Here is a 57,671-nt window from a genome sequence, read left to right on the forward strand (position 1 = left end):
GATCCAGTGGAACAACCCGGCACGAGCGGTCGGGCGGTCAGCTATCTCCACACTCTGCCCGAAGGCGCGCAAAGGAAGTCACGACGACAGCATCAGCCGATCGGTGCATTGAGGCTTAGCTGAGCAGACCGACGAATGGGCCGAAGGCCGCCGCTACCTCGGCCTGGAAGTCCTCAACCGATGCCGACTAACCATGACCACCGACACCGACTCGCAGACGGAGGTGAGTACCGACCCGTTGATAGAACTACCCGCCTGACCACCAACGAAGGACCACAAACCAGTTACACCACTATCCGGGACTTGACCGGGCGGCGATGCCGGGGCGGCCGACGGGGGTGGTGGTCATGCGATCACCTCTTCTGCACATCGGGTGCCGATTCCCCGACAGTAGTCCCGATCCTCGCCACCGGCAGCTCCGGAGACAGGCGTCACACCGGGGATGGCATCCCGCGCGCCGCCGTGTCGGCGACCGGCGCGATACTCGTTGTCGTCCCCGACCCCGCAACCCCGAGAAGGAGCACAGGCGTGAACCAGGAATCAGCAGGCCGGTCCACCCAGGCGATCCACGGCGCGCGCATCACCGACGCCCACGGTGCGCCGCACCTGCCGATCTACAACACCACGACCTTCTCCTTCGAGAACACCGCCGCGCTGCTCGAGGTCGTCGACGGTCGCCGCAAGGGCGCCCTCTACACCCGCTACGGGCAGAACCCCACGATCTTCGCGCTCGAACAGACCATGGCGGCGATCGAAGGCGCCGACAGCGCTCTCGCGTTCTGCTCCGGGATGGCCGCCGAGACCGCGCTGTTCGCACAGTACGGGCGCGACGGGATCGTGTGCGTCGGCGACGCCTACGGCGGAACCATGGAACTGCTCGGCACACAACTCGCACAGCTGGGGATCACCACCACGTTCCTCCTCGGTGACGAACTCGATCGGCTCGAGGACGTCCTGCGCGACGGTGCGCGACTGGTGTTCTTCGAAACGCCCACCAATCCGGCGCTCGACATCCACGACATCACCGCGATCTCCGGCCTCGCCCACCGGTACGGTGCGACGGTGGCGGTCGACAACACGTTCGCCTCGCCGGTCAATCAACGTCCGCTCGAACTCGGCGCCGATCTCGTCTCGTACTCGGCGACCAAGTTCCTCGGCGGCCACTCGGATGTGACCGCGGGCTTCGTACTCGGGTCCGCCGAACTCGTCGCACCGTTGAACGCATGGCGCAAAAGTTTCGGTTCGTGCATCGCACCGGAACCGGCCGCCCAACTCTCGCGCAGCCTGCGCACCCTCATCGTGCGCGTCCGGCAGCACAACGCGAATGCGCTGGCCGTGGCGAAGGCGATGGAGGCGGACCCTCGGATCACGCGGGTTCTGTATCCCGGTCTGGAGAGTTTCCCCGGGCATTCACTCGCCGCGAGGCAGATGTCCGGGTTCGGTGGCATCGTCACGATCGAGGTCGACGGCGACTCCGACGCCGCCGTCCGGGTCGTCGACGGACTTCGGGTGTTCACGCTCGCGCCGAGCCTCGGCGGCGTGGAAAGCCTCGTCACCCAACCCGTGACCACCACCCACCACGATCTGTCGCAGGCGGAGCGGGAGCGTCGCGGCATCACCGGGTCGATGATCCGCCTGTCGATCGGGCTCGAGGACGCCGACGACCTCGTCGCCGACCTCCTGCAGGCGCTGGACGCGGCGTCGGGGTAGCACGTTCGGGTTGACCGGTGAGGCTGTGGGACAACGAATTCGACCGGCCACGCAACCGGGTGCCGCAGATATCGACCGACCCCCTCACCGGGACGCCCGGCTGCCCGCGACCATCACCGACCGTACGGCACTCACGTCGTACGCGAGGCGACGAGCAGGTACCCGCCCTCGTGTATCCGGTGGTCCGCGTAGTCGGATACGTGGATTCCGGCAGGGTGCCCGCACACGATTCCGCTCCGGCGACACCCGTGCGACGATGGATCTCCCGGAGGTCCTGCCCGGTTCACCTCCCGTCCCGGACGCCCCTCCCCTGCTGCGGAGCGTTCCATGCCCGAGCACGACATCGACGCGCGACACGGCGGCCCGGCGCCGACGGTCGCGGTGCGGCCGGCCGCGCACGTACGGCCGTTCACCGTCGATCCCGGACACGTCGAGTCCCGATTCGCGGTCACGTGCACCGACGCCACCGGATTCGCCGTCGCCCCTGTCTCGGATGCAACGACACTGCACGTCGTGATCCGGGTGCGGGCCGCGGCGGGGCAACTCGTGCTCGTCGCACAGCTTCCCGACGCGGAAGATCGAGGGGAGGCTGCCACTCGGGCGGATGTCGCGGCGGCCGCGGTCGTCGCCCACGGACGCGGTGACGCATCGCCGGACGGGTTCGTCACCCTCGAGTTCGACGTGCCCGCGCCCGCCGATGTACCCGTCCGCCTGGTCGTCGCGCACGTGTACATGTTCGAGGCCGCAGCGACGGCAGACGATTCGCCGCCTCCGCCGGAGGAGGTCGACGCGTTCATCGCCGCCGACATGCCTCCGACAGTGCGCGCAGGTGCGGTGGAGACGGTCGCGGTGCGGTTGTCGCGCCGGCAACTCGACGACACCGCCGGGCACCGCAACGCACAGAACCCGATCCGGCTGGATCCGGCACTTCCCGTCCGAGTGAAACTGCGCCGCCGCAATCTCGTCGTCGCGCCCGGCACCCGCGACGTCCTCGAACTGACCTGTCCCCCACCCGGCGCGGTGTCCACCGGACTCTTCCGCGTCATCGGTGTCGAGCGGGGGCGGGCCGAGGCGATACTCGCCGTCGACCAGGTCGGCGGTGCGCCGTTCGCCACCCTGCACCTCGAGGTGACCGTGACCGATGTCCCCGTCACCGGAGACGAACCGCCGCAGACCGACGCCGCGGTCGTCGAACGGCTCGACGCGCGGCTCCGCGACCTGCCCACCCTCACGGTCGGAGAGGACATCGTCGCAGGTGAGTCCACATTGACGTTCGAGTTGCGACTGCCCCACGGTCGTCGCCGCACCTACCTGCAGTCGACCCTGCCCGACAAGGCCGCCTACCTCGACGAACTCTACGGATGTGTCGAGCAGTTGTGGGACCGGCACCGGCATCGCTCCACCGCAACCGAACGGCATCGCGCCTTCGAATCCGACCTGGCGCGGTACGGTCTCGAACTCGGCGCCCGGCTCCTCCCCGACGCCCTTCGCGGGGATCTCGCCGCGGCGTGGCAGATGCTCACCGGGCTGACGATCGTGACCACCGAGACCGATATCCCGTGGGAACTGGTCTGTATCGACGTCCACGGTGGCCGACGACGATTCCTCGGGGAGACGGGGATGACCCGATGGTTCTGCGGTGGGACCCACCCGACCGCTCTCCCCCTCCGCCGCGGACACCGCCGGTACCTCTGCCCGGAGTACAGCTCCCCGAAGTGGCAACTGCAGCACCTCTCGGACGAACGCGCACTGCTCGGTGGAACCCTCGACGCCGACGAGATCACACCCGGGTCGGCCGACGACCTCGGTGCGGTGCTCGGTGGTCGCGACGTCGACCTGCTGCACTTCGGTGGGCACGGCGACGTGGCCGTCCGAGACGGAGCCCCGCAGCCCCGGCTGCTGCTTCGTGGATTCAGCGACCGCACACCCCCCGACCCGTCCGCCGTGTACAGCGCCGACAGGGTGCGTTCGGATCTACCGCGTCCGTCACCACCCGATCCGGAGTCCGGGTCGGTGCCCCGACACCGCCCCGGACCGCTCGTGGTTCTCAACGCGTGTCGGGCCGGCCGGACGATCCGCACCGGTACCGATGCGTTCGCGCCGTCCCTGCTCAGCGGTGGCGCCGGTGCGGTGCTCTGCTGCCTGTGGCAGGTACAGGACGACACCGCTGCGAAGTTCGTCCGCACGTTCTACTCGGCACTCACACACTCCGCCACCGTGTCCGCCGCCCTCACCACCGCGCGCCGCGCCGCACGTGACGACGGCAACGCATCGTGGTTGGCATACGCCCTGTACGCGCATCCGTTCGCCACCGTCGACCTCGAATCCCCCTGATCGACGTCCACCCACCGATCCCCAGGACTCGCCATGACCCCCACCGAGCACTCCGCCCGCGCGTCGTCCGGTCTCACACCCGACCAACTCGCACGCCTCCGCCCGCACGTGGTGAACCTGCGCGACGGCGAGCTCGCGCGGAACGCGGACGGTGAAGGCGAGTTCCACACCACCGAAGCAGACGTCCGACGGATCTTCACCGAGCACCTCCCCCGTTTCGTGGAACAGCACGGTGGCGCACGTGTTCCCGTCGTCGTCTACGCGCACGGCGGTCTCACGCCCGAGGCGAACGGGTTGCGGACCGCGCACCACCAACTGCAGTGGTGGCTCGACAACGGCGCATACCCGATCCACTTCGTCTGGGAGACGGGAATCGTCGAGTCGGTGGCCGACGCGCTCGAAGGGTGGTTGGCACAACTGACCCGCGGATGGCTCGAGGACCGCAAGAACGAGATCCTCGAGACGGTCGCGCGCATCGGCCAGGGCAAGCGCATCTGGGACGAGATGAAGAAGGACGCCGAGACCTCCTCCGGCGAGCGCGGTGGTGCACGTGTGTTCGCCGACCGGTTCGGGACGTATGTCCAGGATCACCCGGACTCCGTGTCGGTACACCTCATCGGGCACAGTGCCGGCTCCATCTTCCACGCGCACCTTCTTCCCGCCCTGATCGAGTGCGGCGTCACCCACATCGACACCGTGTCGCTTCTCGCGCCCGCGATGCGCTGCGATCTGTTCGAGCAGAAGATGCGGACGGCCCTGACCGAAGGGCACGTCGGGCATCTCTCACTGTTCACGATGACTCGTGACGCCGAACTGAACGACCGATGCGGGCCCCTCTACACCAGGTCACTGTTGTACCTGGTCAGTGCATCGTTCGAGCCGGAGGCCCACGCGCCGATACTCGGGCTGCAGGAGTCCGTCTCCGCCGACCTGGGCCTGGCCGCGCTGTTCTCGGCGGCGTCTCCGAACGCGAGCGCGGTGTGGGCGCCGGTGACGGCGGGCCCCCGCGATTCGAGCAGATCCGTCAGCCACGGCAGCTTCGACGACGACCCCGACACCATGAACAGCGTCGCCCGGCGCATCGTCGACCGCGACGACATCACCGGGTTCCCCGCGCCGAGGGGGCTCGAGGGCCTGCCCGAACGGGGACGTTCGGTGACCACCGGAGCGTCACGCTGGGTGTCCGGTTCGCATCGCAAGGCCCTGTGCATCGGCGTCGACGCGTACCCGACCGTCGGTGACCGGCTGGCCGGATGCGTCGCCGATGCCCGCGCGTGGTCGTCGGTCCTCGGCGGGCTCGGGTTCGACGTGACATCGTTGCTCGACTCCGACGCCACGCGGGAGGGCATCCTCCAGGCGATGGTCACGCTGGTGTCCGGCAGCGCGGAAGGTGACGTCCTGGTGGTCCAGTATTCGGGGCACGGCACACACGTCCTCGATCTGGACGGCGACGAGAAGGCCGGCGGCGACGCGTACGACGATCAGGACGAGGCACTGTGCCCGGTCGACTTCCGCACGGGCGAACTGCTCATCGACGACGATCTCGGCCGGGTATGGGATCTGCTTCCGCCCGGTGTGGGTGTGACACTGCTGTTCGATTCGTGCCATTCGGGGTCGGCGAACCGCGCACCGCAACTCGGTGTCGCGGATGCCGCGGCGCACGGATCGAACCGTCGATACCGAGCACTCACCTCCGACGACGTCCGCCGGTACCGGGCACTGCGCGGCGCACCGTCCACGACGCTGCCCCGCTCCGGCCGTGAGCTGTTGTTCAGCGCTTGCCGTGCAACGGAAGTGGCGTACGAGACGTCCGGGCAGGGTGACTTCACGCGTAAGGCCATCCCGCTCGTCGCTGCGGCGGCCGGTACCCTGACCAACCGGGAGTTCCTCGACCGGGTGCTCGACGGATTCGACCCTCGACAGCATCCCGAGATCCACGGCGCGGCCGACCTTCACGACCGATTGTTCCTCGTTCCGGCTGCGGACGCCCCACCTCCCCCGGCGACATCCGCACCGGCCCCGACGATGCGCGTCGCCGACACGGACACGCGGATCCGAACCGTCGCGGCGTTCCTGCGGGCCACCGCTGATCTCATCGATCCACCACCTGCCGGTTGACCGGCCCGATACTCCGGAAGCGTCGATACCCCGGCGTGCCGGGACATACCATCGAGCAGTGCCCGAACGGCCGAGTCGACATGCGCGATCGTTGCGACGATTGTCGGCCCGCCAACGGGGTGTTCTCGTGGCGGTCTCGCTGGCGAACGCACTCATTTTCTTCGACCAGACGTCGATCACCGTCATGCTGCCAGCCATGCAGGTCGAATTCGACTCGACGAGCACGGAACTCCAGTGGACGGTCGGCGCCTACCTGTTGACGCTGGCGGCACTGATGTCGGTTTCGGGACGACTCGCCGACCTCTACGGTCGCCGACGCCTGTTCGTCGTCGGACTGTTCGTCTTCGGTCTCGCGTCCCTGCTCTGCGCATTCGCGCCGACCGTCGAGGCCCTCATCGCCGCGCGTCTGCTGGAAGGATGCGGTGCCGCGCTCACCATGCCGCTGACCATCGCGAATCTGACCGCCGTCCTTCCGGACGACCGACGCGGCTGGGCGATCGGCATCCTCGCCACGGGGGGCACGATCTTCCTCGCACTCGGGCCACTGGTCGGTGGTGTGCTGGTCGATCACGCCAGTTGGCGATGGGTCTTCGCACTCAACCTTCCGGTCGTCATGGTCGCGATGTGGTTGTCGACGCGGTGGCTCCCCGAGTCTCGCGACGACGGCCGCAGTCCACCCGACCTGTGGGGGTTGGTGTTGCTGGTCGTCGGCTTGTCCGCTCTCGTCACCAGCCTTCTCAACGTTCACGACTGGGGTCCGCGGAGCGCGCGCACGATCATCGTGTCGATCACCGCGGTCGTCGCGCTGACGATCTTCGTCGTGGTCGAGCGGCGCTCCTCGCACCCGCTCCTTCCGCTCCGATTTCTCCGTATCCCGCTCGTCGCGGGATCACTCACCGCGCTCTGCGCGATCCAGTTCGCGGTGCTGGCGGTCACGGTGTATCTGATGCTCTACATGCAGTTGGTCCTCGGGTACTCCGGTGTCGTCGCGGGGCTGCTCTTTCTCCCCACAGTCCTCGGCACCCCCTTGCTGTCGCCGTGGACCGGGCGTCTGACCGACGCGCACGGCCCCCATCTTCTCGTCACCGGGGGGCTGCTCTGCGCGGCCGTGGCACTGTTGTGGATCGCCGTGTTCTCGCCGGCGCGGAACGTGCTCCTGCTGCTGCCCGCGTTCGTGCTGTTCGGTGTGTCCCGACCCTTCGTCTTCACCCCGGCGGGGACCGGCCCGGTCCGGGCGATCTCGTCGAGCGCACGCGGACTCGCCTCGTCACTCGTCACCGAATCCCGACAGATCGGCGCGGTGCTCGGTGTCGCCGTCGTCGGCGCCGTCGTGACCACGGTCGAACTCGCTCACCGCACGGGTGCACTCGGTACCGGCTTCGACAACGCCGAACGCAGGGCACTCGACGGCGTCCTCACCGGCGGGCCGAGCGGCACCGCGCTGCTCGACGGACTACCGCACGACCAGGCTCGTGCTGTCCGGGATGCGGCTGCCGACGCGTACGCAGTCGGGTTCTCCGTGGCCATGGGCATGGTGGCGGCGGTGATGGTCGCCGCGGCGATCGTCGCTGCGATCACCCTGAATCGCATCACCGAGCAGGACGGTGCGGCGTCGTGACGGAGCCCGGTAGGCTCGGCAGGGCACATTCGAGGCAGCCATCGCGAGCAACCGCCGCGCAGGCGATACCCCGACGGAGTTCGTGATCATGACATCGCTCGCCCACGAGGAGCTCGTGGTTCTGCTCGACGAGGACACCCGCCCAGTGGGGACCGCGCCGAAAGCAACGGTCCACCACGCCGACACACCGCTTCACCTGGCCTTCTCCTGCTATGTGTTCGATGCGGCGGGGCGAGTCCTGATGACGCGGCGCGCTCTCGACAAGATCACGTGGCCTGGTGTGTGGACCAATTCGTTCTGCGGTCATCCGGGCCCCGGAGAGTTGTCGGAGGATGCGATCCGGCGCCGGGCCCGGCAGGAGCTGGGGTTGGCCGTCGACGACGTGACATGCGCGCTTCCCCACTTCCGCTACCGGGCGACGGCGGCCGACGGCACCGTGGAGAACGAGGTGTGCCCGGTGTTCTGTGCCCGCGCGAGCGCGGATCCCGTTCCGGATCCGGCGGAGGTGATGGAATGGGCATGGGTGGACTGGACCGATCTCGAAACGGCCGCGACCGTGCCGTGGTTGATCAGTCCGTGGGCTGCCGAACAGATCCCCCTGTTGGCATCCGCGCTCTCGTCCGGCGGCGATGACCCCGTCCCCTCGGAACGATCGGCGGTCACGCGCTCGTACACGGTTCGGTGAGGCCTCCGTCCACGTCGTGAACCCGCCAGGTCGCGGTATTCGGGAACGCGGGGTTCTCGACCGCCAGCAGCATGCGTGCACGGTCGCGGACGGTCTGTTTCGGCGGCAGCGGGTGCCCCTCGGTATCGACGAACTTCAGTCCGGTCGTGTCCAGACACAGGTCCACCGTGGCGGCCGCGTGGCCATCGGACACCGTGATGTCGCCGATCGTCGACCCCACGACGACGAGTGATCCCGACGCGCGCATTCCGTTCTCGATCTTGTCCCGCATGCGACGCTTCATCATCTCCGCGATCGCCTCACCCGCAACCGCGTCGACGATGCTCGGATCCGCAGCGGGATCGACGGTGGACCGGTTCCACACATCCAGGAAATCCTGTGCGAACACACCGATCTCGTCGACGAGCGCGCGACTCCCGTCCTCGCCCTCCGGGGTTGTCGCCGGTTGCGCTCCTCCGGCGGACGCGCATGCCGCGCAGCCCACCAGCACACCGGTCACCGCCGCTGCGACGCGGACCGCACCCGAATACCTCACGCTCACCCCTCACCTCCCGCCCCCCTGAGAACGCTACCGCCTCGATCCGGTCGTGCCCGGCTGAAACACGATATGTCGGGTCACGGCGGATCCGGGCCGGAAGCAATAGACTCCCGCCGACACCGCCTCGGAAGGGACGTGCGGCTTTGGTCGTCCGGATGTTGTTGCGCCTGATATCGATCCTCACCATCGTCACCGTCGTGGCGTGCGCACCCGAACCGATCCGCGAAACACCGGTCCCGATCGAGTTGGGCGCCCCGATGCCGATCGAACCGCCTCCCACACCGGCACCGGCGCGGAAGGAATCGAACGTCGAGATGGTGAGACTCGAACCCGGCGAGAAGCCACCGCAGTTCGTATTGTTCTCGTTCGACGGCGTGGGCCTGAGCCCGAACTGGGATCTGTTCCTCGACACCGCGGCGCGGGTCGACGCCCGGTTCTCGGCGTTGATGACCGGCCTCTACTTCTTGACCGACGAGAACCGGCACCACTACCAGGGCCCGGGTCGCGCACCGGGCGAGGCCGCGATCGGTTTCGGAGGAACCGAGGACGGACTCCGCACCCAGATCGAGTATCTGAACCGCACCTGGCTCGACGGTCATGAGATGGGCACCCACTACGTCGGACACTTCTGCGCCGGCAGCGGCTATCACGGCGACCGGTGGACCGTCGACGACTGGGATCTCGAGCTCGCCGAGTTCTACTCGCTGATGCGGGACTGGAAGGCCAACAACGGGATACAGGATGCCCCCGATCTCCTGTTCGGACCCGACGAGGTACGGGGTGGTCGCACACAATGCCTCGAGGGGCGCCTCGATCAGCTGATCCCGGCGTGGCACCGACACGGCATGACGTGGGATTCGTCGATGCCCGCGGACGAGCCGGGACTGTACTGGCCTCGCACCGTCGACGGAATCTGGGAGTTCGCCATTCCGTTCGTGTACTCACCGGCACTCGGCCGGCGTCAGACCGCGCTCGACTACAACTTCTGGGTGACCTTCAACGGCGCGCGCGACGAACCACACAGCGCGCCACACGCACGTCGGGTCGTGAAGGAGACCTACGACTACATGTATCAGCGTGCCTACCACGGCAATCGGGCACCGCTGGTCATCGCGAACCACTTCAACGACTGGAACGGCAACTCGTTCAATCCGGCCACCGCAGATTTCATGGCGGAGGTGTGCGACGACCCCGACACCGTGTGCGCAACCCACAGTGATGTCGTGGAATGGCTGGAACTGCAGGACCCCGATGTCATCGCGCAGCTCCAGGCGCTGCCCGCAGTGGCGGTCGACGACGCGTACTGACCGCCACTACGCACACCCCGGGCGTGCTCTCACAGTCGCCGCATCACCGACACGACCTTCCCGAGGACCACTGCACGGTCGCCGTCGAGCGCCTCGTACGCGGGGTTGCGTGGCTCGAGGCGGACGTGTCCGCCTCGGCGCCGGAACACCTTCACCGTCGCTTCGTCGTCGATCATCGCGGCGACGATGTCACCGGAGTTCGCGTCGTTCTGCCGCCGGACGACAACGACGTCTCCGTCGCAGATCGCCGCGTCGATCATGGAATCTCCCCGCACCCGAAGCCCGAACACCGTTCCGGACCCCACGAGTTCGCGGGGAAGTGACAGCACCTCGTCGCTGTGTTCTTCGGCGAGGATCGGGACCCCGGCCGCGATGTCGCCGACGACCGGCACCGTCACACTGTTCTCGGATGCGCGTCGCTGCGGGTCCGCCGACAGGAACGGGCGGACGTCGAGTTGTCGCGCCATCGACGGTCCGCGGCGCAGGTAGCCCTTCTCGGTGAGATTCCTCAGGTGCGCGGACACCGAGGACGTCGAACGTAAGCCCACCGCGTCGGCGATCTGCCGAGTGCTCGGCGGGCATCCGTGGGTCGACGCCCAGTCGCGGATCGTCGCGAGGATGTGCTGCTGCCGCGGCGGCAGGTGCGAAGGGTCGAGGCCGCCGAACATCTCGAAGTCGTCGTAGTCGCTCACCCGGCGATCGTAGTGGTGACGTCCGAACGCGGATACGCACGGTCACACCCGATTCCCCGCCCATCCGGGTCACCGCCGCACCCGGTCAGCACGCCGTGCACGCCGCCCAGTGCTCCGGCGCGGACAACGTGAAGGCGACGGCGGAACCCGGCGTACGACCCGGGACGACGAGAACACGCCACCGCGGTACCCATTCGGCGATGTCGCCGCCGACCGCGAGTGCGTCGGCGATCGCACCGACATCGTGGTGACGGAACGCGAATTGCGCTCCGTCCCAGGACAACAGGACCGTGGTTTCGTCGACGATCGTCACGAGGGCGCGCACCGCGAGATCACGGTCGCGCAACGCACGACGCACGCGGATGTCGTGGATGCGGTGCCCGTCTCCGTGGGAGACACAGGCGCGTGCAGCGTCGGGGACGGTGACGGACGAACGCACTGCGAGAGTCATGATGTTTCCTCCGGGTGAGCCCCGGGCCGGGGCGCTCCTGTCCGAGCCGGTCGGCGTCGAACCGCTTCGTCACCCGAACCACCCGCGAGCGTGGGGTTGGTGTGCTGTCAAGTCGGGGCTTGGCGACAGCAACTCGTGAAGCATCGCCGATGCTACCGCACCCGACGGACCGGCTGCCACACCGGGTCCGACCGTCACCGTGCGGGACGTTCGACGCACTGACAACGACCGGGCTCTTCCGACGAGAACTCTCACAGTCCGCGCCCGTCGACCCTGAGCAGAACGCAACACGAACCAACCTCGTGGCAACGTCCGGGACACCACCCCGCCGGAGACTTGCCTCCACGTGTTTCACACCAGGAGGTTTCCGTGTCGTACGTTCCACCACCCGAATTGGCCCGCGCAATGGTCGACACGGGCCAGAGCAAGGTCCTCACATCCACCCGCGACACGCTGATCCGCGCGTTCATGGGTGGCGCGATCCTCGCGCTCGGCGCGGCCTTCGCGATCACCGTGACGGTTCAGACCGGCAGCGCCCTGCTCGGGGCACTGTTGTTCCCGGCCGGGTTCGTTGTTCTCTACCTGCTCGGGTTCGACCTGCTCACCGGCGTGTTCACGATGGTTCCGATGGCGTATCTCGACAGACGCCCCGGGGTGACCCTCAAGGGAATGTTCCGCACGTGGGGGCTGGTGTTCGTCGGCAACTTCGTCGGCGCCTTCACCATCGCTGTGATGATCACGTTCGTCATCACGTACGGATACTCCATCCCGCCGGACGAGGTGGGTCAGCGGCTCGGCGAGATCGGTGAGGCCCGCACACTCGGCTACGCCGAGCACGGTGCCGCGGGTATGGCGACGCTGTTCCTGCGCGGCGTGCTGTGCAACTGGATGGTCTCGACCGGTGTCATCGCCGCGATGATGTCGAAGAATGTCACGGGCAAGGTCGTGGCGATGTGGATGCCCGTGATGCTGTTCTTCTACATGGGCTTCGAGCACTCCGTCGTCAACATGTTCCTGTTCCCGTCCGGTCTGCTGCTCGGCGGCGATTTCTCACTGTCGGATTACCTGGTGTGGAACGAGATCCCCACCGTTCTGGGCAACATGGTGGGAGGCATCGTCTTCGTCGGCCTCGCCCTCTACATCACGCACGTGCGCACCGGGCCCAAGCGTGAGGTGCCGACATCCACCGCGGAAAACGTGCCCGCGGACGTGTGATACCGGACATTTCCGGCTCCTGAACACTGTCGGCGGCGGCCCTCACCTCCCTGGGCCGCCGCCGATGGTCCGTCCCCGTTCGTCGTCGTTCAGCATCGGGGCCACCGACGACTGCAGGATCCGCGCTCATGCACCTGCCGATCCCTTCAACTGCTTCGACAGCGGTGTGGGGAATCTCGGCAGTACCTTCTCGCCCCCGAGCCACGCGCCGAGTCGTTCCGCTTCGCCCCGCAGGAATGCTGCGCCTTCGGACCCGATGTCCTCGAGCAGATGCAGGATCACCTCACCGGCGTCGTCCTGCCACCAGGTACCGACGATCCGACCGTCCCACCACGCTGTGGGGCCGGCATTGCCCGTCGAGTCGAACAGCTGCGGACGATACTCGCCGAGGTACCAGTCGCGATCGAACCAGCCCATGGTGGTCGGGTCGAGGGCGGGCAGCAGCGCTCCCCACGGTTCGACGGCGCCGACCGCGTCCGCGTCGTCGGGCAACAGATACCCGATCTGCCCTCCCAGGTCGACCTCGACGACCCTGAGCTCGGCGAACGCGGTGCGTACGGCACGCACCGTCGTGCCCAGCCACCACTTGACGTCGGCTTCGGTCCCGGGACCGAAGGCCCGCAACCACAGCGCGACGAGCCGTCGTGTGCCGTCACTCTCGGAGACCCGGTCGATCGGTGCGCCGAGCCACGATTCCGTGGTCGTCCACGTCGGTCGTGCCGTCCGCCACCCCGCCCTGTTCGAGGCCCTCAGCACCCTGCCAGACGCCGACAACACGGTCAGAACCCTCGGGGCGAATGCGACCTTGCCGCCCCACGCTCGGCCCTCCCCGTACCGTATGGAGGCGTCGAGCATCGGGATCTGTGTCTTCAGCTCGGTGGAGGTGGCCTCCCTCCCGTCGGCGAGCGCCTCGAGAACCCGCTCGCCCGCTTCCGCGAGCCACCGTGCGCCGTCCACGTGGATGCCGGCCCGCTCGACATCCTTCGCTACGGCCCTGCGCTGGGCTGCGGCGACGCGGTTGCTCGCTCCGGCCTGCGCGTACGGCAGGACCTCGCGAGGAAACACGAACAGCGTGCGACGCATCGACAAGTGCCGCGCCAGGGTCCTGTCCTCGTAGAGAGCGGCATCGAGGTCGGGGACGCCGAAATCGTCGACACGCGCCCACGCCGACAGGTACACCGATGCCGGGTCCGTGCCGTGCAGGCACACCATGGACGCTGCTGCGTCCACCGGATCGGCAGCGCGGGACCCGGATGCGAGGCGGTGTCGCACGGCCAGCCGCGCAGATCTTTCGGTGGCGTCGATCGCACGCAGCGTCATGGCGGCGACCGTAGGGCACGGCACCGACAGCGGCAAGGAGCGCCGACGCACCGGTGTGATCGGTTCCCCCGTACACGGCCATCCGGGAACCGCGCGATCGCGCCATACGTCTTATTCTGTGTAGGTCCTGTCCACGAACACACAGAGAGAGCCATGCGACGCGCCAAGCGCAAACCTCGAAGACCGACCCCGCCTCCGGGTGACGACCCCGTCACCCACGCTGCTTCCGAGCTTCGGACGTTCCCGTGCTGACCGCGCTCGGTATCGCGTTCGGAGTGTTCGTGGTCCTGGCGATCACTGCACTGACCGGCTATTTCGTCGCCCAGGAATTCGCGTTCATGGCGGTGGATCGCTCACGGATGAGGGCGCGGGCCGAGAGCGGGGACAAACCCTCTGCCCGTGTACTGTCCGTCACCCGCCGCACCTCGTTCATGCTGTCCGGCGCCCAGCTGGGCATCACCGTCACCGGCCTGCTCGTCGGCTACGTCGCGGAACCACTGATCGGCAGCGGCCTCGGTGAACTCTTCGGCGGTGTGGGTGTGCCCACCGCCGTCGGTGTCGCGGTCGGCACCGTGCTGGCCGTGCTGTTCTCCACGGTCGTCCAGATGGTCTTCGGCGAACTCGTTCCGAAGAACCTAGCCATCGCCCGGCCCGAACCGGTCGCCCGGTGGCTGGCCTTGTCGACGACCGTCTATCTCAAGCTCTTCGGCTGGCTCATCCGACTGTTCGACGCCGCATCGAACCTGCTCCTGCGGATGCTGCGGATCGAACCGGTGCACGATGTGGAGCACTCGGCCACACCTCGGGATCTCGAGCACATCGTCGCCGAGTCCCGCGACACCGGTGAGTTGCCGACCGAACTGTCGACGCTGCTCGACCGGATCCTCGACTTCCCCACCCGGACCGCCGAGCACGCCATGATCCCTCGTGCCCGGGTCGATCTCGTCGACGTCGACGAGTCCGTCGAGAGCGTGCTGACCAAGATGAGCACCGGCCACACCCGGTATCCCGTCGTGGGCACGTCGTCGGACGATGTGCGCGGCGTCGTGCACCTGCACGACCTGCTGGGCATCGACACGTCGACCGGTACGGCCGGAGCTCTGTGCCGTCCGGCCGTGATCGTCCCCATCACACTGCCGTTGCCGCAGGTGTTGTCGGCGCTCGACGCAGCCGGTGACGAGATGGCCCTGGTGATCGACGAGTACGGCGGCTTCGCCGGTGTCGTCACCGTCGAGGACCTTGCGGAGGAACTCGTCGGCGAGATCGCGGACGAGCACGACACACCGGTGGAGGCCCAGGTGATCGTTCCCGAAGGGGAGGGATGGCTGATGCGTGGCGACGTGCATCTCGACGAGGTGTCGCGCACCCTCGATCACGAGTTGCCCGAGGGCGACTACGAGACCCTCGCCGGTCTGGTCATCGCCGAGTTCGGTGGGCTGCCGGAGGTCGGTGACGTCGTGCAGATCCCTCTGGAACCGGACCCGGCCGAGCTCGTCCACGATGTGCACCCGCCGTCACGGACGTTGATCGCCGACGTGCGCGAGATCGACAAGCACGTACCCGCCGCGCTGTTCGTCCGGCTGCGCACCGACGAGGTGAGCACCCATGAGTAATCCCTGGGTCGTACTCGCTGCGACGGTCCTGCTGATCGCCGCGAGTGCGTTCTTCGTCGCGGTCGAATTCTCGTTGATCTCCGCGCGGCGCCATCGCCTCGAGGACGCCGCCACGCACAGCCGTTCCGCACGCGCCGCCGTGCGCAGCGCATCGGAACTGACGGTGCTGCTGGCCGGATCCCAACTGGGCATCACCGTCTGCACGCTGGCACTCGGGTCGATCACGAAGCCCGCGGTACACCACTGGCTCACCCCGGTCTTCGAACACTGGGGCGCACCCTTGTGGCTGGCGGATGCAGCGGGATTCGTCCTCGCTCTGGTCATCGTGACGTTCGTGCACCTGGTGGTCGGCGAGATGGCCCCGAAGTCGTGGGCCATCGCGCATCCCGAGAAGTCCGCGACGATGCTGGCCCTGCCCATGCGCGCGTTCATGTGGGTGATGCGCCCGGTGATCGTCCAGTTGAACAATCTGGCCAACTGGTGCTTGCACAAGGTCGGCGTGGAAGCGGTCGATCAGGTCGCATCCGGCCAGGACCCCGACGCGCTGCGCCACCTCGTGGAACATTCTGCGACGGTGGGAACCCTCGATGAGCGCTACCACGGTCACCTCACGAGCGCGCTCGAACTCGAAGCGCTCACGGTCGGCGACATCGTCACCCCGACGACACGCCCGAGCAGTGTCCGCCCGGAGGACACTCCCGCGGTGATCCAGGAAACGGCACGTCGCACCGGGCATTTCCGGCTGCTGGTACGCACCGACGGCCACGTCGAGGGAGTCGTGCACGTCCGCGACAGCCTGCACGCCGAGGACGGCGCTACGGCCGCCGATCTGATGCGTCCGACCCTTTCCCTCGACGCTACGACGCCCGTGTACGAGGGCCTGAGCACCATGCGGGAGACGCGCAACCATCTGGCGACCGTCACCGCGAACGGTTCTGTGATCGGTCTGATCACGTTGACGGATGTGCTGTCGCGTCTGCTGCCTTCGGAGGACGCGGTGTCCTGACCTCGGATCGACGTCGGACGCTCACCCCGGGTTCGTGACGAGCCCGGGGTGAGCCCTTCGTATCGGGCCGGATGCTCGTCGTCGCTGCGACACGCCGTGCCCCGTCGCCGATCGCGGGGCCGGCGATTGTTCTCGCCGGGTTCCGTGCCCGTCGGGCCGACAGTGGCGCTGCACACCCAGAAACAGCGGGCCGTTCGAGCATGAGCCTCACGGCGACACGCCGCGCGTCCGAGTGGAATGTTCGTTCGTCGTGACGTAGAACTGTGTGTGAAGCATCACATTCGAGTAACGCACAGGAGCAGGTCACCCAGCGGTGGCCGCGCGGCAGGGAGCACTCATGAAGTCACCGGACCGCCGACTGTTGTTCGTCGGACATCCCGACGCGACCGAGATCTCCGAATGGACCGCAGTGCACGCGACGGCGGTCCAGAGCGGATGGACCACCACGCGCAGGTTCACCCCGGGCAGGATCGCGTTCGCCATCGCCTCGGAGGACGTCCTCGACGGGATGTGCTCGGCAACCGAAGCCGAGGTGATGCAGGTCGTCCACGACGCAGGCATCCGGTGCATGAACGCCGTCGACGCCCGTGCTCACCTGTTCACACCCGATTCGACGAACGAGGTGCCGGTATGACGGTCAACGTGTTGATGCTGCTCGCGCTGATGCTCATCGCGCTGCTCACGGTGGCGGTTCTGCAGTGGCGCGCCGGCAAGGTCGCCGGCCACCGCCCGGTGGCGCCGGCCCCACACCGCCACGTGGCAGGTTGAGCCGGGCACTCGGTCGCCCGGATTCTCACTCACCCCTGTCCGACGGTCGCGTGCATCTCCCACACGATCACCTCGGCGCCGGTCTCCGAGACCATCCGCTGGCCGCCTCCCCCGCCGATACGTACGGCATCGCCCTCGGCGAGGGCGCCCGCCCCCTCGAGGACGGCCTCGCCGCGAGCGACGAAGACGTGCAGGAACGGCGCGTCGGGTAGCGTCACGGGCCGTGCCGGCCGGAGTCGCGCGACGTGCATGGATGCGTACTTGTTGTTGATGCGGATGGCCGCGTGGTCGGCGTGTTCCTTCATTCCGGACGCGACCGGGACGAGCCCCCCGGACAACAATTCGTGGTCGATCTCGAGTTGCTCGTAGCCGGGTGTGATCCCGGCTTCGTCGGGCAGGACCCACATCTGGATGAATCGCACCGGGTTGTCGTGTTCCGCGACGTGTTCACCGGTCGCCCCGGCGTACCGCCACGAGTCGTTCCTCTCGGAGTGGAGGATCCCGGTACCCGCACTCATCCGTTGCGCGAGGCCCGGGTAGACCACCCCGGAATGACCTTCGGAGTCCTGGTGGACGAGTGAGCCCTGCAGCACCCACGTCACGATCTCCATGTCCTGATGAGGATGCGTGTCGAATCCTGCACCGGGGGTGACGATGTCGTCGTTGCTCACCATCAGCACACCGTGATGGGTGTTGTCGGGATCGTAATGGTGGCCGAACGAGAAGGAGTGCTTGGAATCGAGCCAGTCGATCCTGGTCGCGAAGCGATCGTCGGCGCGGCGGACGTCGAGGTGCGGGGTCTGCAGTGTCGTGCTCATGGATTCCTGTCCGTTCAGCAGTGGGGATCGGCGGTGGGTGGGTTGCGGCGCGGTCGGACGTGGGCGTGCGGCAGCATCGGCGCGGGGAGTCGGTCGACCGTCCCGACATACCCGTCGACACGACCGAACCGGTCGGATCGGTTCTGCCAGGCCTCGCGATAGGTCGCGATGTCGTCGTGGCTGCGTCCGACGAAGTTCCACCACATCACGATCTCCTCGCCGAACGGCGTGCCGCCGAGGAGCACCGCCCGGGCCGGCGCATCGCCGGGATTGACCAGTGTCAGCGCGGGAACGCCGGTGCCGACGTAGCCGATCTCGGCGCGGTGCACGTCGGTGCCGGAAAGCCTGATCGTGCCGGTGTCGACGAGCAGTCCGTGCTCGAACCCACGATCGACGTCGAGTGTGACCTCCGCACCCGCGTCGAGTACGAGTTCGGCACCGAGCAGCGGGGTGAAGGTGCGCACCGGCGAGGTGACGCCCGCGAGGGATCCGAGGAAGACGCGCGCACGGCCACCGCCGAGCGGCGTCTCGTCCGGTATGTGGTGTTCGAAGTTGCGCGCCGTGTCGCGTGCGGATTCGGGTAGCGCAACCCACAGTTGGACTCCGTGGAGGATCGTCGTCGCCGGCGTCGAGACCTCCGAGTGACAGATGCCGTGTCCGGCGGTCATGAGATTGACCTCGCCGGGGCGCACGACGGCGTGCATGCCGAGGCTGTCGCGGTGCTCGATCTCTCCCGTGAACAACCAACTCACCGTCTGCAAGCCGGTGTGCGGGTGCGGTGCCACGTCCATGCCTCCCGTGGTCGACACGTCGTCGGGCCCGTAGTGGTCCGCGAAACACCATGCGCCGATGAGGGAGCGTTGCCGTTGCGGCAGCGTGCGGCGTACGGGCATCGCCCGCGGCCCTCCGAGCGGCACCTCCCGGGAGGTGATGATCTCGACACGGGGTCGGCGCGCATCGGTGGTGCAGACGGTGTCCACGTGACAGACGATCTCGTGCGGTTCCGGGTCGGCGTTGCTCATGGTGGGTCGTACCTTCCGGTGTCGAGCGGGCTGTCCCTCACCAGTGTGCGTCAGTGGTCGGCGGGAAGAATCTGCGATCCGTACATCTCGCCGAGAGGATCGGCGATCAGTTCGAGTCGCTCACCGTCGGGTCCGGGAAAGTACAGCGACACCTCGCTGTGTTCGGCGACCTCGACACCGGCCGCGTCGAGCCGGTCGCGGATCTCCCCCCACCGATCGGGGTCCATGCTGATCGCGATGTGGTGGAGCCCGCCGAACACCTCGAGATAGGGGCCGACGTCGAGGCCCGGGAAGTCGAAGAAGGCCAGCAGATTTCCGTGCCCGATGTCGAAGAAGAAGTGTGTGGACCCGGGGTAGTCGCGGTTCTCGATCAGCTCGACGAGCGGGAATCCCAGCAGCTCCTGATAGAACCGCACGGTGCGTTCGACATCGCTGCTGACGAGCGCGGCGTGGTGCAGACCACGCGCGGTGGAAGCGGGCCGAGCGTCCGCGGGGAGCAGGTACCGGTCGCGCAGCCGACCGCGGGCCTCCTCGTGCGCGTGGGCGGTCTGTGTGTGCGCGGTCATCGCATCCCCCTCCACCGAGATAGTTGATTACGCAACCAATATGCCACGATATAGTTGATCAGTCAACTAGCCGTAGACTGGGTTCATGGACACGACGAACTGGCTGAGCACCGACGAACAACGACTGTGGCGCGCATACCTCGACGCCACGCGCATGCTGATCCAGGAACTCGACAAACAGCTCGTCCACGACTCGGGCATCTCGTTCACCGACTACGAGATCCTCGTCCTCCTGTCGGAAGCCCCCGAACGCCGCATGCGGATGCGCGACCTCGCCGACGCGAGCACCACCACCCGCAGCGGCATCACCCGCGCGATCACCCGCATGGAGAACGCCGGACGCGTGCGGCGTGTCGAATGCGAGTCCGACAAGCGCGGAGCCTGGGCCGAACTCACCGACAGCGGCCTCGCCACCCTCGAACAGGCCGGACCCGGCCACGTCGACGCGGTCCGCCGGAACATGTTCGACGCGTTCGGTCCGGACGATGTCGCCGTCATGCGGGCGGCCTTCACTCGAATGCGCGAGAACATGCTCGCGAGACGCCGGGTACCCGCACCCTCCCGACGACCCGTGGCCGCCTCCTCCGGATCGCCGTCAATCGAGTCGCTCGTCGACGACGAGCAGCCGTGACACCGGGGACCACCGTGCCGGCCAAGGCAGAGCCACCGCCACCACTACCGTCACCGTCAACACACCCAACGACAGCCCCGACAACACGTCGTGGACGTAGTGGACTCCGGCCGCGACCCGGGAGAACCCCAGTACCACGGCGATCGGCGCGACGAACCAGATGATGCGGGGAACCGCGAGCACGCAGGCGGTCGCGAAGGACGCCGCGATGACCGAATGGTTCGAGGGCCACGACCAATCCCCTACCTCGGGGCAGTCGAGTACACCGGTGATGCCCAACGCCCGACACGGCCGCGGCTCGGTGATGACGAGCTTGATCAGTTCGCTGGACAGATAGGCCGTCACCACTCCGACACCTGCCACACCGAGCGTCAGAAATGCCCGACGATCGGTGACCCACAGCCGCACGACCAGCACGGCCACAGTCGCGACCAGGACGTACGGACCGTTCTCCGCGACGAACCCGGCCGACGATCCGAGCGCCGATCCGGCGAAGAACCCGGAGATCGCCCGGAAGAGCCCGTCGCGGACCGGCAACGCGGCGAGCGCGAGGACCGCCAGGACCATCGACGTCGACAACGCCGATCGGATCATCGGCGGCGACAACCGCGGGTGTACTCGGGGTGAACTCTCGGTGACCGTCATGATCGTCCACGCTAGCGCGACGCGGCATGCACACCGCGGAACAGTCCCCTACAGTAGGCGGCGTGTGGAGATCCTGGCTGCCGTCGACGGCGATCCTCGGGGTTGCCGTGCTGGTTCTGGTCACCGGATCGTTCGCACCGGCACCCACTCTCGTCGCTGTCGTGCTGCTCGTTCTCGCCTGGGTCGGTTCACCCCTGTTCTTCCCCCGCCACGTCGACGACACATCGGCCCGACGCGACGCCGCCGCCCGCGGTGTGCCGATCGTCTACTGGCGACCCGGCTGCGCGTTCTGCACGCGCCTGCGCGCGGCACTCGGTACGCGCGCCGGCAGGGCGGTCTGGGTGAACATCCGCCTCGATCCCGACGCCGCCGCGCGGGTGCGCAGCGTCAACGAGGGAAACGAGACGGTGCCGACCGTGTTCGTCGGTGACACCGTCCGTACGAACCCCGAGCCTCGGTGGGTTCGAGAACTACTCGGATGACGACCGACTCCGTCACGGGATGTCGGGTGCAGACAATGCGACCGTCTCCCCGGCGAGCGCACCCAGCAGTGCCCGGGTCTGCTCGTCGTCGCCGACGGAGCCCTCGCACGCCGTGAGGTTGTGTTCGACGAAACACCGCACCGGCGCAGCGGCGATCCCGGTGCCCGTGCGGCACTCCCCCGAGACCGCGAACGCCATCAGCAACAGATGCGGAACCCGCGTGCCCGCGCCGTGCAGGGCAGGCTGGAAGTAGGGTGCGGCGACGATCTCCGCGCCCTCACCACGGTAGAACCGCAGTCTTCGCACCGGATCGCCGTATCCGGTGTCGCCGTGGTGCTCGGGATCCTCGACCTCACCGAGCACCAACAGCGGATCGAAACGCTGGATCCAGTCCGCCAGCACCGCCCGTAACACGGTACGGCCCACGCCTTTTCCTCGACGGCCCGGACGGGCGGCCAGATACTCGGTGAGCATCACGCGGCACTCCGGGAACCACTGGCCCACGGCCCCACCCACGACATCGTCGGCCTCGTCGACGGCGACGGTCACCGCCGTGCCGTCCGCATCGAGGGCGGCGAGCAGATCCTCGCGCGATACGAGCTCCGTTCGGGGGAACGACGGGGCCAGTACCGTGTCGTAGAAGTCGGCCAGCAGGTCGCGGGTGAGGTGGTCCGATCCGACGGTGCGCACATCCATGCGTCGTATTGTCTCCGAACGCCGCGTGCCGAGTCAGCAAGTCGCCGACACCGGACGACACGTCCCCGCGCACGCCTGCAACAGCACCTCGTCGGCGGCGCCCCGAGACCGGGCGGGCCTCCACCGGATCACCCACCCGCGCGTGGCCGGCGGCCGTTCAGGTGTTCACCGGACTGCGCGCCACGACGACCGCTCGCGTCGGGCACGGACTGCGGGACGTACACCGTAGCGCGCGTCACCACGTGCTCACGGAAACGCGCCACCGCCGGGGTGGGGCGATGACGCCCGACGACGAGGCCCACCGAACGCTCGCGACCCGTTCCGATCGCCACCGTCACCGGATCCCCGTCCGACTCCGCCGCCGGGAGCAGCGCCACACCCAACCCCTGTGCGACGAGCGCGCGCACCGTGTCGAAGTCCCCGATCTCGAATGCAATGTTCGGGATGAATCCCGATTCGGCACACCACTGTTCGAGCATCCGGCGCAGATCGTAGGTGGGCGGGTTCGCAATGAAGACCGCATCCCGCAGTTCCGCGAGCTCGACGTGTCCCCGTCCGGCGAGCGGGTGGGTCGGTGCGGCGTACAGATGGATGCGCTGACGCCCCAACTCGACCGTCGGTAGATCGTCCGGTGGCGGAACGGCGATCGCCAGATCGAGTCGACCGTCGCGGACCATCTGTGCCAACGAGCGACTGTGCTCCTGAACGAGTTCGAATCGGATCCCGGGGGCCTCGGCGTGGAATTCGGCGAGCAGTCGCGGCACACTCACCGCCCCGAGGGTGAGTGGGAATCCGAAGCGCACCGATCCGTGTTCGGGGTCCGCATTCCCCTGTACGACGCCGATGGCATCGTCCAACGCACGCACGAGCGCGTGGGTGCGGCGGTGGAGATCCCGCCCGGACGCCGTCAGTTCGACCCTGCGTCCCAGCGGTTGGAACAACGCGACGCCGAGGATCTTCTCGAGTGTCTTGATCCGCCGGCTCAGCGACGACTGCGGTACGTCGAGGATCTGCGCGGCCCTCGTGATGTGCCCCTCGGTCGCGGCGGCGTCGAACGCCGCCAGCAGCGGAACGACATCCGCCGTTCTCGATCCCGCATATTCATCCATATTCGGATCGTATTCCTGTCGATACCTCATTGGACAGAACGTTCCAACAGCGGCAAGACTGGGCGACACCATGAACCCGGAAAGGAACACCATGAGCGACAAGAACTTCCGCGAATCCTCGCGGACCGGTTCCGACGCCGTCCACGATGCCGTCCTCATCGGTGGCGGAATCATGTCCGCCACCCTCGGCGCGCTGCTCACCCGCGTCGAACCCAACGCATCGATCGTTCTTCTGGAGCGACTCGATGCTGTGGGCGCGGAGAGTTCCGCCCCGTGGAACAACGCCGGGACCGGGCACTCCGGTTACGCCGAGCTGAACTACATGCCGGACCCCGATGACGCGTCGACCGCCGACGACATCGCACGCCGGTTCGCAGCGAGCCGCCGGTTCTGGTCACGGCTCACGGCCGACGGCATCCTGCCCACGACGGCGATCACCCCGGTACCCCACCTCGATCTGGTGTTCGGCACCGCCGGCGTCGACTACCTGCGGCGACGTGTCGCGACTCTCACCTCCACCCCGCGGTTCGCCGACATGGAGTACACCGAGGACACCGACGTGATCCGACAGTGGGCACCACTGCTCATCGAGGATCGCACCGACGTCGGCCCTGTCGCGGCGTCACGACATCGGGGAGGAACGGACGTGGACTTCGGCGCCATCACCCGCGGTCTCATCGACGACCTCACCGCCCGCGGTGCCGACGTACGGTTGCGGCACGAGGTCACGGGTCTGCAACGACGCGACGACGGGCTGTGGGCCGTGACCGGGCGCGACCGCGCCACGCGAGCGCGGTTCGAGCTCACGACGCGCTTCGTCTTCGTCGGCGCAGGTGGCCACGCGTTGACACTGTTGCAGAAGGCTCGGATCCCCGAGATCCGTGGATACGGAGTCTTCCCGATCGGTGCGCAGTTCTTCCGCACCGATGACCCCGCGATCGTCGCACGTCACAACGCAAAAGTATATGGACAGGCCGACATCGGGGCACCTCCGATGTCTGTGCCGCACCTCGACCGGAGAGAGATCGACGGTGAGTCCTCGCTGCTGTTCGGTCCGTTCGCCACCTTCGACACGCGGTTGTTGAAAGCGGGGCGGTACCGGGACCTGTTCGCGACGGTCAGGCTCCACAATCTCGTGGTGTCGGCGAGTGCGGGACTGCGCAACCTGTCGCTGTTGCGATATCTGCTCGGCCAGCTGGCGATGTCGCGTCGCCGCAAGTTCCGGCGGTTGCAGCGGTTCGTCCCGGGCGCCTCGGCGGAGTCGTGGCGACTCGTCGGCGCCGGGGTGCGCGCCCAGCTGATCACCCCCGACAGGCGTGGCTTCGGCGTGCTCCGCTTCGGAACCGAAGTGGTCACCGGCGCGGACGGAACGATCGCCGGTCTCCTCGGTGCCTCCCCCGGCGCCTCGACGGCCCCGTCCGCCATGGTCGACGTCCTGTCGCGGTGCTTTCCCGACCGCATCGATGCGTGGCGTGAGACCCTCCGGGAATTGGTCCCGGATTCCGAAGCGCCCCACACGGCCGCGTCACCCACCCCCACCGCCGAGCGAGTGGTACACCCGATCGATTGAATCGATCGAGGGATCCGTTCGCTCACAACGGGGCACCGCCCCGACCCGACCCGACCCGGCCCGGCCCGTCACTCGACGACGATGTGACCCATCGCTCCGCGATCACCGTCGAACATCCGGTGGTTGAGGAAGGTGTAGGTGCCGGGTTCGAGGAACTGCAGTTCGACGAATCCACCCTGGGACACCGACAGATCCACCGTCTGCGACGCACCGCCGAGCGCGTTGTCCGGGCGCAACAGGTAGGCGCCTTCCTTGTATACGGTGTCGAATTGGCTGCCCACGACGTGGAAGCTCACGTTCTCGTTGGGACCGGCGGCCAGCAACCAGATCCGGATCCGGTCACCCACCGAGGCGTGCATCGGGCGATGCATGTATTGGTTCGCGAAGCCGTTGAACACCACCAGGTCCGGTGTCCCTGCGGCGACCTTGTCCGCATCGACGGTGCCGTCGCCGAGGTACACGTCGGACTGCACCAGCAGATACTCGGCGGATACCGGCGCAAGGTCCGGGGGGTCGATGACGACGGCACCGAACATGCCGGCAGCGACGTGCACGGCCATCGGCGCGGTGGCGCAGTGGTACATCCAGATGCCGGTGTGTTCGGCCCGGAACCGGTACACCAGTTCCTCACCCGGGTTGATGGTGCGCATCGGTTCATCGGGACCGACCATGCCCGCATGGAAGTCGATGGAATGCCCCATCGTGCCGTTGTTGACGAGGGTGATCTCGAAGACGTCGCCGAGATGCCCACGCAGCGTCGGTCCCATGGGTTGTCCGTTGTACGTCCACATGGTCTGCGGCACTCCGACCGCATACTCGCCTTCGACCTCGGTGACCTCGAAGGTGTAGCGGTGCGTCGTTCCACCGGGCGCGGGTGCGAGCACCGGGTCGCGCGCGACGAAGTCGTCGGCGGGTGCCGCCCCGAGATCCACGGCCGGCGCCGTGCCGGAGGATCCGTGGTCGTGTCCGGTCGAGGTGTCGCCGCCGCCCTCGACGACGATGCTCAGCACCATGCCCTGCTGGCGGTGCCCGACGATCGAACACCACCCTTCGATGTCGGCGCCGACGACCCCGACGTCGAGGGTCGCCGATTCGCCGGGGGCGAGCCGTCCACTGTCCTGGCCGGTCGCGAGGACGAGATCGTGGACCTGTTCGTCGGTGTTGGTGACGGTGAGGACGAGTCGATTGCCCGCGGGCACCGTGACGGTGCCGGGTGTGAACCGCATATCGACCGCGTCGACGTGCACCTCGGTGGTCTCGCCCGTCGGTGTCACGCCCGCCGACGCATCCTGTCCGCCGGTGCCCGTTCCACCGCCGAGACCGGAGGTGACCCCGACGACGAGCGCGAGACACGCGACGGCAGCGGTTGCCTGCAGACCGCGCCGATGTGTGGTCGGGACGAACGCGGGCGGAGCCTGCCCGGACATGACCGCCTTCCGCCCCGCGACGGATGCCTTGGCACTGAGCACCATGATGGGAAGGAACATGACGAACGCGATCATCACCAGCACCGACACACCCACCCGCATCCAGCTCTCGAGGGGCAGCAGGAACAGCAGCAGTCCGACGTTGATGACGACGACACGCCACAACCACCAGCGGTTCATCTTGTCGACGCCCGCACCGACGACCCGTGCACCGCCCCCCATCATCGTGGGCAACAGGTGGCTCATGACTCCGAACAACAGTTGCGCCGCGAACCCGGCGAGGAACGGGACGGTCATGAGGGTGGCCCGATCGGGGTCCATCGGGCCGGTCGCGAGCACGATGGTCAGGCTCAGGAGGGAACCGAGCAGCCACAGCAGCGCCGCAGTGATCGAGGCGGGCGCGTACCCGTTCGGCGGATGCGACAGGGCACCGCGGAGCATGGGCCCCGCAACGACGAGCCAGCCGACGAGATAGATACCGCAACCGACGGACGCGACGAGCGGATGCGCAGTCAACGCCGCGGTCGTGAGCACGCCGATACCGACCAGCAGGATCGCGAGGGCAGCGGGGCGTCGTCGACCGCCGGGATTCTCCATCCCGATCAGCCGCGGATACATGACGGTCAGCACGCCCGCCGCGGCGAGTCCGAGGAAACCGAGGAGGTTCATCGCCTGGTGTGCGAGCAGGAATCCGGCTTCGACAGTGGTTGTCTGGCCGTAGGCCAGGGCCGCTCCGAAACCCGCCCCGACCGGCAGCATCGCCGACGACGCGACGAGGAACCACACGCTCCGAACGTGTTCGGCCCCCTCCTCCCCTGCTTCGCGGCGAGCGCGGCGGGCCTGCACGATCAGCAGCAGCAACGCGATCGCATGCCACGCGACCATCGCCCCGACGAGAACGGCCCCGACGAGTGTGACGGGGAACCACCCACCGACCACACCGACGACGGTCGCGACGATACCGACGTTGAGGATGTAGATGCGAACGAGTTGGGCGGTGCGTTCCGTATCGGGGAGGTGGTACCCGAGGAAGCGCTCGGCGAGGGTCTGCGACCACACCACGATCGAGTTGGTGACGGCCCCGAGTGTGAACAGGTGCACCAGCAGCCAGCGTGATTCAGGGAGAACCGGATGGGTGAGTCCGGCGAGAACGAGCAGCACCAACCAGATCCGGACGGGCATTCCGGCCCGCTGGTGCCAACTCTTCGGACGTCGTGCAGGGCGCGTGGCGGTCACGAGCCGATCGTATGCCCGCACCCATCCGATTACTACGAATTGTCGTAGCCGTCATAGGGGCTCGCGCCCAGTCAGAACAACATGGGTTCCACGTCGACGTCCGGCGCCGCCGGAACCCGCGGCGCCCGATGCTCGACCGCGCGCGTCCGCAGTCCGTGACGGTCGAGCATGGGCGCGACACGCGCCTCGAGCCATCGCGAGTATGCGGGCGGCACGTACGCGCCCCGGCCGTACAGTCGCCGGTAGCGACGCATCAACGCCGGGTGTTCCGCGGCAAGCCACGACAGGAACCATCCGCGTGTCGAACCGCGCAGATGCAGCGGGATCACCGTCGCACCCGTCGCTCCGGCCGACGCCAGATCCGCGAACAACCCGTCGAGGTGTCGCGTCCCGTCGGTCAGATACGGCATCACCGGCGCCACCATGACGTGACAGCTCATCCCGGCGTCCCGCACCGCACGGATCAGGTCGAGGCGCGCACGAGGCGACGGCGTTCCGGGTTCGATCTGCTGCTGCAACTCGTGATCGCCGATCGGAAGGGACACCGCGACACCGACGTCGATGCTGCGCGACGCCAGTGCGAGCACAGGTAGATCGCGGCGCAACAGCGTGCCCTTGGTGAGGATGGAGAACGGTGTGCGCGATTCGGCGAGCGCCCGGATTACGCCGGGCATGAGGCGGTAGCGGCCCTCCGCGCGCTGGTACGGGTCGGTGTTGGTGCCGAGCGCGACGTGCTCGCGCGTCCACGAGCGACGTCCGAGTTCACGCCGGAGGACGGCCGCAACATTCGTCTTGACGACGAGTTGGGTATCGAAATCGTGGCCCGCATCGAGGTCGAGGTACTCGTGTGTGGGGCGAGCGAAGCAGTACCTGCACGCATGGCTGCATCCCCGGAATGTGTTGACCGTGTATCGAAACGGGAGCCGCGACCCCTCCGGTGTCCTGTTCAGCGCGCTTCTGCAGAGCACTTCGTGGAAGGTGATGCCCTCGAAATCCGGTGCCTGCACCCGACGTACGAGTGCGGCGCGCCCCAATCCGGGCAGCGCGCCGTCGTCGGCATCCAGACCCTGGTCGGCCCATCGCATGCCTCGAGTCGAACACGTATACGAATCGATGTCAAGGCTTGATCGAATCGGTGTTCGAGAGAAGTCCGCGGTCGAAATGTCCGTGCTGTCCGCACTGCGGCGATGTCGCACGCGCGCCGCCCTCGAGTTAGAGTGCTGCTCACTGATCTCGAGGGGGGTTCGATGAGCGGTTTCATTCCCGGTACCGGAATCCGGGTGATTCCCGACGGTGTCCGTCTGTACGGCACGACCAATCTGCAGGCCGCGCAGCACGTCGCACAGGCCGGTGCGTTCGATCTCCAGGCGAACGTCACGTCCCTGTCGCCCGCAATGGGCCTGATCGGCGCGGATTTCCTCGCGTCGTTCATCGCTGCGCAGAGTGAGCACACCCGCGCGATGGGCCAGCTGTCGCTGGCCTACGCATCGAACGGAGTGGCGTCGCACGAGGCGGCCGCCGCCTACGAGCTGACCGTCGCCGACAACGCCACCGACATCGGCCGGGCCGGAGGTGCACTTCCGTGACCGCCGACCCGTCCACCTGCACGGTGACCGCACCGACCGTTCTCGACGCCCTACAGGCGTCACCGGTGGGACCCGTGCTCGACATGCCACTCCCGCCCGCTCCGACGCTACCGACCGTGGGTCTGCCCGCGGCACCGGATCCGGGAATGATCGACGAACTTCTCCGGTCGATCCCCGTCCCGGTGTTGCCGGAGATCGACGAACTGGTACGGCCCATCGCCGAACTCGGCGACATGTTCGGCACCGGAATCTGCGAGGCACTCGATCCCGCCGCGATCCTTCAGCAGGGCTCCCGACTCGTCGACGGCGCCGCATCGCTCGGTCGCACCGCGCTCGACGCGCTCCCCGATTCGTGGCAGAGCGAGGCTGCGGAGTCCAGCGCCGACCATGTCCGACGAGCACAGGTCGCCGCGGTCGAGCTGAGTGAACGCGGCGACCTCATCGGTGCCGTCACCCGTGCCGCCACCGCCACCGTCGAGCGCGGGAACATCGAACTGACCGGGATCGCGCAGTCGTTCGTCGCGTCGGCGATCGCATCGGCACCGGTCGCGCTGACACCGCCCGGCCAGGCAGCCATATTGGCTTCCGCCGTCGAGCATCTCGGTTCCGCACTTGCGGTCGTCGCGCGCACGCGCGGTGAGCTCAGCGGTCACACCGTCGCCATGAACGCCCTGTCGTCACCGATTCCCGTTCCCGCACCGGCAGTGACGTCGACGCCGATCGACCCCGCATCGCTGGCCGGCTCGGTCACCGATGTCGCCGGTGGTCTCAAAGACGCGTTCGCCGGGACCGGCGGCACCTCCGCGATGCCCGCCGCGACTCAGCCGGGTGCCCACGGCGCCGCCCCGACCGTCGCCACCTCCGTCCTCCCCGCCGGGGCCGGCACACTCACCGCAGGCGGATTCGCCGGTACGGCAGCCGGATACCCTTCGGTGTCGGGTGGATCGACTCCTGGTCCCGGAGGTGTCCCCGGAGCTGCAGCCGTACCCATCGCCCCCACCGCAGGCACGACCGCCGCAGGGACGGTCGCCGCAGGTTCACGGACCCCGATGGTCGGTGCCGGTCCTCTGGCGTCCGCCGCCCGCACCGACGACCCCGAACGGCGCGGGGTACCGGACTTCCTGGTCACGCCCGGAAACCGGAACGAGATCGTCGGTGATCTTCCGCTCGTGACGCCCGCGGTGATCGGAGCCACCGACGACTGGTGATCCGCGCTCCGTCCCGATCGGGCGGTAACCGCACCGGAGGTCGCGTACTCGTTCGGTCTTCAGTCGACGAGGGACGCGACCTCCTGGTCCGTCAGTGTGGTCTGCGGTGTACGACCGGCATCACGGGCCAGGGTGATCGCACGATGGAGAGGCCGGTCCGGGAGACCCGCGCCTCGTGCCTCCGCGCGCAACTGCTCGACGAGGACCGACGCGATAGCCGCCGCCGGCGCCAGCTCGCTCGACGCGAGTGCATCGGCGAGGCTGCGCAGCGCGAGAACGTCGAGTTCACGTCCACCACCGTCGGTGTACAGCGCGAGCGGAACCGACACGAGTCCGTGGGTGCCGTCGTTGACACGGAGCACCACCTGCGACACCCGGCCGACCCGCACGAGCAACTCGACACCGGCGAGGTGTCTCAGTTCGACGGTGCGTTTTCCTGCCGTCCCCGACGCGATGAGCGTCGTACCCTGCAACCGCAGGTGGCGTCGTGTGGAGGCGAACGCACCGAGGACCGGTGGTAGCCCGAGAACCGCACCGACGATCAGCGCAACCCACCAGGGTGCGACCAACCACACCAGCAACCCGATGATCAGCGCGGCGGACAGCGCGACGAGCGCGACACGTCGCACGCGCGGAAGCAGCAGCGCGGCGGGGATGAGGTCCAGCGGCACCGAACCGGTGCCGTGGCCGTCAGCGTCCGACAAGGACCTCACCCACGCGTGCGACGACGTCCCCGAGCGGAACGGTGTGCTGATCTCCGTCGCGCAGGTCCTTCAGTACGATCTCACCGGCCTCGAGTTCGCGGTCGCCGAGTACCAGAGCAACGGCCGCGCCGGACTTGTCGGCGGCCTTCATCGCGCCCTTGAGCCCGCGTCCGCCGTAGGCGAGATCGACACGGATCCCGGCGCCACGCAACGCGTGCGCGATCGGAACGAGCGCGGCCTTGGCCTCGTCCCCCATCGGCACGCCGTACACCTCGCAGCGGGCCGGGGTGGCTGCGGATTTCCCCTCCGCCGCGAGCGCAAGGATCGTGCGATCCACGCCGAGCCCGAATCCGATACCGGACAGCGGCTGCCCACCGAGCTGCTCCATGAGTCCGTCGTACCGGCCGCCGCCACCGATGCCGGACTGGGCGCCGAGTCCGTCGTGCACGAACTCGAAGGTGGTCTTGGTGTAGTAGTCCAGGCCGCGCACCATCCGCGGGTTGACGACGTACGGCACCGCGAGCGCGTCGAGATGCCGCAGTACCTCGTCGAAGTGTGCTTTCGCCGTATCGGACAGGTGATCGAGCATCAGGGGTGCATCCGCAGTCATCTCGCGCACCTGCGGTCGCTTGTCGTCGAGCACCCGAAGCGGGTTGATCTCGGCGCGACGACGGGTTTCCTCGTCGAGCGGCAGACCGAACAGGAACTCCTGCAGCAACTCCCGGTACTGCGGTCGGCAGGTGTCGTCGCCGAGTGAGGTGATCTCGAGGCGGAATCCGTCGAGACCGAGCCCCCGGAATCCGGCGTCGGCGATCGCGATGACCTCGGCGTCGAGGGCCGGGTCGTCGATACCGATCGCTTCGACGCCCACCTGCTGCAGCTGCCGGTAACGGCCCGCCTGCGGGCGCTCGTACCGGAAGAACGGTCCCGAGTACGAGAGTTTGACGGGCAATGCCCCGCGATCGAGTCCGTGCTCGATAACGGCGCGCATCACCCCGGCGGTGCCTTCCGGACGCAACGTCACCGACCGGTCACCGCGGTCCGCGAAGGTGTACATCTCCTTCGTGACGACGTCGGTGGACTCTCCGACTCCGCGGGCGAACAGCCCGGTGTCCTCGAAGATCGGCAGTTCGATGTGCCCGTACCCCGCGAGCCGTGCCGCCCGGGTGAGGCCGTCACGGACCGCCACGAACTCGGCGGACTGCGGGGGGACGTAATCGGGCACACCCTTGGGCGCCGAGAACGTGGAGGGCTTGCTCACTGTGGTTGCTTTCTCTCGTCTGTCGGTCGGTCGGGGAGGTCGAGGTCCGGTCAGCGGATTCCGGTGAGACCGGTCAGGAAGGGATTGGACGCGCGCTCCGCGCCGATCGTGCTGGATCCGCCGTGCCCGGGCAGGATCGCCGTGTTGTCGTCGAGTACGAGCAGTTTGGCCGCGATCGAGGCGAGGAGTTGTTCGTGATCCCCTCCGGGCAGATCGCTGCGGCCGATCGACCCCTGGAACAGGGTGTCGCCGGTGAGGGCGACACCGATGTCGGCGCCGTCCGGCGTGGTGGCGCGGGTGCGCAGCACCACCGAACCGCGCGTGTGCCCCGGAGTGTGGTCGACCGTGAACTCGATGCCCGCATGCTCGATCTCGTCACCGTCGGCCAGTTCGACGACCTCGTGCGGTTCGGTGAACACGGTGCCTTCCAACAGCGGCGCCAGACTCGAGCCGAGACCGACGCCCGGATCGGAGAGCATGTGCCGATCGTCGGGATGGATGTACGTGGGGATGTCGAACCGGTCGGCGACCGTCTGCGCGGACCACACGTGGTCGAGATGACCGTGGGTGAGCAGCACCGCCCGGGGAGTCAGGTCCGACCCGACCAGGAACTCCACGAGTGGTTCCGCAGCGTCCTGGCCGGGGTCGACGACGACGCAGTCCTTCGCGTTGTCCTGCGCCAGGATGTAGCAGTTGGTCTGGAACATCCCCGCGGGGAATCCGGTGACGAGCACGGGCATCGCTCCTACGGTGTGGGCATTCGCGGTCCCCTACACCCTATGCGCAGCGCCCGGTCGGGCCACTCTCAGGTTCGGGGTGGCAGACTCGACTCGGCCTCGATACGGGCACCCATCACGATCGGTTCACGGGAGGATTACTGCAGTGCCGAGCAACGCACAGCGGCGCCAGGCCGCGAAACGCAAACTCGAGCGGCAGCTCGAGCGACGCGCCGCACGCGAACGCAAACGACGTCTCCTGACTCTCGGCCTGTCGGCGCTCGGCGTGATCGTCGTCGTGGGTGCGGTGGTCGCTGCGGTCACGCTCGGCGGTTCCGACGAACCCGCATCCGATGCGAATGCGGCCGGCGGCACGGAGGACACCGGCTATCCCGCACTGCCTGCGGGCCGCGCCGAACCGCTTCCGGAGTCGGTCGACTGCTCCTATCCCGCCGACGGGCGGGAGCCGTCGAGGCCGGTCGATCCGCCGCGCACCGAGGGCATCCTGACCTCGGGCGAGAACAACACCGACATCAGCGTCAGCGTGGAGACCTCGCAGGGCAACATCGGGTTGATCCTGCACAACGCGGAGTCGCCGTGCACCGTCAACAGCTTCCTGTCGCTGGCATCACAGGGCTACTTCGACGGCACCGTCTGCCACCGCCTCACGACCGCACCGACGTTGCAGGTTCTGCAGTGCGGTGATCCGACGGGCACCGGGTCGGGCGGTCCGGGGTACCAGTTCGCGAACGAGTTCCCCACCGATCAGTTCGCGGCGGACGATCCCGCCTCGCAGGAGCCCATGACGTACCCGCGGGGAACGCTGGCCATGGCGAACGCCGGGCCCGGCACCAACGGCAGCCAGTTCTTCCTCGTGTACGGCGATTCGGTACTGCCCCCGCAGTACACCGTCTTCGGCACCGTCGACGAGACCGGCCTCTCGACCCTCGACGCCATCGCCGCGAACGGTGTCGACGGCGGCGGGAGCGACGGCACCCCGAACTCGGAGACGACTCTGACCAGCGTGAGGATGGATTGATGACGCGAACACGAATGCGTGCCGCCGCCGCGGCGGCCCTGGGGCTCGCGCTGCTCCTGACGGGTTGTTCGTCCGACACGGATGATGTCCGGGCGGTCCAGGACTCGACTACCGATGCGACGACCACCCGGACGTCGTCGGGCGTCCTGCCCGACCGCCCCGCCGACGGTGATCCCGTGTCGTGCACCTACACGCCCGGCGGAGCGTCCGCGCGTGAGGTGACGCCGCCGGACGGCAGCGACGTTCCCGCTGCCGGGATCGCCGAGGTGTCGATGAGCACCGATGCCGGTGAGATCGGGTTGCTGCTCGACCGGGCCGCCGCGCCGTGCGCGGTCAACAGCTTCGTCTCGCTCGCCGAGCAGGGCTACTTCGACGACACCCCCTGCCATCGACTGGTGACGTCACCGGGCCTGCAGGTCCTCCAGTGCGGTGACCCGACCGGCACCGGCACGGGCGGCCCGGGATACGGATTCGACACCGAGTACCCGGAGACCGCCTACGCCCCGGGTGATCCGCAGTTGCGGCAGTCCGTCGTGTACCCGCGGGGCACGGTGGCGATGGCGAACACCGGCCGGCCGGGCAGCAACGGCAGCCAGTTCTTCCTCGTGTACGAGGACTCGCAGTTGCCGCCCGCCTACACGGTGTTCGGCACGGTCGACGAGGCAGGTCTGGCCGTCGTCGAGGAAGTCGCGGCGGCGGGAGACGACGGTTCGATGTCCGCCGGCGGCGGCGCGCCGAACCGTCCCGTCCGGATCGAATCGGTGACGGTCACGTCCTGACGAGGGCACCGGGCGTCCCCGCGACCGGCTGCGGGGACGCCCGTTTCGTTCCAGAGCACAATGACAACCCTCGTTGTTTACCGCTCCGTAACCGAACACCTATGTAATCGTGATCGAAAGCACTAGCATGTCTGAATTGTGATGTATTCCAATCCGGCGACTGCGTCCCGAACCCGCGTCGCCGTCTCTATCGGTGCCCTGGTGGGAAGCGTGCTCCTCACGGCGGGTTGCGCCGGCGGAGACACCCCGACCTCCACGTCGAACACCACTTCCGCTGCCACCACCTCCCCCCGTGACTCGTGGCAGGCGTCGGCGGAGTACGTCGCGCAGTATCCGACCCTGCCTCCCGTGCCCGAACCCACCGCCGCCACCACCACGTGCTCGTACCCCTCCATCGGAGGGGGCGTCGGCAACGTGGCCACGCCGTCGTCGTCCGCGACGGCCACCGGCACCGTCGAGGTCACCCTCGACACCACCATCGGACCGGTGACGCTGGTCCTCGACCGGGCGATGGCACCGTGCACGGTCAACAGCTTCCTCAGCCTGGCCCGTCAGGGGTTCTTCTCGGACACGTCGTGCCACCGGCTCTCGATGAACGTGGGTGCGCAGCTGTACCAGTGCGGTGACCCCACCGGAACGGGTCTGGGCAATCCCGGTTACACCTACGCGGACGAGTATCCGGTCACGAGCATGGCCGACACGACCAGCGTCGTGTACCCGCGGGGTACCGTCGCGCTCTCCGACAGCGGACGCGCCGACACCAACGGCTCACAGTTCTTCCTGCTCCTCGGCGATTCGGTGCTGCGGCCGGACTACACGGTGTTCGGGCACGTCTCGGATGCCTCGCTGGCGGTGCTCGACGCCGCGGCCGCCCAGGGTGACGACGGCAGCTCTGTTCTGGGCGGAGGCGTCCCGAACGTCCCGGTGACGATCGCGGCGGTGCGCTGACGTATCACGACGGGGCGACGTGCCCACGTCACGCGGCCGACGTCACCCGGTACACGTCGTACACACCCTCGACGTTCCGGACCACGTTCAGGACGTGTCCGAGATGCTTCGGGTCGCCCATCTCGAACGTGAACCGACTCACCGCGACGCGATCGCCCGTGGTGGTCACCGACGCCGACAGGATGTTCACCTTCTCGTCGGCGAGCGCCTTGGTGACATCCGACAGCAACCGGTGCCGATCGAGGGCCTCGATCTGGATGGCGACGAGGAACACCGACGACGGCGACGGCGCCCACTCGACGTCGATGATGCGTTCGGACTGCTGCCGCAGCGAATCCGCGTTGGTGCAGTCCGTGCGGTGCACGCTCACCGAACCGGTGCGCGTGACGAACCCCATGATCTCGTCGCCCGGCACGGGCGTGCAGCACTTCGCGAGTTTCGACACGGTGCCGGGTGCACCGGGCACCAGGACTCCCGAGTCGCCGCTCTGACGCGACCGGGTCGGGATCGTCGACGGAGTCGACCGCTCGGCCAACTCCTCCTCGACACCGCCCACACCTCCGAGCAGCGCGACCAGTCGCTGCACGACGTGATGCGCCGACACATGATGCTCACCGATCGCCGTGTACAACGCCGACACGTCGGTGTAGTGCAGTTCCTTGGCGACCGCGACCATCAGGTCCGCGTTCATCAGACGCTGCAGGGGCAGTCCGACGCGGCGCACCTCCTTCGTGATGGCGTCCTTGCCGGTCTCGAGGGCCTCCTCGCGGCGTTCCTTCGCGAACCACTGTCGGATCTTGGCCTTCGCCCGTGGCGACACGACGAACGCCTGCCAGTCGCGACTCGGTCCCGCGTTCGGATCCTTCGAGGTGAACACCTCGACGACCTCACCGTTCTCGAGTTTGCGTTCGAGTGCGACGAGTCTGCCGTTGACCCGGGCACCGATACACCGGTGCCCGACCTCGGTGTGCACGGCGTACGCGAAGTCCACCGGCGTCGACCCCGACGGCAACGTGATGACATCACCCTTCGGGGTGAACACGAAGATCTCCTTGACCGCCAGGTCGTAGCGCAGCGATTCGAGGAACTCACCCGGATCGGCGGCCTCACGCTGCCAGTCCAGCAGTTGGCGCATCCACGCCATGTCGTCGACCTCGCCGGAATCACCGGAGTGCCTGCCCCTGGTCTCCTTGTACCGCCAATGCGCAGCGATCCCGAACTCGGCGGTGCGGTGCATGTCCCGTGTGCGGATCTGCACCTCGAGCGGTTTGCCCTCGGGGCCGATGACCGTCGTGTGCAGTGACTGGTACACGCCGTACCGGGGCTGTGCGATGTAGTCCTTGAACCGTCCCGCCATCGGTTGCCACAGTGAATGCACGACACCGACCGCCGCGTAGCAGTCGCGGATCTCGTTGCACAGGATCCGCACCCCCACGAGGTCGTGGATGTCGTCGAAATCGCGGCCCTTCACGATCATCTTCTGGTAGATCGACCAGTAGTGTTTGGGTCGGCCCTCGACGGTCGCGTCGATACGGGAGGCCGCGAGGGTCGCGCCGATCTCCTCGCGCACCCTGCTCAGATAGGTGTCGCGCGAGGGCGCGCGTGTCGCGACGAGCCGGACGATCTCCTCGTACTTCTTCGGATGCAGGATCGCGAACGACAGGTCCTCGAGTTCCCACTTGACGGTCGCCATCCCGAGGCGGTGCGCGAGCGGCGCGATGACCTCGAGCGTCTCCCGAGCCTTGCGGGCCTGCTTCTCCGGCGGCAGGAATCGCATCGTGCGCATGTTGTGCAGCCGGTCGGCGACCTTGATGACCAGTACACGGGGATCCCGCGCCATCGCGATGATCATCTTGCGGATGGTCTCGGCTTCGGCAGCGTTTCCCAGCACGACCTTGTCGAGTTTGGTGACGCCGTCGACGAGATGCGCCACCTCCTCCCCGAATTCGTCGGTGAGCTGCTCGAGGCTGTAGCCGGTGTCCTCCACCGTGTCGTGCAGCAACGCAGCGATGAGGGTGGTGGTGTCCATGCCGAGTTCGGCGAGGATCGTCGCGACCGCCAGCGGGTGCGTGATGTAGGGGTCGCCCGACTTGCGGCGCTGGGTGGCGTGACGTTCCTCCGCGACGTCGTACGCGCGCTGCAACCTGGAGAGATCCGCCTTCGGATACAGCTCACGGTGGATCGTCACCAGCGGCTCGAGCACCGGCTTGAGCGAGGTGCCGCGCTGACCGGTTATCCGTCTCGCCAGCCGGGCACGCACCCGGCGGGATGCGGACGTCGACGCCGGGGTCGGCGCCGGCCCGCCGCTCTGGGACCGATCAAGATTCTGGGTCATGCCCAACCTCCCATCGCAGCTGCCCCGGTCACCGGTGCATGCGCCAACTCTAGTCCTCAGACACGAACCAGGGACGTCAGAGGATACTTGCTCAATCGAGCGCGTCCACCGAGAGCCTCGATCTCGGTCACCACCGTCACCCCGACGATCTCCGCCCCGACCCGCTCGAGCAACTCGAGGGTCGCACCGAGTGTCCCCCCGGTCGCGAGCACATCGTCGACGACCAGAACCCTGCGGCCGCGCAACGACAACCATTCACCGGGGATCTCGATGGCCGACGTGCCGTACTCGAGGGCGTACTCGCACGTCTGCACGGGAGGGGGCAGCTTGCCGGCCTTGCGGACCGCGAGGACACCCACCCCCAGTGCACGTGCGATACCACCGCCGAGCAGGAAGCCCCGCGCGTCGATACCGGCGACCACCTCGGCATCCGGTGCGGCCGACGCCAGCGCCGAGATGATCGCCGCGAACGCGGGACCGTCCGCGAAAACCGGGGTGAGGTCGGCGAATCGGACACCTGCGTCGGGGAAGTCGTCCACCCAGCGGGTGTTGGCGGCCACGTGCGCGGCTGCGTCGAGGATCAGGTCGGGGTCGGCGGAATGTCGAACGTTCACCCTCTGAGTATCCACCGGTCCATGTTCCAACCCGCACCCGCGGTCGTCGGGTTCGGTTCCGCCGCGACCATACCCCGCTCGAATCCGATCGTGCGCGGTTGCAGGAACAGCGGCACCGTCGGCATCTCGTCCCACAGGATACGTTCGGCCTCCGAGGCCAGGTTCGACACGGTCGCGTTGTCACCGGCGACGAGCAGGCCGTCGAGCAGTTCGTCGACGCGCCCGTTCGCGTAGCCCCCGACATTGCTGCCGGCACCGGAGCGCAACGCGCCCCGCGCATCCTCCATGTCGGCGCTTCCACCCGCACCCGTTGCCGCAGCCGTCCCCGCCAGTACCGCGTCGACATCCCGGCCGAGCGCGGACGGGACGAAGGAGTCGACACCGGCATCGACCACGTCGATACCCGCATCACGGCAGGATTCCGCGATCAGTTCCACGGTGCGCGCACGCCGCGCGTCCGGCGCCACGTAGCCGATGCGTACCTCCATCCGTTCCTGACCGGACGATTCCCGCTCGCTGCGGGCCATGTCGACATCGACGTTCGCGTACCGTTGCGCGGGCTCCACGACCCTCGGATACAACGGTGAGTCGGGGGGTAGCAGGCGGGAGTCGACGGGTTCGCCCGACGACCCCAACTCGTCGGCCAGTCGGGCTCGCGGCACGCAGGACGCCAGAGCGCGACGCGCCGTCGGCGACGAGAACACCCCGGTCGTCGACAGGACGAGTTGTTCGAGGTTCCGGGACGCCTCCGTCGCCGGCTCCACCGAGTCGGGCAGGCCCGGAACGAGGTCGAGAGCCCCCTGACCGACATCGACCACCTGGACGCGGCCGTCCGCCACGGCCGCGGCGGCGTCGGTGCCGCGGGGCCACACGACGATCCGGTCGGTGGCCGGCCGGTTTCCCCACCAGCGCTCGTTCGCGACGAGCACCAGCCCGTCCTCGACCGTGTACGACTCGATCCGATACGGACCGGAAGCCGGCAGCAGTGCAGGATCGAGTGATCCCGGCGTCAGGTCCCAGCCGGTGTTCCAGAACTCGGCGATCGCACGCACCGCGTCCCGGTCGTCACGAGTGAGCACACCGACCAGATCGGACACACCAGTCCTGCTCGCCACGACGTGCGACGGCATGAGCTCGGTGGCTCCGAACAGCGACTTCCAGTCGGTGTCACCCCGCCCGGCGCGGAACACCACGGTGGCGTCCTTCGAACCTGCCGTGCAGTCGATCCGTTCGATGTCGGCGTACCCGCCTCGCCGCGCGGCGTGGAAGAGATTCTCCTGCGCACCGGTGTCGTCGGGTTCGGTGAACCGGCCGCTCGACGCTGCCCAGGTGAGCACCAGATCGTCGCACGACATCGGCACACCGTCCGAGTACACCGAGTCCGGCGCCAACCGGTACTCCACGGTCAGCTGGTCGCCCGGCACGGCTTCGGCGGTACCGATGTCGGTGTCGGCGACAACGCGGCCGGCAGGACCGATGTACCCGAATCCGGGCAGCACCCGGGTCAACGCCTGCCGTGCACCGGACGCGGCGCCGTCGACGGTGTTCGCGTTGTAGCTCGTCACCGGTCCGTCGATCGCGTATCCGATCGACGGCAGGGGCTCGTCGGCGCTTCCGCACGCAACGACCCCCGAGGCCGCGACCGCGGCGAGCGCTGTCGCGCCGACCACGGTCCGCCAGGTTCGCCGGCGCTGGCCGGCCCCCGCCCGCTCGTTGCCTTCGATCGCCATGTCAGGTCCTCTTCCGGGCACGCTTTCCGGTGGGTCGCGCGCCGGGTCTCGGGGTCACGGGTGACGGACCGCGCGACGCGGTGCCCGGATTCCGTGCCGGAACCACCGTGACGGCCGGGCCACCGGCCGATGCGACGACGACGGGCTCGTCGGTGCCGCGCGCGGCGACCTCGGCTCGCTTGGCGAGCACCTTACGCGTGTGCTTCGCGACCGGGCCACGCCACTCCTTGAGCGTCACCAGCAGCGGGGTCGCGAAGAACACCGACGAGTACGCACCGACGACGATCCCGACGAGCTGAACGAGCGCGAGGTCCTTGAGCGTTCCGACGCCGAGCAACCACACCGCGACCACCATCAGCGCGATCACCGGCAACACCGAGATGATCGTGGTGTTGATCGACCGCATCAGAGTCTGGTTGACGGCCAGATTGGCCTGTTCGGCGTAGGTGCGGCGGCGAAGATGGAGGATGCCGCGGGTGTTCTCCTCGACCTTGTCGAACACGACGACCGTGTCGTACAGCGAGAAACCGAGGATGGTGAGCAGACCGATGACCGTGGCCGGGGTGACCTCGAAACCGACGAGCGCGTACACGCCCGCCGTGACGATCACGTCGAAGAACAGTGCCGCGATCGCCGCGATCGCCATGTCCCGCTCGTAGCGCACGGCGATGTACACGCTGACGATCACGAGGAACACCACGAGGGCGATCAACGCCTTCTGGGTGATCTGCCCGCCCCACGTCTCACTGACGTCGGCCACGCTGATGGCGTTGCGGCTCGGCTCGCCGTCGGACCCGAGCGGCCCGAACTCCTCGAACAGGGCCGTCTGCACCGATGCGACCTGCTCGGCGTCGAGGGCCTGCGATCGGATCTGGAAGCTCGCGGCGTCACCGGAACCGACGGTCTGCACCGCTTCCGGCTCGAATCCGACGGTGTCGCTGAACACCGTCTCGACGTCGTCGACGGTGGCGCCGGCGACCGTCGGCATCTGGATCCGGGTGCCACCCTCGAAGTCGATGCCCCACGTGAATCCGCGGACCAGCATGCTCAGCAGCGCGATCAGGACGATCGCACCGGTGATGAGGTAGTAACGCTTGCGGCGGCCGACGATCTCGAACGCCCCGGTGCCGGTGTAGAGGCCGGCGAACCATCCGTGCCGCGGCGTGGCCGTGGCCGTGGCTGTCGTGTCGGTCATCGTCACAGCTCCTTCGCGGCTGTCGCAGCCAGCCGGCGCTCACGCGCCACCTCTTGAATCGCGCCGAGTCCGTTCATGCTCGGCTTGGACCACGCCTTCGACTTCGACGCCAGGTGTACCAGCGGCGCGGTGACGAGGAAGACGACCACGACGTCGAGGATCGTGGTCAGGCCGAGTGTGAAGGCGAATCCACGGACCTGCCCGACCGCCAGCATGTACAGCACGGCGGCAGCGATGAAGCTGACCGCGTTGCCGGACAGGATGGTGCGCCGTGCACGGGCCCAGCCGCGCGGAACGGCCGAGCGGAAGCTACGGCCCTCCCGGATCTCGTCCTTGATCCGTTCGAAGAACACCACGAACGAGTCGGCGGTCATACCGATGCCGATGATCAGCCCGGCGATGCCCGCGAGGTCGAGGGTGAACCCGATGTATCGACCGAGCAGCACCATCACCGCGTAGACCGCAAGACCCGACAGCACCAGAGACAACGCGGTGAGCAGACCGAGCATCCGGTAGTAGACCAGGCAGAACAGGAGCACGAGCAGGAGACCGACGGCACCCGCGATCAGGCCCGCTTCGAGGGAGGCCAGACCGAGGGTCGCCGACACGGTCTCGGCTTCGGACGCGGTGAACGACAGCGGCAGCGAACCGTACTTGAGGGTGTTCGCGAGCTCGGTCGCCTGCGTCTGGGTGAACGTCCCCGAGATCGAGGTGGCGCTACCCGCCGGGGTGGCCCCCTGGATGACCGGTGCGCTGACGACCTTTGAGTCGAGCACGAACGCCGCGTTGCTGCCGATGTTCGCCGCGGTGAACTGCGCCCAGGTGTTGCTGCCCTCGCTGTCGAACGTCAGGCTGACCTCGTAGCGGGACTGCTGGCTGTTGTACCCGGAGGTCGCGTCGTCGATCTGCTGACCGTCGATGATGCTCGGTCCGAGCACGTAGATCGAGGTGCCGTCGGACGCGCACGCGATCAGTGGAAGGGTGGGGTCGTCGTTGCCGGCGAGCGGGTCGGGGGCACCACAGTCCATGGCGAGGATCGCCTGTTCCTGCACGGCCGGGTCGGTGCTCTGCCGGGTGGCCTTGGCCGCGGCGATGTCGGCCGCGCTCTGTTCCTGCGGCGTCAGTTCGGGTTCGTCCGCGGGTGTCCCGGTCGACGGTGTGTCGGGAGCGGGAACCTCGGTTCCGTCCGTCGGCGCCACCGGGGCGTCGGTGGGATCCTGCGCCGGGAACGGCCGTCCCTGTGGTTCCGGGGTGTCCGCAGGCTCCGGGGTGTCCGCCGGCGCCTCGTCGGGCACGGTCTCCCCGCCCGGGGGCGCCTCGCCTTCCGGCGCGCCCGCAGCCCCCTCGTTCGCCATGACGTCCCGTTGCTGCGCGACGGCGGCCGCATCGAACGGCCCCGACACCACCGGGCGGATGTACAGGCGTGCCGTCTGGCCGAGGGTCTTCGCCTGGGCACTGTCGTCGCCGGGAACGGTGATCACGAGGTTGTCTCCGTCGATGATCACCTCCGACCCCGAGACACCCAGCCCGTTGACGCGGGTCTCGATGATCTGCTGGGCCTGTCTCAGGCTGTCCTGGCTCGGGCTGCTCCCGTCCGGAGTTCGGGCGGTGAGCGTCACGCGCGTGCCGCCCTGCAGATCGATGCCGAGCTTCGGGGTGGGTGATTTGTCCCCGGTGAAGAAGACCAGTGCATACAGAGCCGCGAGGATCACGCCGAACACGGCGAGAGAGCGCGCGGGATGCACCGATCCGTTGGAAGGTGCCACGGTCTGTCAATCTCCTCGATACGAGTGAGTGGGTCGGTGGTCGAACTCGCCCGGGCGTGGTGGGGCCGGCACCGGGATCCTCCGGCGCCCACCGCACGGTCGGTGCGGACAAGCCGAGCGGATGTGCAGGCGCCGTCCGATCGGCGCCCCGCACGTCGTCGGTGCTCGATCCGGGTCGGTGCTCGATCCGGGGTCAGTGCTCGATCGGGCGGTCCCCCGGCGGGGTGGGGTCGTCCTTGCCCAGCGAGACGGAACCGCTGTCGTCGGCGACGTCGCCGGTGGGCTCGTCGAGGCGTTCACGCACCACCGCGCGCGACCACACGGTCACCACGCCGGGCGCGATCTCGAGGTCGACGGTGTCGTCCGACAGCGCCGTGATGGTGGCGTGCAGACCCGCGGTTGTCGTGACCCGATCCCCGACGCGCAGCGAGTCCTGGAGTTCGGCCACCTTCTGCATCTCCTTCTTCTGGCGCCGAACACCGAGGAAGGTGGGCACCAGCAGAGCGAGAATCAGGAGTGGGAAGAGCAGTTCCATCGTTGAAGTCAGTCCTCGGGTCGTAACGGTATCGCGCCGGTCCGGGGCCGTCGCGACGTCGTGCTCGGCCTCCGCGGACCGACGCAGTAGTCCAGTGTGCCATCATCCGCCCGCCGACCGTACGCCCCGCACCCCGGCCCGCGGTCCGCGATGCTCACTCGTCGAACGTCTCGAGCTGCGGTTCGCGGGCCCGCACCTCGATCCCTCCCGCCGCCGCGTCCGGCGGCGGGGTCAATCCGAGCTGGAACCACGCAGCCTGGGTCGCGACACGTCCGCGGGGTGTACGCGCGACCATTCCGGCGCGCACGAGGAACGGTTCACACACCTCCTCCACGGTGGCGGGTTCCTCACCGACCGCGACCGCCAAGGTCGACACACCGACGGGACCGCCACCGAAGCTACGCACCAGCGCACCCAGAACCGCGCGGTCCAACCGATCGAGGCCGACCGGGTCCACGTCGTACACCTCGAGCGCTGCCTGCGCGATCTCCCGGGTCACGACACCGTCGGCCCGCACGTCGGCGTAGTCGCGTACACGCCGGAGGAGACGATTCGCGATGCGCGGTGTGCCGCGCGAACGGCCGGCGATCTCCAGACTCGCGTCCTCGTGCAGGGTGATGCCGAGGAGACGAGCCGAGCGCTGCAGAATGCGGTGCAGCTCCGGTGTGTCGTAGAAGTCCATGTGCGCCGTGAATCCGAACCGATCGCGCAGCGGTCCGGTCAGCGCGCCGGAGCGCGTCGTCGCACCGACGAGGGTGAACGGGGCCACCTCGAGGGGAATCGACGTCGCGCCGGGTCCCTTGCCGACGACCACGTCGACCCGGAAGTCCTCCATCGCCAGGTACAGCATCTCCTCGGCGGGCCGGGCGATGCGGTGGATCTCGTCGATGAACAGGACGTCACCTTCGACGAGGTTCGACAGCATCGCCGCGAGGTCGCCGGCCCGTTCGAGAGCGGGACCGGACGTCAACCGCAGCGATGATCCGAGTTCGGCTGCAATGATCATCGCCATCGAGGTCTTGCCGAGGCCCGGCGGGCCCGACAGGAGAATGTGATCGGGGGTGCCTCCCCGCATCTTCGCGGCACGCAGGACGAGTTGGAGTTGCTCGCGGACCCGTGCCTGGCCGATGAAATCGTCGAGATTCTTCGGTCGCAGGCTCGCCTCGATCTCACCGTCGGACGCGGTGAACGCGGCGGTGACCGGGGACGGACCGGAATCGTCGTGGAACGAATGGTCGGGGGGGAGAGCCGGATCGTCGGTCACCGTGACCTACCCAGCGTCGACAGCGCCGCCCGCAGAACCGCGGAGGTGTCGGCGGCGGGATCCGCTGCGAGAACGGTATCCGTGGACTGCTCCGCTTGTTTGGCCGGGAACCCGAGTCCCACCAGAGCCTCGATCACGTGGTCACGGACGGGGGACCCTCCCGGAATCGCGGCCGGTTGTTCGGCCGCGCCGGCGAACGCGGTCACCTTGTCCCGCAGTTCGACGATCATGCGTTCGGCACCGCGTTTACCGATTCCGGGTACCCGCGTGAGGGCTGCGGTGTTGCCGTCCGCGAGAGCGGCCCGCAACGCGTCGGGTTCGAGTACGGCCAGCGTCGCCATGGCCAGCCGCGGGCCGACACCGGACACCGTCTGCAACAGTCCGAAGAGGTCGCGGGCCGCGGGATCCGCGAAACCGTAGAGGGTCATCGAGTCCTCACGCACGATCATCGCCGTCACCAGCCGAGCTTCCTCGCCGCGACGCAGCGCGGCCAGGGTGGCGGGGGTCGCGTTGACCCGGTAGCCGACACCGGCCGATTCGACGACCACGTGGTCGAGGGCGATCTCGAGCACCTCTCCCCGTACCGAGGCGATCACCGTGCACCTGCCTTCCGCGCGGCGGCCTGCTCACGCAACCGCGCCTCGTAGCGTCGCTTCTGTTCTGCCGCGGCTGCCTCGGCCGCCGCCATGCGTGCCAGCATCGGCGCGCGCCAGCAGTGGCAGATCGCCAACGCCAGGGCGTCGGCGGCGTCGGCGGGCCGCGGCGGGGCGTCGAGACCGAGAATGCGGGTGACCATCGCGGTCACCTGCTTCTTGTCGGCGCCACCGTTCCCGGTGACGGCGGACTTGACCTGGCTCGGCGTATGGAACATCACGGGAATCCCACGGCGGGCGGCAGCGAGGGCCACCACTCCCCCGGCCTGCGCGGTGCCCATCGCCGTGCGGACGTTGTGCTGGGAGAACACCCGTTCGACGGCGACGACGTCGGGGTGGTACCGATCGAGCCACACATCCGCGGCATCGGCGATCGCGAGCAGTCGCACCGCCAGGTCGTCGTCGACCGGGGTGCGGATCACGTCGACCGCGACGGGGACGACCTCGCGGCCGCGGCCGGTGTCGACGACACCGAAACCGCATCGCGTCAGACCGGGGTCGACACCCATCACACGCACCCGGCACACCCCTCACACGCTACGAACAGTTGTTCGAGAGCATATCGGAACGGTCACCTCCGCGGCGGCGCCGACACGCGCCGGGCCGCCGCCGCGGTACATCAGGCGTCGAGTTCGGCGAGAACCTCGTCGGAGACGTCGACATTCGTGTAGACGTTCTGGACGTCGTCGCAGTCCTCGAGGGCGTCGACGAGCTTGAAGACCTTGCGTGCGCCCTCGACGTCGACGGGCACCTCCACGGACGCCCGGAAGTCGGGATCGGCGGAGTCGTAGTCGACGCCGGCATCGACGAGCGCCGTGCGCACCGCGATGAGGTCGGACGCCTCGGAGACGATCTCGAAGCTGTCCCCGAGGTCGTTGATCTCCTCCGCGCCGGCGTCGAGCACCACCTCGAGCAGTTCGTCCTCGCCGCGCCCGTTCTTCTCGAGCACCACCACGCCCTTGCGGGTGAACAGGTAGGCGACCGAACCCGGATCCGCCATGTTCCCGCCGTTGCGGGTCATCGCCGTGCGCACCTCACCGGCAGCGCGGTTCCGGTTGTCGGTCAGGCACTCGATGAGCAGTGCGACACCGTTCGGCCCGTAGCCCTCGTAGGTGATCGTCTGCCAGTCGGCTCCGCCGGCCTCCTCGCCGCCACCGCGTTTGCGGGCGCGCTCGATGTTGTCGTTGGGAACCGAACTCTTCTTGGCCTTCTGGATGGCGTCGTAGAGCGTCGGGTTGCCCGCCGGATCACCACCGCCCGTACGGGCGGCCACCTCGATGTTCTTGATGAGTTTCGCGAACATCTTGCCGCGCTTGGCGTCGATGACCGCCTTCTTGTGCTTGGTGGTGGCCCATTTGGAGTGGCCGCTCATTCGCTTCGAGCCCCTTCCGGCGAGGTCTGGTCGGCTCGCACCGACACTGTGGGAGGACGATTCTACCCACCCGCGCCCCGGTCCGACCGGACGGTGTCCACGAACATCCGTGCGATGCGCCGGTCCCCGGTGACCTCCGGATGGAACGACGTGGCCACGACCGGGCCCTGCCGGACCGCGACGACACGCCCGGCCGCGGGGCCCGCGGGCACCGTCGCGAGTACCTCCACGTCCGCCCCGACCCGCTCGACCCACGGCGCCCGGATGAACACCGCACGCATCGGTCCACCGTCGACACCCGCCACGTCCAGATCGGCTTCGAACGAGTCGACCTGACGTCCGAACGCGTTGCGCCGCACGGTGATGTCGAGCGCGTCGAGATGCTCGGCGTCGGGCCGAGTGTCGAGCACCTCGGTCGCCAACAGGATCATGCCCGCACACGATCCGAATGCGGGCATGCCGTTCTTCAGCCGGGCCCGTAACGGTTCGAGCAGATCGAACACGCGCAGCAGGCGGCTCATCGTGGTCGATTCGCCGCCGGGCAACACGATCCCGTCGATGTCGTCGAGTTCGCTCGCCCGCCGAACCCCGATCGTGCGGGCACCGGCCGCCTCGAGGGCCGCTCGATGGCCCCGTACGTCGCCCTGGAGGGCGAGCACGCCGATGGTGGGTGTGTGCACTGTCCGTGTCCTCACTTGTCGCGGTCGCCGTGCGTCAGGGTTCGCGCAGGTAGCGGGCCATGCCCTCCTGGACCACCGCGGCGACCATGTTGCCGTGTCTGTCGAAGATGCGCCCCTGGGTCAGGGCACGCCCGAACCCCGCCGACGGTGATGTCTGGTCGTACAGCAACCAGTCGTCGGCGCGGAACGGGCGGAGGAACCACATCGCGTGATCGAGCGACGCCCCCTGGGTCTTCTCCTCCGGATGCGCCACGCTCGCCGATCCGAGGAGCGTCATGTCGCTCATGTACGCCAGGGTGCACACGTGGAACACGCCGTCGTCGGGCAGTGCATCACGGGATCGGAACCACACCTGCTGGCGCGCGGCGCGGCCCGGTGCGGGTGCCATCCGGTCCCGCGGGACGAAACGCAGATCCCAGTCCGACCACTCGCGGTGCGCCCACGCATAGTCCGCGTCGGTCTCGACCAGCGTGTCCTTGGCGTCGGGCAGTTCCTCCGGCGCGGGGACCGTCGGCATCGAGTCCTGGTGCTCGATGCCGTGGTCACCGACGTGGAACGAGGCCGACATCGTGAAGATCGCGTGCCCGTCCTGCACAGCGGTCACCCGCCGCGTGCAGAACGACCGGCCGTCCCGCATCCTCTCGACCTGGTAGACGATTCCCTTGGTGGGGTTGCCGGGTCGGATGAAGTATCCGTGCAGCGAGTGCACGTGATATTCGGGGACGACGGTGCGGACCGCCGAGACCAGCGACTGCCCCGCCACCTGACCGCCGAACGTGCGGGGCAGCAGGGTCTCGGTCGCGATGCCCCGGAAGATGTTCTCCTCGATCCGTTCGAGTTCCAGGATCTGTTCGATCTTCGCCATGCGGAAGCCTTCCTCTGTGTCTGAGGCAGAAGGCTAGTCGCAGGTGTCACCCCGAACCGCGCGGATCCCGCTGCGGCGGCCGATGCCGACGGTTGTGGTCACCAACCGCGTTCGGCGAGCCGGTGCGGAACCGGGATGTCGTCGACGTTGATTCCCACCATCGCCTCGCCGAGTCCGCGGGAGATCTTCGCGAGCATCTCCGGATCGTCGTGGAAGGTGGTGGCCTTGACGATCGCCGCCGCCCGCTGGGCAGGGTTGCCGGACTTGAAGATTCCCGAACCCACGAACACGCCCTCGGCGCCGAGCTGCATCATCATCGCGGCGTCGGCGGGGGTGGCGATCCCACCCGCGGTGAACAGCGTGACGGGAAGCCGGCCCGACTTCGCGACCTCGACGACGAGGTCGAAGGGCGCCTGCAGTTCCTTGGCCGCCACGTACAGTTCGTCCTCGGGCAGCGACGTCAGCCGGCGGATCTCCTGGCGGATCCGGCGCATGTGGGTGGTCGCGTTCGAGACGTCACCGGTGCCGGCCTCACCCTTGGATCGGATCATCGCGGCACCCTCGTTGATGCGCCGCAGCGCCTCACCGAGGTTGGTCGCACCGCACACGAAGGGCACGGTGAACTGCCATTTGTCGATGTGGTTCTCGTAGTCGGCGGGGGTGAGGACCTCGGATTCGTCGATGTAGTCGACGCCGAGCGCCTGCAGAATCTGCGCCTCCACGAAATGGCCGATACGTGCCTTGGCCATCACGGGGATGGACACGGCGTCGATGATGCCCGCGATCATGTCCGGATCGCTCATCCGCGAGACACCGCCCTGCGCGCGGATATCGGCGGGGACCCGCTCGAGTGCCATGACCGCGACGGCACCGGCGTCCTCGGCGATCTTCGCCTGCTCCGGTGTGACCACGTCCATGATCACCCCGCCCTCAAGCATCTCCGCCATCCCTCGCTTGACGCGGGCGGTGCCGGTGACGGGTGCGTTTTCGGGGGTGCTCACAGCTTGAACTCCTGACAGTGACGACCGTTGACGAACGTCGGGATGCGTGCGCACGCCCGACTCGCCGAGCCTATGGTGACGGCGCCCGGCGGGCCCATAGCCAGTCGCGCAGCAGTGGCCTGGCCGCCCCACCGACCGAGCACCCGGTTCGGTGGTCAGCTGATCGCGCGGACCTGTGGCGCCGTCCTGGACCGCGCGGCTGCGCCGGCCTCGTCGAGGAGTTCCGGCAGATCCTGCGGATACACCGCTTCTCCCGCACGGATCACCTCGCGCAGCTCGTCGGCATCGAACCACCTGTGTTCGAGTCCCATGCGCACTTCCAGCTCGGTGAATCCGGCCACACCCGGTTCGAACGCACGGCCCTGCACGACGAAGAACAGTTCTTCGGAACGGAGGGTCTCGCCGTCGAACGGGAACACCGCCACCCGACGCCAGAGCGGCCCGACCAGATCGTCGGGATCGACGCGCAGACCGGTCTCCTCCTCGATCTCACGGACCGCGGCGTCCCGCAACTGTTCCCCCGCTTCCACCGCTCCCCCGACCGTGAACCAGAACTCGATCCGCGGACGCGCCGGATCGTGTCCGCGCAGCAGCAGGACCCGGCCGTGCTCATCGAGCATCACAACCCGCGCGGATGTCCTCGGCGTGTCCGGGCCCACCTGCGGTGTCGGTGCGTCCGGCGCCACCGCCGGTGACGCGGCCGGCGCCGATGCCGATGCCGCCACTGTGCGCTCGGCGATCTCGAAATACGTGGGCAGCGGTGCGGTGCCACCGAGATGCAGCCAGCGCACGGGACGCCGTGTCCGCAGTGCCAGGGTGTCGCGCACCGCGTCGTTGTGGAACCGGCGCGCGATGAGTACCCGCGCCTCCGCGTCGGCGAGTTCCGCGACGAGCTGCGGCCGCAGCCGTTCCACATCCAACGCGGCCAGTGCGCCGGACAGGTCGTTCTCGGCGCTCTCCCGGCCCGCCCTGTCCGCGCGTTCGGCCCGGTCGGCGAGCGCCGCGAGCCGCCGACCGTCCGACATCGGCATCGACGCGGCGATGCTGCGCACCACCACGGCACGGCGGGCGAGCGCCGCATCGAGAGCCTGCCACGACAGGTCCGACCGCACATGCAGCCGATCGAGCCGGTTCGCCGTCGAGTACACCCACAGGCCGAGGAGGACGACCACGGCTGCGACGAGGGCAAGGGCGAGTATCGTCACCGCGCTCAGGGTCACGAGCGGACCTCCCGGACACGGCCGGCACCGACGGTGACCGTCTCGTACACGCGCAGGATCTGATCGGCGACGACCGGCCAGTCGTACACCTCGACGATCTGCGATCCGGCATCGGCCAGCGCGCGGCGGCGATCATCGTCGTCGAGGACCTGAAGGATCCCGCCGGCGAGGGCGTCGGAGGCACCCACCGGGACGAGTACACCGGCGCGGCCGTCGCGCAGCACCCGCCGGAAGGCGTCGAGTTCGGAGGCGACGACCGCGGTACCCGCGGCGAGTGCCTCGACGAGCACGATGCCGAAGCTCTCGCCGCCGAGATTCGGGGCGCAGTACACATCGGCACTGCGCATCGCCGAAGCCTTCTCGTCGTCGTCGACCTGGCCGAGGAAACGCAGATGCCGGGCGTGAGGTCCGGCCTCCCGGCGCAGCCGATCCTCGTCACCTCGGCCGACGACGAGCACTTCGATGTCCGGGTGCCGGGCCACGAGCGCGGGCAGCGCGCCGAGCAACACCGCCATGCCCTTGCGCGGTTCGTCGAATCTGCCGAGGAAGAGCACGGACCGACCTTCGCGCGGGTACCCCGGTAGCAGCGGCGCGTGCCGGAAGAACGGTACGTCCACCCCGTTGGGGATCTCCACGGCGTCGGCACCGAGGGACGTGACCTGCCATCGTCGTGCGAGCTCCGACACCGCGATACGCCCGCTGATCTTCTCCAGGAACGGCTGTAGCACGCCCTGGAAGGTGCTCAGCACCAACGACTTCGTCGTCGATGTGTGGAACGTCGCGACGATGGGTCCCTCGGCGATCTTCAGCGCGAGCATCGACAGGCTCGGCGCGTTCGGTTCGTGGATGTGCAGGACGTCGAAGTCGTTGTCGTTGATCCAGCGCCGCACCCGTGAATAGGACACGGGCCCGAAACTCAGGCGCGCGACCGACCCGTTGTAGGGGATCGCCACGGCACGGCCGGCGGAGACCACGAAGTCGGGCAGTTCCGTCGCGTCCGAGGCAGGCGCCAGCACGCTGACCTCGTGGCCGCGGGCGATCAGTACCTGCGCGAGATCGACGACGTGGGCCTGCACGCCGCCCGGAACGTCGAAGGAGTACGGGCAGACCATGCCGATTCTCACGGTCACGCCTCCATCCGGGCGCGGCGAGCTTCCGACAGGTCGCTCAGCCACAGCGGCTGCAGCATGTGCCAGTCGGCGGGATGCTCGGCGATGTCCCTTGCGAAGTGGTCGGCCAGGGACTGCGTCGCGGATGCCACGCCGTCCTCGACGTCGACCTCGGGGTGCACGCGGAAGCCCCATCCGTCGTCGGTGAACCAGCAATGCACCGGCAGCAGTGCCGCGCCGGTGTCGACGGCGAGCCGCGCCGGACCGGCCGGCATCCGGGTCGGTTCGCCGAAGAAGGTCACGGGCACGCCCCTGCGTGCGAGATCGCGTTCGCCGAGCAGGCACACGACGCGATTGTCGCGCAGGCGCGCGGACAGTTCCACGAACGGCGGTGTCTCGCCACCGGAGAGAGGAAATACCTCGAACCCGAGACTTTCACGGTAGGCGACGAAGCGCTGGAACAGCGATTCGGGACGCAAGCGTTCCGCGACGGTCGAGAAACCGTTGTAGGTGCGGGCACACCACACTCCGGCGAGATCCCAGTTCCCGCTGTGCGGCAGGGCCAGGATCGCGCCTCTCCCGGCGGCGAGCGCCGCATCGATGTGTTCGCGGCCTTCGATGGACGCGCTGATCGACGCGGCCGTCGCATCCAGGTCCATCGACGGGAGCCGGAACGATTCCCGCCAGTAGCGCGCGTACGAACGGACCGACGCACGGACGAGTTCGTCGGACACCTCGTCCGGCGGGACCCCGATCACCCGGGCGAGGTTGCGGCGCAGCTGCTGCGGGCCGCCGCCGCGTCGTGCGGCGAGGTCCGCCCCGGCGTCGAACAGCGCGGTGGCGGTGCGGTCGGGCAGCCACCGCACGATCCGCCATCCGGCTGCGTAACCCAGGTCGGTGAGATGATCGGCAAGGGTCATCGGTTCCCGCTCTCGTCCTCGTCGTCGGATGTGGGCGGCGGGCCGATCGGCAACAGTTCGCGGGCGCCCGGTGAACTGCGCACCGCGAGCACACGCTGGAACACGGTGATCACCGAACCGGCCGCGAGCACCCACATCGCCACGTGGATCGCCCAGTCGACACCGAGTCCGGTGAACCCGGCCCCGACGAGCACGATCACGAGTCTGTCGGGGCGTTCGATGAGCCCCCCGTCGGCGGACAGGCCGCTGGCCTCGGCGCGTGCCTTCGCATACGAGATGACCTGGGAGGTCACGAGGCAGATCAGGGTTCCGACGAACAGGTACCGGCTCTGTTCGTGGTAGACGGCCCACCACGCGAGGCCCGCGAAGATCGCGCCGTCCGCGACACGATCACAGGTGGCGTCGAGTACGGCACCGAAGCGGGTTCCGCCACCGCGTGCCCGCGCCATCGCACCGTCGAGCATGTCGAACATCACGAACAGCCAGATCACCATCGTCCCCCAGAACAGGTGTCCGCTGGGGAAGAGCGTGACGGCCGCGGCGATCGACGCGACGGTGCCGATGACGGTGACCGCGTCCGGGGTGAGCCCCGTCCGGATCAGGGCGCGACCGAGCGGTGCGGTGACCTTCGACACCGACGCGCGCCCGAAGAAACTCAGCATGATCCGACCCCCCTCGACCGCCGGGTCTCCGCAGTCACTCGTCCCATGCCGACGCCAGCAGGGCTCGGGTGTCGCGCAGGAGTTGCACCATCACCTTCGAACCGCCGAGCACGGTGATGAAATTGGCGTCCCCGCCCCAGCGGGGCACGACGTGCAGGTGCAGATGTTCCGACAGCGATCCGCCGGCGGCCGCACCGAGGTTGAGACCGACGTTGAAGCCGTGGGGCCGTGACACCCGCTTGATCACGCGCAACGCCCGCTGCGCGAATGCCATCAGTTCGGTGCTCTCCTCGACGGTCAGGTCCTCGAGGTTGGCGACCCTCCGGTAGGGCACCACCATGAGGTGGCCCGGGTTGTACGGGTACAGGTTCAGCACCGCGTACACCGACTGTCCGCGCGCCACCACGAGACCTTCCTCGTCGGGCATCTTCGGGATGTCGGTGAACGGCTCGTACGGCTCGCTGCGAACGCTCGGCGATTCGGTGATGTACGACATCCGGTGGGGCGACCACAGCCGCTGCAGGTGGTCGGGATCACCGGCCCCGCGGTCGATCATCGCGTCGGGCGTCTCGCCCCGCAGTCCCTCGCCGCTCAAGAATCGGCTCCCTGTTCGGTGGGACGCACCAGGTCCGCGGTGGGAGACGCGTTGTCGCGGCGGCGTACCCAGTCCGTGACGATGCGCACGGCGTCGTCGACGGGTACGCCGTTGACCTGGGTGCCGTCACGGAAACGGAAGCTCACCGCGCCCGCGTCGACGTCCCGTTCGCCGGCGAGCAGCATGAACGGCACCTTCTGGGTGGTGTGGGTGCGGATCTTCTTCTGCATTCGGTCGTCGCTGAGGTCCACCTCGGCGCGGATCCCCTCGGCCTTCAACTTCCGCGAGACATCCAGGAGGTGGTCGGCGAAGTTCTCGGCGACGGGAATTCCCACCACCTGTACCGGTGACAGCCACGCCGGGAACGCGCCCGCGTAGTGCTCGGTGAGCACACCGAAGAACCGCTCGATCGAACCGAACAGTGCGCGGTGGATCATGACGGGCCGATGCTTCGCACCGTCGGTGCCGGTGTATTCGAGTTCGAACCGTTCGGGCAGGTTGAAGTCGAGTTGGATCGTCGACATCTGCCAGTTGCGACCCAGCGCATCGTTGACCTGGACGGAGATCTTCGGGCCGTAGAAGGCGGCTCCGCCCGGATCCGGAACGAGGTGCAGTCCGGACGCCTCCCCGACCTCCCGCAGTGTCTCGGTGGCCGTGTCCCACAGTTCGTCGCTACCGACGAACTTCTTCGGGTTCTTCGTCGACAGCTCGAGGTAGTAGTCGTCGAGACCGTAGTCCTTCAGCACGTCCAGGATGAACTCGAGAACCGAGGTGAGTTCGTCGCGCATCTGCTCGGGGGTGCAGAAGATGTGCGCGTCGTCCTGCGTCATGCCGCGCACGCGGGTGAGTCCGTGCACGACACCGGACTTCTCGTACCGATAGACGGACCCGAACTCGAACATCCGCAGCGGCAACTCGCGGTAGGAGCGCCCACGCGACCGGAAGATCAGGTCGTGCATCGGGCAGTTCATCGGCTTGAGGTAGTAGTCCTGACCCGGCTTGCGGATCGCGCCGTCCTCGTCGCGCTCCTCGTCGATGTGCATCGCCGGGAACATGCCGTCTCGGTACCAGTCCAGATGGCCGGACACCTCGTACAGGTGCCCCTTGGTGATGTGCGGAGTGTTGACGAAGTCGTACCCGGCCTCGACGTGCCGTTCACGCGAGTAGTTCTCCATCTCCTGGCGGATGATGCCGCCCTTGGGATGGAACACCGGCAGGCCCGAACCGAGTTCGTCGGGGAAGGAGAACAGGTCGAGTTCGGCGCCGAGTCGGCGGTGGTCGCGTCGCTCCGCCTCGGCGAGGAGTTCGAGGTGCCGGTCGAGGGCTTCGGTGGATTCCCAGGCGGTGCCGTAGATGCGCTGCAGATCCGCGTTGTCCTGGTCGCCGCGCCAGTATGCCGCGGAGCTGCGGGTGAGTTTGAACGCCGGGATGTGCTTGGTGGTCGGCAGATGCGGGCCGCGGCACAGATCCTTCCACACGATCTCGCCCGTGCGCGGGTTGAGATTGTCGTAGATGGTCAGTTCCTTGCCACCGACCTCCATGATCTCCGGATCGTCGATCCCGGACTTGTCGTCGATGAGCTCGAGTTTGAACGGCTCGTCGCGCAGTTCGTCACGGGCGGCCTCGAGATCCTCCACGACACGTCGGGAGAACCGCTGCGAATCCTTGACGATCTTCTTCATCCGCTTCTCGAGCTTCGCGAGATCGTCGGGAGTGAAGGGACGGTCGACCTGGAAGTCGTAGTAGAAACCGTCCTTGATCGGCGGCCCGATACCCAGCTTGGCATCGGGGAACTCCTGCTGCACCGCCTGCGCGAGCACGTGGGCTGCCGAATGCCGGATGACACTGCGGCCGTCATCGGTGTCGGCGGCGACGGCTTCCACCTCGACGTCGGAGTCGGGCGTCCACGCGAGGTCGCGGAGCTGACCGTCCGTGTCGCGGACGACGACGACCGCGTCGGGGCCCTTGACCGGCAGGCCGGCCTCGCGCACGGCGGACGCGGCAGTGGTTCCCGCGGGCACCCGGACGAGCACGGCTGGTTTCACGGATGCGGGCGTGGTCACTGTGGTGGACTCCTCGGCTCGATGCCTGTCTGGGGGCGTCACCGGCACGTCATCGACGCGGGTCGGCAACCTCCCCATGCTATCGACATACCGTGCGGGCACCGAATGCAGGGAGCCCGCGAGTCGGACCGTACCCGGACTAGAGTTCGTGCAGTCCGGTGAGAACCCGTTCGAGCAGGTCGACGCCGGGACCCACCCGATCGACGGTGCGGTGCACCGTCAGCTCACCGGTGGCCGCGAGGTCGCCGACGAGAACGCGGGCGACACCGAGCGGGATCCCTGCCAGCGCCGCGACCTCCATGATCGACCGTGGATGACGGCACAGATCGAGCACGACCCGGTGTTCGTGCACGGGGCCCGCGCCGTCGGCCCCCATCGCCGACTCCACTGTCGACACGAGCGCCTCGAGTGGCAGCTCCACCTCGGCCCGGGTCCGTCCACCGCTCATGACGAACGGCCGGACGAACGACGATGTCTGATGATCCATGTCCTCGACTCCCGCACTGTTCCTGACGCGCACGGCACCGTTCGCAATCCGGTGCGCTCCGCGCGTGACATCCCCCCCGGCGGTCTCCGCCGGCGACACGGACTCCGTCACCTGGGCTGCGTCCGGCACCCTCACCGACTCGTCGGCCGCCGAATATACAAGATCGTCCCTGCGCGCGCGGTGACGAGAACGCGACGACCCGAAGCGCGCTCCGGTCGCACCCACGACCGGCCATCGACCCTCGGCCACACTCATCCGGTCATCCTCCTCGAACCACACAGTTCACCCGGCCGGGACATCGCGGACGTCGACGGCCGCGTGGACTCGGGTACGCGAGCATCCGCACGACGCGGTATGCACATCCACTCGGAGGTACATCCGCCTCACCCTGCTCGACAGTTACACGCCAAGATACGCAAAAGGGCACCCTGTGTGCAGGGTGCCCTTCGGTGTCTACTGTGGTCCCGGCTGGGATCGAACCAGCGACCTCCCCGGTGTGAACGGGACGCTCTTCCACTGAGCCACGGGACCGTGCCGCTTCGCAGCGGCTCGAACGGAATGGAACACTAACACGCTCTCGCGACGAACACGAATCGCCAGGTCGGACGGCTTTTCGGCAGCGTGGACACTCCCGAACGGAAGTGCCCCGAGCCGGAGGACACCGCCGGGTCGGAGTCGGGTGCGTTCCCGCACACCGCCATCTCGCCCGCGCGTGTCGCGCGCGCGTCGCGCGCGGCGGCACCGGGGTGCCGGCGGGACACCGGACACCCGACCGCGAACCCGGGTC

Annotated in this window: 53 protein-coding genes, 1 tRNA gene, 2 pseudogenes and 1 riboswitch; of the genes and pseudogenes, 20 read left to right on the top strand and 36 right to left on the bottom strand. The window is 68.2% G+C overall.

The window, feature by feature from the left end; translation table 11 throughout:
- Positions 1-115: 115 nt before the first annotated feature.
- The 6 genes and pseudogenes from LDQ05_RS05330 to idi all read left to right on the top strand — a co-directional run.
- Positions 116-259: pseudogene (locus LDQ05_RS05330) on the top strand (IS256 family transposase); the annotation flags it as partial.
- A gap of 269 nt (positions 260-528) precedes the next feature.
- Positions 529-1,710, top strand: coding sequence for a trans-sulfuration enzyme family protein (locus tag LDQ05_RS05335; RefSeq protein ID WP_226435858.1), 1,182 nt, complete (start codon positions 529-531; stop codon positions 1,708-1,710).
- A gap of 327 nt (positions 1,711-2,037) precedes the next feature.
- Positions 2,038-4,044, top strand: a complete 2,007-nt coding sequence (locus tag LDQ05_RS05340) for a CHAT domain-containing protein (RefSeq protein WP_226435859.1) — start codon at positions 2,038-2,040, stop codon at positions 4,042-4,044.
- A 33-nt stretch (positions 4,045-4,077) separates the two neighbouring features.
- Positions 4,078-6,162 carry a caspase family protein gene (locus LDQ05_RS05345; protein ID WP_226435860.1) on the top strand — a complete coding sequence of 695 codons (2,085 nt, stop codon included), beginning with the start codon at positions 4,078-4,080 and terminating at the stop codon, positions 6,160-6,162.
- 58 nt (positions 6,163-6,220) lie between these two features.
- Entirely contained in the window at positions 6,221-7,780 is a 1,560-nt protein-coding gene (locus LDQ05_RS05350) for an MFS transporter (protein ID WP_226435861.1), read from the top strand.
- A gap of 88 nt (positions 7,781-7,868) precedes the next feature.
- Positions 7,869-8,465: an isopentenyl-diphosphate Delta-isomerase gene (idi, locus tag LDQ05_RS05355; RefSeq protein WP_226435862.1), complete on the top strand. Its 597-nt coding sequence runs from the start codon at positions 7,869-7,871 to the stop codon at positions 8,463-8,465.
- On the opposite strand, the gene LDQ05_RS05360 is transcribed toward idi, so the two are convergent.
- On the bottom strand, positions 8,440-9,006 hold the full coding sequence (locus LDQ05_RS05360) for a hypothetical protein (RefSeq protein WP_226435863.1): 567 nt from the start codon (positions 9,004-9,006) through the stop codon (positions 8,440-8,442). The two genes, idi and LDQ05_RS05360, sit on opposite strands and share 26 nt — an antisense overlap.
- Before the next feature lie 152 nt (positions 9,007-9,158).
- Here LDQ05_RS05360 and LDQ05_RS05365 point away from each other — a divergent pair, with 152 nt between their 5' ends.
- Positions 9,159-10,310, top strand: coding sequence for a polysaccharide deacetylase family protein (locus tag LDQ05_RS05365; protein WP_226435864.1), 1,152 nt, complete (start codon positions 9,159-9,161; stop codon positions 10,308-10,310).
- 29 nt (positions 10,311-10,339) lie between these two features.
- Here the strand turns inward: LDQ05_RS05365 and lexA are convergent, their stop codons facing one another.
- Both lexA and LDQ05_RS05375 read right to left on the bottom strand, forming a co-directional pair.
- On the bottom strand, positions 10,340-10,978 hold the full coding sequence (gene lexA / locus LDQ05_RS05370; protein WP_264184484.1) for a transcriptional repressor LexA: 639 nt from the start codon (positions 10,976-10,978) through the stop codon (positions 10,340-10,342).
- A gap of 109 nt (positions 10,979-11,087) precedes the next feature.
- Positions 11,088-11,453 carry a hypothetical protein gene (locus LDQ05_RS05375; RefSeq protein ID WP_226435866.1) on the bottom strand — a complete coding sequence of 122 codons (366 nt, stop codon included), beginning with the start codon at positions 11,451-11,453 and terminating at the stop codon, positions 11,088-11,090.
- A 28-nt stretch (positions 11,454-11,481) separates the two neighbouring features.
- Positions 11,482-11,594, bottom strand: a riboswitch (SAM riboswitch).
- A 228-nt stretch (positions 11,595-11,822) separates the two neighbouring features.
- Between LDQ05_RS05375 and LDQ05_RS05380 the strand changes: the two genes are divergently transcribed.
- Complete coding sequence (locus LDQ05_RS05380; RefSeq protein ID WP_226435867.1) at positions 11,823-12,668, top strand: formate/nitrite transporter family protein; 846 nt, start codon at positions 11,823-11,825, stop codon at positions 12,666-12,668.
- Positions 12,669-12,794: 126 nt separating this feature from the next.
- Here LDQ05_RS05380 and LDQ05_RS05385 read toward each other — a convergent pair whose 3' ends face one another.
- A complete protein-coding gene (locus LDQ05_RS05385) occupies positions 12,795-13,988 on the bottom strand; it encodes a winged helix DNA-binding domain-containing protein (RefSeq protein ID WP_226435868.1) in 1,194 nt (397 codons plus the stop codon).
- Between the two features lie 245 nt (positions 13,989-14,233).
- Here LDQ05_RS05385 and LDQ05_RS05390 point away from each other — a divergent pair, with 245 nt between their 5' ends.
- The 4 genes from LDQ05_RS05390 (at position 14,234) to LDQ05_RS05405 (ending at position 17,375) form a co-directional block, all read left to right on the top strand.
- Positions 14,234-15,601 (top strand): hemolysin family protein, encoded by a 1,368-nt coding sequence (locus tag LDQ05_RS05390; RefSeq protein ID WP_226435869.1) that lies wholly within the window; start codon positions 14,234-14,236, stop codon positions 15,599-15,601.
- The gene (locus tag LDQ05_RS05395) at positions 15,594-16,607 is read left to right on the top strand and encodes a hemolysin family protein (protein WP_226435870.1); all 1,014 of its coding nucleotides are present in this window, start codon (positions 15,594-15,596) and stop codon (positions 16,605-16,607) included. The genes LDQ05_RS05390 and LDQ05_RS05395 overlap by 8 nt, the downstream gene beginning before the upstream one ends.
- Before the next feature lie 337 nt (positions 16,608-16,944).
- Positions 16,945-17,241, top strand: a complete 297-nt coding sequence (locus LDQ05_RS05400) for a hypothetical protein (RefSeq protein WP_226435871.1) — start codon at positions 16,945-16,947, stop codon at positions 17,239-17,241.
- Complete coding sequence (locus LDQ05_RS05405) at positions 17,238-17,375, top strand: hypothetical protein (RefSeq protein WP_226435872.1); 138 nt, start codon at positions 17,238-17,240, stop codon at positions 17,373-17,375. Before LDQ05_RS05400 ends, LDQ05_RS05405 begins: the two co-directional genes overlap by 4 nt.
- Positions 17,376-17,404: 29 nt before the next feature.
- Here the strand turns inward: LDQ05_RS05405 and LDQ05_RS05410 are convergent, their stop codons facing one another.
- The 3 genes from LDQ05_RS05410 to LDQ05_RS05420 are packed head-to-tail and all read right to left on the bottom strand — an operon-like array spanning position 17,405 to position 19,781.
- Complete coding sequence (locus LDQ05_RS05410; RefSeq protein ID WP_226435873.1) at positions 17,405-18,193, bottom strand: pirin family protein; 789 nt, start codon at positions 18,191-18,193, stop codon at positions 17,405-17,407.
- A gap of 14 nt (positions 18,194-18,207) precedes the next feature.
- On the bottom strand, positions 18,208-19,215 hold the full coding sequence (locus LDQ05_RS05415; protein WP_226435874.1) for a pirin family protein: 1,008 nt from the start codon (positions 19,213-19,215) through the stop codon (positions 18,208-18,210).
- A gap of 50 nt (positions 19,216-19,265) precedes the next feature.
- Positions 19,266-19,781, bottom strand: coding sequence for a VOC family protein (locus tag LDQ05_RS05420; RefSeq protein ID WP_226435875.1), 516 nt, complete (start codon positions 19,779-19,781; stop codon positions 19,266-19,268).
- An 85-nt stretch (positions 19,782-19,866) separates the two neighbouring features.
- Here LDQ05_RS05420 and LDQ05_RS05425 point away from each other — a divergent pair.
- Positions 19,867-20,316, top strand: a pseudogene (locus LDQ05_RS05425) (MarR family winged helix-turn-helix transcriptional regulator); the annotation flags it as partial.
- 60 nt (positions 20,317-20,376) lie between these two features.
- Here the strand turns inward: LDQ05_RS05425 and LDQ05_RS05430 are convergent.
- Positions 20,377-21,057 carry a phosphatase PAP2 family protein gene (locus tag LDQ05_RS05430; protein WP_226435876.1) on the bottom strand — a complete coding sequence of 227 codons (681 nt, stop codon included), beginning with the start codon at positions 21,055-21,057 and terminating at the stop codon, positions 20,377-20,379.
- A gap of 62 nt (positions 21,058-21,119) precedes the next feature.
- On the opposite strand from LDQ05_RS05430, the gene LDQ05_RS05435 reads away from it, so the two are divergent.
- Positions 21,120-21,539: a glutaredoxin family protein gene (locus LDQ05_RS05435; RefSeq protein WP_226435877.1), complete on the top strand. Its 420-nt coding sequence runs from the start codon at positions 21,120-21,122 to the stop codon at positions 21,537-21,539.
- Positions 21,540-21,551: 12 nt separating this feature from the next.
- Here LDQ05_RS05435 and LDQ05_RS05440 read toward each other — a convergent pair whose 3' ends face one another.
- Together LDQ05_RS05440 and LDQ05_RS05445 are read right to left on the bottom strand one after the other, a co-directional pair.
- Positions 21,552-22,235 (bottom strand): GNAT family N-acetyltransferase, encoded by a 684-nt coding sequence (locus tag LDQ05_RS05440; protein ID WP_226435878.1) that lies wholly within the window; start codon positions 22,233-22,235, stop codon positions 21,552-21,554.
- 128 nt (positions 22,236-22,363) lie between these two features.
- Positions 22,364-23,344, bottom strand: a complete 981-nt coding sequence (locus LDQ05_RS05445; RefSeq protein WP_226435879.1) for a LysR family transcriptional regulator — start codon at positions 23,342-23,344, stop codon at positions 22,364-22,366.
- Positions 23,345-23,435: 91 nt separating this feature from the next.
- Between LDQ05_RS05445 and mqo the strand changes: the two genes are divergently transcribed.
- Entirely contained in the window at positions 23,436-24,914 is a 1,479-nt protein-coding gene (mqo, locus tag LDQ05_RS05450) for a malate dehydrogenase (quinone) (protein ID WP_226435880.1), read from the top strand.
- Positions 24,915-24,982: 68 nt separating this feature from the next.
- On the opposite strand, the gene LDQ05_RS05455 is transcribed toward mqo, so the two are convergent.
- Positions 24,983-27,577 (bottom strand): multicopper oxidase domain-containing protein, encoded by a 2,595-nt coding sequence (locus tag LDQ05_RS05455; protein ID WP_226435881.1) that lies wholly within the window; start codon positions 27,575-27,577, stop codon positions 24,983-24,985.
- 71 nt (positions 27,578-27,648) lie between these two features.
- Complete coding sequence (locus tag LDQ05_RS05460) at positions 27,649-28,662, bottom strand: Rv2578c family radical SAM protein (RefSeq protein ID WP_226435882.1); 1,014 nt, start codon at positions 28,660-28,662, stop codon at positions 27,649-27,651.
- A 162-nt stretch (positions 28,663-28,824) separates the two neighbouring features.
- Between LDQ05_RS05460 and LDQ05_RS05465 the strand changes: the two genes are divergently transcribed.
- Both LDQ05_RS05465 and LDQ05_RS05470 read left to right on the top strand, forming a co-directional pair.
- Positions 28,825-29,163: a type VII secretion target gene (locus tag LDQ05_RS05465; RefSeq protein WP_226435883.1), complete on the top strand. Its 339-nt coding sequence runs from the start codon at positions 28,825-28,827 to the stop codon at positions 29,161-29,163.
- Entirely contained in the window at positions 29,160-30,371 is a 1,212-nt protein-coding gene (locus LDQ05_RS05470) for a hypothetical protein (RefSeq protein WP_226435884.1), read from the top strand. Before LDQ05_RS05465 ends, LDQ05_RS05470 begins: the two co-directional genes overlap by 4 nt.
- Before the next feature lie 59 nt (positions 30,372-30,430).
- Here LDQ05_RS05470 and LDQ05_RS05475 read toward each other — a convergent pair whose 3' ends face one another.
- Genes LDQ05_RS05475 through LDQ05_RS05485 form a run of 3 tightly spaced genes read right to left on the bottom strand, consistent with a single transcriptional unit; the run spans position 30,431 to position 33,070 of the window.
- Complete coding sequence (locus LDQ05_RS05475) at positions 30,431-31,075, bottom strand: hypothetical protein (protein WP_226435885.1); 645 nt, start codon at positions 31,073-31,075, stop codon at positions 30,431-30,433.
- Positions 31,062-32,336 (bottom strand): histidine--tRNA ligase, encoded by a 1,275-nt coding sequence (gene hisS / locus LDQ05_RS05480; protein WP_226435886.1) that lies wholly within the window; start codon positions 32,334-32,336, stop codon positions 31,062-31,064. Before hisS ends, LDQ05_RS05475 begins: the two co-directional genes overlap by 14 nt.
- A 50-nt stretch (positions 32,337-32,386) precedes the next feature.
- The gene (locus LDQ05_RS05485; protein ID WP_226435921.1) at positions 32,387-33,070 is read right to left on the bottom strand and encodes an MBL fold metallo-hydrolase; all 684 of its coding nucleotides are present in this window, start codon (positions 33,068-33,070) and stop codon (positions 32,387-32,389) included.
- Between the two features lie 148 nt (positions 33,071-33,218).
- Here LDQ05_RS05485 and LDQ05_RS05490 point away from each other — a divergent pair, with 148 nt between their 5' ends.
- The 3 genes from LDQ05_RS05490 to LDQ05_RS05500 all read left to right on the top strand — a co-directional run bounded on the left by LDQ05_RS05490 (position 33,219) and on the right by LDQ05_RS05500 (position 35,818).
- Positions 33,219-34,091, top strand: coding sequence for a peptidylprolyl isomerase (locus LDQ05_RS05490; RefSeq protein ID WP_226435887.1), 873 nt, complete (start codon positions 33,219-33,221; stop codon positions 34,089-34,091).
- Positions 34,091-34,870 carry a peptidylprolyl isomerase gene (locus LDQ05_RS05495; protein ID WP_226435888.1) on the top strand — a complete coding sequence of 260 codons (780 nt, stop codon included), beginning with the start codon at positions 34,091-34,093 and terminating at the stop codon, positions 34,868-34,870. Before LDQ05_RS05490 ends, LDQ05_RS05495 begins: the two co-directional genes overlap by 1 nt.
- 201 nt (positions 34,871-35,071) lie before the next feature.
- A complete protein-coding gene (locus tag LDQ05_RS05500) occupies positions 35,072-35,818 on the top strand; it encodes a peptidylprolyl isomerase (RefSeq protein ID WP_226435889.1) in 747 nt (248 codons plus the stop codon).
- A gap of 28 nt (positions 35,819-35,846) precedes the next feature.
- Here the strand turns inward: LDQ05_RS05500 and LDQ05_RS05505 are convergent, their stop codons facing one another.
- The 21 genes from LDQ05_RS05505 to LDQ05_RS05605 all read right to left on the bottom strand — a co-directional run bounded on the left by LDQ05_RS05505 (position 35,847) and on the right by LDQ05_RS05605 (position 57,415).
- The gene (locus LDQ05_RS05505) at positions 35,847-38,153 is read right to left on the bottom strand and encodes a RelA/SpoT family protein (protein WP_226435890.1); all 2,307 of its coding nucleotides are present in this window, start codon (positions 38,151-38,153) and stop codon (positions 35,847-35,849) included.
- A 56-nt stretch (positions 38,154-38,209) separates the two neighbouring features.
- The gene (locus LDQ05_RS05510) at positions 38,210-38,737 is read right to left on the bottom strand and encodes an adenine phosphoribosyltransferase (RefSeq protein WP_226435922.1); all 528 of its coding nucleotides are present in this window, start codon (positions 38,735-38,737) and stop codon (positions 38,210-38,212) included.
- Between the two features lie 26 nt (positions 38,738-38,763).
- Entirely contained in the window at positions 38,764-40,497 is a 1,734-nt protein-coding gene (locus LDQ05_RS05515; RefSeq protein WP_226435891.1) for an ABC transporter substrate-binding protein, read from the bottom strand.
- Position 40,498: 1 nt separating this feature from the next.
- Positions 40,499-41,692: a protein translocase subunit SecF gene (gene secF / locus LDQ05_RS05520; RefSeq protein WP_226435892.1), complete on the bottom strand. Its 1,194-nt coding sequence runs from the start codon at positions 41,690-41,692 to the stop codon at positions 40,499-40,501.
- A gap of 2 nt (positions 41,693-41,694) precedes the next feature.
- Complete coding sequence (gene secD / locus LDQ05_RS05525; protein ID WP_226435893.1) at positions 41,695-43,458, bottom strand: protein translocase subunit SecD; 1,764 nt, start codon at positions 43,456-43,458, stop codon at positions 41,695-41,697.
- Between the two features lie 193 nt (positions 43,459-43,651).
- Entirely contained in the window at positions 43,652-43,993 is a 342-nt protein-coding gene (yajC, locus tag LDQ05_RS05530; protein WP_226435894.1) for a preprotein translocase subunit YajC, read from the bottom strand.
- 154 nt (positions 43,994-44,147) lie between these two features.
- On the bottom strand, positions 44,148-45,257 hold the full coding sequence (gene ruvB, locus LDQ05_RS05535) for a Holliday junction branch migration DNA helicase RuvB (protein WP_226435895.1): 1,110 nt from the start codon (positions 45,255-45,257) through the stop codon (positions 44,148-44,150).
- Positions 45,254-45,853, bottom strand: coding sequence for a Holliday junction branch migration protein RuvA (ruvA, locus tag LDQ05_RS05540; RefSeq protein ID WP_226435896.1), 600 nt, complete (start codon positions 45,851-45,853; stop codon positions 45,254-45,256). Before ruvA ends, ruvB begins: the two co-directional genes overlap by 4 nt.
- Positions 45,850-46,428: a crossover junction endodeoxyribonuclease RuvC gene (gene ruvC / locus LDQ05_RS05545; RefSeq protein ID WP_226435923.1), complete on the bottom strand. Its 579-nt coding sequence runs from the start codon at positions 46,426-46,428 to the stop codon at positions 45,850-45,852. The genes ruvA and ruvC overlap by 4 nt, the downstream gene beginning before the upstream one ends.
- 101 nt (positions 46,429-46,529) lie before the next feature.
- Positions 46,530-47,282 carry a YebC/PmpR family DNA-binding transcriptional regulator gene (locus LDQ05_RS05550; RefSeq protein ID WP_226435897.1) on the bottom strand — a complete coding sequence of 251 codons (753 nt, stop codon included), beginning with the start codon at positions 47,280-47,282 and terminating at the stop codon, positions 46,530-46,532.
- A 62-nt stretch (positions 47,283-47,344) separates the two neighbouring features.
- Complete coding sequence (gene pdxT / locus LDQ05_RS05555; RefSeq protein ID WP_226435898.1) at positions 47,345-47,962, bottom strand: pyridoxal 5'-phosphate synthase glutaminase subunit PdxT; 618 nt, start codon at positions 47,960-47,962, stop codon at positions 47,345-47,347.
- A gap of 34 nt (positions 47,963-47,996) precedes the next feature.
- The gene (locus LDQ05_RS05560) at positions 47,997-48,827 is read right to left on the bottom strand and encodes an acyl-CoA thioesterase (RefSeq protein WP_226435899.1); all 831 of its coding nucleotides are present in this window, start codon (positions 48,825-48,827) and stop codon (positions 47,997-47,999) included.
- 98 nt (positions 48,828-48,925) lie between these two features.
- Positions 48,926-49,828, bottom strand: a complete 903-nt coding sequence (gene pdxS, locus LDQ05_RS05565) for a pyridoxal 5'-phosphate synthase lyase subunit PdxS (RefSeq protein ID WP_226435900.1) — start codon at positions 49,826-49,828, stop codon at positions 48,926-48,928.
- 155 nt (positions 49,829-49,983) lie between these two features.
- On the bottom strand, positions 49,984-51,048 hold the full coding sequence (locus LDQ05_RS05570) for an NUDIX hydrolase (protein WP_226435901.1): 1,065 nt from the start codon (positions 51,046-51,048) through the stop codon (positions 49,984-49,986).
- Positions 51,045-52,172, bottom strand: a complete 1,128-nt coding sequence (locus LDQ05_RS05575) for a glycosyltransferase family 4 protein (RefSeq protein WP_226435924.1) — start codon at positions 52,170-52,172, stop codon at positions 51,045-51,047. Before LDQ05_RS05575 ends, LDQ05_RS05570 begins: the two co-directional genes overlap by 4 nt.
- Before the next feature lie 2 nt (positions 52,173-52,174).
- Positions 52,175-53,077 carry a phosphatidylinositol mannoside acyltransferase gene (locus LDQ05_RS05580; protein ID WP_226435902.1) on the bottom strand — a complete coding sequence of 301 codons (903 nt, stop codon included), beginning with the start codon at positions 53,075-53,077 and terminating at the stop codon, positions 52,175-52,177.
- Positions 53,074-53,739, bottom strand: a complete 666-nt coding sequence (gene pgsA, locus LDQ05_RS05585) for a phosphatidylinositol phosphate synthase (RefSeq protein WP_226435903.1) — start codon at positions 53,737-53,739, stop codon at positions 53,074-53,076. The genes LDQ05_RS05580 and pgsA overlap by 4 nt, the downstream gene beginning before the upstream one ends.
- A gap of 34 nt (positions 53,740-53,773) precedes the next feature.
- Positions 53,774-54,295: an ATP adenylyltransferase gene (locus LDQ05_RS05590; protein WP_226435925.1), complete on the bottom strand. Its 522-nt coding sequence runs from the start codon at positions 54,293-54,295 to the stop codon at positions 53,774-53,776.
- 35 nt (positions 54,296-54,330) lie between these two features.
- Positions 54,331-56,397, bottom strand: coding sequence for a threonine--tRNA ligase (gene thrS / locus LDQ05_RS05595; protein ID WP_226435904.1), 2,067 nt, complete (start codon positions 56,395-56,397; stop codon positions 54,331-54,333).
- A gap of 139 nt (positions 56,398-56,536) precedes the next feature.
- Positions 56,537-57,139, bottom strand: coding sequence for a DUF742 domain-containing protein (locus LDQ05_RS19930; protein ID WP_372461038.1), 603 nt, complete (start codon positions 57,137-57,139; stop codon positions 56,537-56,539).
- A gap of 204 nt (positions 57,140-57,343) precedes the next feature.
- Positions 57,344-57,415 (bottom strand) — tRNA-Val (locus tag LDQ05_RS05605).
- Positions 57,416-57,671: the final 256 nt, after the last annotated feature.

The organism is Rhodococcus yananensis (genome assembly GCF_020515525.1).
Classification (GTDB): domain Bacteria; phylum Actinomycetota; class Actinomycetes; order Mycobacteriales; family Mycobacteriaceae; genus Rhodococcus; species Rhodococcus yananensis.

Excerpts from the sequence above, each read along its gene's own strand:
- pgsA (WP_226435903.1), bottom strand. The coding sequence starts at position 53,739 with ATGCTGAGTTTCTTCGGGCGCGCGTCGGTGTCGAAGGTCACCGCACCG.
- LDQ05_RS05415 (WP_226435874.1), bottom strand. The coding sequence starts at position 19,215 with ATGAGCAACGCCGACCCGGAACCGCACGAGATCGTCTGTCACGTGGAC.
- LDQ05_RS05400 (WP_226435871.1), top strand. The coding sequence starts at position 16,945 with ATGAAGTCACCGGACCGCCGACTGTTGTTCGTCGGACATCCCGACGCG.
- LDQ05_RS05465 (WP_226435883.1), top strand. The coding sequence starts at position 28,825 with ATGAGCGGTTTCATTCCCGGTACCGGAATCCGGGTGATTCCCGACGGT.
- secF (WP_226435892.1), bottom strand. The coding sequence starts at position 41,692 with ATGACCGACACGACAGCCACGGCCACGGCCACGCCGCGGCACGGATGG.
- LDQ05_RS05340 (WP_226435859.1), top strand. The coding sequence starts at position 2,038 with ATGCCCGAGCACGACATCGACGCGCGACACGGCGGCCCGGCGCCGACG.
- LDQ05_RS05560 (WP_226435899.1), bottom strand. The coding sequence starts at position 48,827 with ATGGCGAAGATCGAACAGATCCTGGAACTCGAACGGATCGAGGAGAAC.
- LDQ05_RS05495 (WP_226435888.1), top strand. The coding sequence starts at position 34,091 with ATGACGCGAACACGAATGCGTGCCGCCGCCGCGGCGGCCCTGGGGCTC.
- LDQ05_RS05590 (WP_226435925.1), bottom strand. The coding sequence starts at position 54,295 with ATGATCGACCGCGGGGCCGGTGATCCCGACCACCTGCAGCGGCTGTGG.
- LDQ05_RS05430 (WP_226435876.1), bottom strand. The coding sequence starts at position 21,057 with ATGACGGTCACCGAGAGTTCACCCCGAGTACACCCGCGGTTGTCGCCG.
- LDQ05_RS05580 (WP_226435902.1), bottom strand. The coding sequence starts at position 53,077 with ATGACCCTTGCCGATCATCTCACCGACCTGGGTTACGCAGCCGGATGG.
- LDQ05_RS05395 (WP_226435870.1), top strand. The coding sequence starts at position 15,594 with ATGAGTAATCCCTGGGTCGTACTCGCTGCGACGGTCCTGCTGATCGCC.
- LDQ05_RS05420 (WP_226435875.1), bottom strand. The coding sequence starts at position 19,781 with ATGACCGCGCACACACAGACCGCCCACGCGCACGAGGAGGCCCGCGGT.
- LDQ05_RS05375 (WP_226435866.1), bottom strand. The coding sequence starts at position 11,453 with ATGACTCTCGCAGTGCGTTCGTCCGTCACCGTCCCCGACGCTGCACGC.
- LDQ05_RS05345 (WP_226435860.1), top strand. The coding sequence starts at position 4,078 with ATGACCCCCACCGAGCACTCCGCCCGCGCGTCGTCCGGTCTCACACCC.
- yajC (WP_226435894.1), bottom strand. The coding sequence starts at position 43,993 with ATGGAACTGCTCTTCCCACTCCTGATTCTCGCTCTGCTGGTGCCCACC.
- LDQ05_RS05405 (WP_226435872.1), top strand. The coding sequence starts at position 17,238 with ATGACGGTCAACGTGTTGATGCTGCTCGCGCTGATGCTCATCGCGCTG.
- idi (WP_226435862.1), top strand. The coding sequence starts at position 7,869 with ATGACATCGCTCGCCCACGAGGAGCTCGTGGTTCTGCTCGACGAGGAC.
- mqo (WP_226435880.1), top strand. The coding sequence starts at position 23,436 with ATGAGCGACAAGAACTTCCGCGAATCCTCGCGGACCGGTTCCGACGCC.
- LDQ05_RS05515 (WP_226435891.1), bottom strand. The coding sequence starts at position 40,497 with ATGGCGATCGAAGGCAACGAGCGGGCGGGGGCCGGCCAGCGCCGGCGA.
- LDQ05_RS05505 (WP_226435890.1), bottom strand. The coding sequence starts at position 38,153 with ATGACCCAGAATCTTGATCGGTCCCAGAGCGGCGGGCCGGCGCCGACC.
- LDQ05_RS19930 (WP_372461038.1), bottom strand. The coding sequence starts at position 57,139 with ATGAGTGTGGCCGAGGGTCGATGGCCGGTCGTGGGTGCGACCGGAGCG.
- LDQ05_RS05550 (WP_226435897.1), bottom strand. The coding sequence starts at position 47,282 with ATGAGCGGCCACTCCAAATGGGCCACCACCAAGCACAAGAAGGCGGTC.
- LDQ05_RS05440 (WP_226435878.1), bottom strand. The coding sequence starts at position 22,235 with ATGGATGTGCGCACCGTCGGATCGGACCACCTCACCCGCGACCTGCTG.
- LDQ05_RS05410 (WP_226435873.1), bottom strand. The coding sequence starts at position 18,193 with ATGAGCACGACACTGCAGACCCCGCACCTCGACGTCCGCCGCGCCGAC.
- LDQ05_RS05460 (WP_226435882.1), bottom strand. The coding sequence starts at position 28,662 with ATGCGATGGGCCGACCAGGGTCTGGATGCCGACGACGGCGCGCTGCCC.
- lexA (WP_264184484.1), bottom strand. The coding sequence starts at position 10,978 with ATGTTCGGCGGCCTCGACCCTTCGCACCTGCCGCCGCGGCAGCAGCAC.
- LDQ05_RS05385 (WP_226435868.1), bottom strand. The coding sequence starts at position 13,988 with ATGACGCTGCGTGCGATCGACGCCACCGAAAGATCTGCGCGGCTGGCC.
- LDQ05_RS05365 (WP_226435864.1), top strand. The coding sequence starts at position 9,159 with ATGTTGTTGCGCCTGATATCGATCCTCACCATCGTCACCGTCGTGGCG.
- LDQ05_RS05445 (WP_226435879.1), bottom strand. The coding sequence starts at position 23,344 with ATGGATGAATATGCGGGATCGAGAACGGCGGATGTCGTTCCGCTGCTG.